The following is a 57,671-nucleotide window of genomic DNA, read 5'->3' as shown; positions in this document are numbered from 1 at the left end:
GACCACGGTGTATCATAGACTGTCGCACTCAATACGAGTAGCACTCATGGGAGATTAATCCTATTATCAAAAGTACTTTTAAATGTAAAAGGAGCAACGTCTAAAAGACGTTGCTCTACTACGTGTGTAATTATGTTTGTTTTTTAAAAAAGAAAATCATTGCCATTCTTGTCTTGGATAATTAGCTCATATTTCTGATTCTCAGTCTTTGTTTTTATTTCTTCGCTATCTAGGAATTCTATTATTCCTTTTCGGATTTTAGTCACCGTCTCTTTATCTTTTACATCCGATGATTTCATGTTCGTCATGATGGTAATAGACACTTTTACAGGCTTGAAGGAATATCTAATGTCAGCTACCCGGTACTCTTTTTTTAGGTATAACTCATCTTCAATGCTCCTCATGATTGGCATCCACTGAAGCCTAATTTCTTCTTCCGTAACGTCTCGAGTTATTATCTGTACCTGTTTCGGTGTATCGTTTGCTTTTAAAAGTTCAATCGCGGCCTTGTAAATTACTACTTTCTTAGCTTCATCTGCTATCGGGATGTACACTTCGACTACAGGGCTATATGCGTTAACATTCATTATCGGGAATCCTGCTTCCTGCAAGTCCGACATCAACTTCTCGCCTAGTTCCTCTCTATTTTTATCTATCTCTTTTTGCGCGGGAGGTACCTCATTCGTGTCAGAAACCTTTAACTCGTAGTTATCATACCCTCTTTTTTCCAAAATTTCAGTCAAAATATTTAAGACTTTGTCCTCTTCTTGATTGACGTATTCTTCCGTTCCCTTCAGCCCTATGTCAAAGTGTGGCTTCTGTTCCCAGATGCCCATACCGATACCTGCTGTTTTATACCCTTCCTTCTCCAACGTTTCCGTAATTACTTCAAGTATCGGTTTATGGAATACTTGTCCTAGATACGGGATTTTTGATACTACCTCCGCCATAGTTGGATTCAGGAATGCAGAACCAGTTAGGACGACAAGACTGATAACCGCTGCAACGACAAACTGGGATTTCTTCCAAACTGTTTTTCTTTCTGGCGATTTTTCAAAATCCGCTCTTTTTTCCGACTCTTCCTTAATGTTTTTGGCAAATTCGTACATGGAAGATGGTACCTGGATTTTTTCCATCTCTTCTTTGATTTCTTTTTTCAACGATTCATCGATTCTCATTGTGAATTCACCCCTATAAACTGATTTTCAATCAATCTTTTTTTCAGAGCGTTCCTTGCTCTGCGAAGATGGGATTTGACCGTCGAATTTTTCAGTCCAAGCAAATCTGAGATTTCTTGAATTGCTTGCTCTTGGTAATAGTAGAGGATAAGGACGTTCTGGTAGTCGCTGTTATCAAGGGATGATATGCCCTTTTTAATCTCGTTTTCTTTTTCCTCTTTTAACACGCTTTCTATAACGCCATGTTTGTCTGTCACCACGTCAATTTCAAGCGGTGATTCCTTCAGACGCTCATTCTTTCTCCAAGCATCGATTGAGCGATGGGTGACCAATTTATAAAACCAGGTGTTGAAATAGGTGATATCCTTTCCACTCATGATGTTCCGATATGCCTCAATCAACGCATTTTGGACAACCTCTTCTGCCTGTTCCTTCGATTTTAAAATACTAAAACTGGTCCTGTATCCCTTTTCAATCAAGGGGTTGACTAGTTGAGCAAAAGCTTCGTCCTCGCCGTTCCGAATCCGTGTCATCAATGTTCTCTGTTCCATGAGGAAAACCCCCTTTTTTGTTTCTACCTTTTAGGCGACGGTGAGGCTGTTTAGGATGCACAATTCGAAAAAAAAAATAGTAAAGAAATTGAATGGAATTCCAAATCTAGTAAGATTTAATTAAAGACAGTTTTTTTGTACCTATTTTCCAGAAAACTCAGATTAATTATTACTGAAGGCTTCGGTTAATAAAAATAAATAACCCAGTTCAATGAACTCGGCTATTCCTTGTATTTATTTCAATGCTTATTGAACAAAATGCTTAGTAAATTAAGATATACATTGTATCCTGGAAACTTCGAAATTTACTCGATGTTTTGGACGTAAAAATAGACCATCGAAAATGATGGTCATGTTTAATTAAAGCACCCGTTAGCTGAAGATGCTTATTTATTATTCTTTAGTAATGAATAGACATAGGTATCATATGCTATACCATTTTGATACATATATTTCTTCAATACTCCCTCTTTTTGAAAGCCGATTTTAGTTAATAACTTATTAGATGCATCATTGTCAATAAATACAACGGCACCTATTCGAGTTAAATCCATAACATCAAAGCCATATGAAAGCACTTTAGATACTGCTTCAAAAGTGTATCCTTTTCTCCAATGCTCTGGATGAATTTCGTAGCCTATTTCTGCTCTTTTATGTTTAGGAGACCAAGCATTAAAGCCAATTGTTCCAATAATACCTTTGGTTCCTATTCTTTCAATTCCCCACCGTATGCCTCTTTTTTCATTGTAGTTTTTTGAAAAAAAATCAACGAATTTCTCTGCTTGTTCTATATTATCTAATGTTTCTTGTCCATAATAACGTGTTACATTCTCGTTAGAAAAACAAGCAAAAATACCTTCCGCATCCTCTTTTGTTAGTTCTCTTAATATTAGTCTTTCTGTATCTAATATTGGAAACATTTAATCTCTCCCTCTCATTAATTCAATAATTAACTATTCCTTTTAAACGGTAAAAATAACTTTATAATGGAGTTCCCTTTTCAGCTAACCTGCTGCGTTAGTTTAAGTGTAACATTTCACAATGGATCACCGAAATCCACTTGATGTTTTAGTAAAATTGACCATTGAAATGATGGTCTTGGTTCACTTAAGCACCCATTAGTGCAACAACCTATTCGTGGAAAATTATAATTAAAGTGATATTAATTTATAAAAGGTTTTATATTTAATAAACCCATATCAACTGATGTCTCTATATAACCAACTATCTGATCAAACGTAAAAACATTAAGTTTTTCATTTATAACTTCCTTATCATATTCCATTTCGCCTAATACGTATGGAACTAAATTTTCAACATCTTCAGACTTAACCTCTTCCAAATCTATTATTGTAGGAAAATTACTAAGCGAGTTTCTCAATTCATCGGTAAAACTATAGTATTCTAATAATTTTCCATTTAATAATCGGAAATCATTATGGTATTGATTAAGTATTTCTTTATTATCTTCCATTCTGTTTTTCAACCAAGGAAGATAAAAACCTTTTAGCCATATATCATCAGCGATTAAATGTATAAAATATCCCAATATATAATTACTTTTTATTCGCGAACTATATTTATACAAAAAACCTTTATAATCAACACTTCTTGAATAATCTTGTACATCACCTTTAAAGAAATGTGAAAAGTCTTTAGTTGAAACAGCATCTGGTGCAATGCCTCCGAGTAAAAATGACGTTCTATCTTCTATCAATAGACTCTCTGCTATTCTATTAGCAATAACCAAGTGCATTATTCTTGAACCCAAAGTTTAGTCACCCTTTAAGTATTATGTATTATTTAACAAGTCTTTCATAACTATAATATATCTCTATTCTATAAAATTATGAGAATTCCTTCTTCAACTAAACTGCTGCGTTTGTTGAAGTTTAACATTTTACATTGTATCGTCGAAATGATCTTGATGTTTTGAACGTAAAAAAGACCATCGAAATGATGGTCTTGTCTACCTAAAGCACCCGTTATCACTAACACCAAATTCCCGACCATCAATTGTATAAAATTAATATCATAATCTTCAACTAAACTCCTGTGTTACTTGAATAAGAATAAAAGTTCTACTTTTACTAAAGTAAAGCACCTCCTAGTCCAACAAACTGTATACTTGCACAATATTTTGTATAGAAGTGGCTAATTCTCCTATTTTTTATACAGAAGTTTCAATACAATTTTTGTAAACTCCTCATATGAAGAAAAATTACTACGCTGGTTATACCACTTTCGAATTGTTTCTACTAACCAAAACGGAACAGAATTCCCATCTATTAAATGATAGTATTGCTCATATCCTTTTTTTAGATGTTCCCACCGAAAATCATTACCTGGAAGTGTGTATTCAGAGACATCAATTATTTTTGCTCTTCCGTTTTGTAGTAAAATATTTTTCAAATGAATATCACGTGCGTTAAGACCCTTATTGCGAACAAATTCTCTTGCATCCTCCACATCATTTACCACCTGTTCTGGAATATGAATACCTTGTAGAATGCAGTCAAAGAGAGTTTTTCCTTCCTCGTAACTTAAAACGAGGTATTCGTCGTATGAAGCAAAACATGTTGGAAAGAAAGGTGAATTTCCTAATATTCGATAAACATTTGCTTCAACTTTTACTTTGTTTACTTTGTCCTTGGCATATAATTTAAATGCATAAGTTGGGGCGAAAAGAGACTGAAAAACGGCCGCATCTGTCCCGACTCCTATACACTTCAAATCATCAGCGTCACCACTTATGGTTACAGGCTCGTTATTTGGATTTGAAAAAACTTTAATTTTAGAAAGAGAACCAATAGCTTTGTCCCAATCGTGTTCCATATAATCTATCCCTTCATTAGCGCTGAAGAAAACTACATTATCCAATTACTTTAATAGAGTTTCTATATCGCTCTTAACAAAATTCAGATGATGTTCTATATGACTTCACTACCATTTTTTAATTTACCCACCAAATTGCTTGTTCAACCAACCTGTTGAGTTCAATAAAAAAAAAGCTTTACAACTACTTCGACTCAAGGACCAGTTAGTAAAAATTAGCTAAATAGAACAATCCACTCCCATATATTCTTTTAGAACTTTGTTTTCATTATCTTCAAATTGGGATCTGGATAAATCAGAATCCTCAAGTCTCTTCTGTAGGGTAGAATTAATATTGCCGCACCTCTACAACACCATTAATTGCTACGAAAGCATTTATGTCAATTGTCTTAATGAGTGTTCTAAGTTCAGGTTCTTCCAACCTGTTAATAACACAGAAAACTATTTCAACACGTTCATTGGTTTGTCCGCCTTCACCTACTACATATGTAACACCTCGACCTAAACTTGTTTGAATAGCGACACCAATTTCTCGCGAATTTTTACTAATAATCATAATATTCTTAGATTCGTCAAAACCAGCTTGTACCATGTCTATTACCTTCGTAGCTATAAAATAAGCTATAGCCGAACATAAAGCACCCCTTAGACCATAAGTTAACATTGCAAATGAGAATATTAACACATTAATACTCATAATAACTTCCCCAACCGATAATGGGAATTTCTTTGCAATTAGAATAGCTAAAATTTCGGTACCATCTAAAGCACCACCTTTTCGTAAAACAATACCAACCCCTAAACCAATCATGATACCTCCTAATACTGCAACTAACATGGTATCTCCTGAAATAATAGTTGGAATGTGGTGCAATAAGGTAGTAGCAATTGACAATACTGTGATACCAATTACAGAACTAAATGCGAATGACTTTCCAAGTTCCTTATATCCAATAAATATGAATGGAATATTTAGAACGAATAGGAATAGACTTAACGAGAATCCTGTTAAATGAGACAACAGGATAGATATACCAGTAATACCACCATCAATTATATTGTTTGGAATCAGGACCGCTTCTAAACCAATAGCTGTAATTAGTGCTCCCAACATTATAAACAAAACACGATTAATTCTTTCAAACATACTGATAGTCTGACCCTTTTCGACTTCCAATGTTGGTCATCTCCTTTTATTGCTCGCTATTGATCACCATAGACTGACATTTATATTTCAATTGAGTTTAGTAATATTGTTTTACATTTTCTTATATTCTTTCAAATCTACTTTAATATAACGGTATGAAAATTAAATAAACATAGAACTCATAGAATATTTCAAGAAAATAAGGAAGAAATAATTTTCACTATTCACACTTACTAATCATATATTTACTTAAAGCATTCCATTCCATTTTGTTTTATACAAATATATATATATGTTGTGTGAATGACCTGTTATGCTTTTTTCTCCTACTTATGAAATGTAAATCAAATAACTAACAAATATCTATACAACGAGAAAACCTGAGGGAATGGAACAAGTAAACAACTTCAGTAATAGTTAAACAAAGCTAATATGTCTTTAGAGAGAAGGATGAAACTTTTGATTTGCTATCAAATGTTTTATTTAATCCGTTATTCAATACTTACTGTCCAGAATTTAACGTAAAAAGAATATGACCAGTTAAGAAAATTATGTATGTACAAATTGAAAACATAGGAGTATTATTACTCTCAGTTTCATATTTCTAAATCGCTTAATCCATTTGGAACGGGGGACCCATTTAATCGTGGCATCTCAGCCGCTTGGGGTGAATCCTACAATTGTAGGTAAGGATACTCTTTTATCCTTAACCCGACAGCTAACTCCGTAAGCGTTATGAGGGAGGAATTTGAACTAGTGAGAATGATAAAAGTCCACTAGGCTATTTTTCGATGCCTTGTGGACTTTTTTGTTGTTACTTCACATAAATTTCATAGTAAAAAAACAGATTTAATAAAAATAAATAATGTTTTTATTTGTAAGAAGATTTTTTAGAATCCCTTTAGCTTTATGAAAATAGTGTAATATAACGAAGGCTTCAACTTACTTAAAGGTACATTATTTCTAATAAATTGGTGCCATAATATTCTTCCTAATCAGTCGATTTGACTAATCAAGGCCAAAACAATTTACCCTAGTGATGTAGCGGTATTAAGAGTTCCTTACCAATTTTAAGAAGTCGTTTTATTTATAAAGTGAATAAAACGATTTTAAATTTTTTAGGAGGAAGTGTAATTATGTTTGTAACTAAAAAGAAAAAAAAATCAATTTCACCACCTGTAATTATTGCAGGGAGTTTCTTGATATTAATAATTGTAGGGACATTTTGTTTAAAACTTCCATTTGCAACTACGGTACCTATATCATGGACAGATGCATTATTTGTCGCTACATCGGCAACTACAGTGACAGGACTCAGCGTTTTTGATCCAGGTACAACGTTGACAGTATTTGGGGAAGTTATATTAATGATTCTTATTCAATGCGGCGGGATTGGTTTAATGACATTCGCCGTAGCAACACTTATACTCCTAAGGAAGAAAATAGGTTTACAAAACCGTATCTATTTGCAAGAGTCACTCAATCAAAACTCAATAGGTGGCATCATAAAGTTAGTAAAGCTAATTTTATCTTTTGTTCTATCGGTCCAACTCTTTGCAGTGCTAATTATGACTTTACATTGGATACCCTCATTTGGATTTAAGGATGGGCTATATTTAAGTATATTTCATGTTATTTCAGCATTTAATAACGCGGGTTTTGCATTATTCCCAGATAACTTAATCAGCTTCGCAAATGATCCAATCGTAATTATAGTATTATCTGCGCTATTTATCCTTGGCGGAATCGGTTTTACCGTTATAGTTGATGTTCAGCAGAAAAAGTCATTCAAACAATGGTCACTTCATACGAAAATGATGATCATCGGGACAATTGTTATTAATGGTATAGCCATAGTTGTAGTTTTCTTACTTGAATATGGGAATATAGCAACAATTGGTAATATGCCTTTGTCTGATAAAATCCTTGTTTCCTACTTTCAGGGAGTAACCCCTCGTACCGCAGGATTTAATACAATAAATTATGGTGATATGGAGGATTCTACTATATTTTTCACAATGATATTAATGTTTATTGGGGCTGGGAGTGCATCTACTGCATCGGGAATTAAGCTAACCACTTTTATGGTTATAATTCTAGCCACATTCTCCTTCTTACGACAACGTAAGGAACCAGAGTTGTTGGGCCGGTCTATTCGTATAGATACAGTAATACGATCTTTAGCGATTGCAACAATTGCATTATTTATTGTTCTTTCATTTATCTTTATATTAACAATCACTGAAAATATTCCGTTCCTCCCACTAGCATTTGAAGTGGTATCAGCTTTTGGAACCGTTGGATTGTCCATGGGAATCACAGCCCAAATAAGCGATATAGGTGAAGTATTACTTTGCATAGTAATGTTTGTTGGACGAATTGGTCCTTTAACTTTGTTTTTCATACTTATGAAGCCAAAAAATGTTCATTATCGTTACCCATACGACCAGGTGTTTACTGGATAAGCAGCAAAGTTTCCCACTAATTGTTACTTGTATTAACAATAAAAGAACGTATTATAATTATACATTTCAGAATTTCTAGAGAAGAAATGAAAAGGCTGTCTTTTGACAGCCTCGTACTGCTAAAGAACCTATTAGTTGAATAACTGTTTTACCTTAAAGTTCTTTTCCAGTAATTATTTTATATAAAATTTCTGAGTCCTTTATTGGCAGTTTAATATATTTTGACTGACCCATAGCAATTATCTCTAGTCTATCTCTATATGGAGTAACCCAGATTTGGTAGTTAATCGAATTCATGCTAAAACGATATTCAGCAGGATGCGCCATATCCAATCTAATATTTTCATCCCATTCAGCGTTTTCAATTATTTCGGTAGCAGCCTTTATTTCATCAGATTTAACAACTTCTTTTAAACTTTTATACGTTCTCTAACTGTAAAAGTTTTTTCTTCAATTTGTTCTGTTTGTGGTGACTCTGCTAGTATTTCTTTTGGTGGTTCTATTGTTTCTTCTTGATTACAGCCAACCAAGCTCATTCCTATCCAAAATAGTATAAACAAGTGTTTCTTCATAGTTTAAACTCCTTTGTTGTTAAACTAAACTGCACCGTTAGTTTAATAAGCGCTATGAAAGCGCCAGCTAGTTGGAATGGAGTAGTTTTAATTTCATTTATCGAACAGGAGTTCCTGTTATGAAAATCTTTTTAAACTCTGAATTATAATATCAGACCTATCTAAGTGAACGTCATGGTCACTTCCTTCTGCAATTACTAACTCTCCTCTGTTAGACAACAGAGATAATTCTATCTGTAACTCCCGCCAAGCCTCTTCATATAAAACTGCTTCTTCCACAGGTATGTCATGTTCAACAAAAGACTTTACTGATACTTCTTTATCTCTGGCGATTACTATTAGTGGAATGTTAGGGAAATCGCCCAATTCTATTATGCTTTCGCTACTTATTCCCCAGTTTTCAAATTCTTTAGCAATTGTCTTAAAAAAGAGGGGATTTGTAATCAATTCCTCATAATCTCTTGCTTCGTTGTAAGGTAAAATATTCTCGTATTCAACAATCATATTGTTGAATTTACGATTCAGCTCCTCTTTTGATTTTTTAGAGTTCTCCATATTATTGTCTACCATCTTATCTATTGAAATTAGGGAACTCATTACAGGTATATCCAGATTGTATAACTTGTTAAAGTTATATGAAGTAGAATCTATAAGGATTAGTCCCTTTATTTTGTTAGGGTACATTTTTGAGAACTGCTGTACACACAAGCCTCCAAAAGAATGACCAATTAGAACAAATTTTTCAGTGATACCTATTCTTTTAACAAGTTCATAAAGTTCCTCAGCAATATTTTTAGTTGTTCGAAGTTCTTTTGAAACTGGACTATTCCCGTATCCAGCCCTATGGTACATAACAATCGTAAAGTCTTCTTTAATCTCTTGTATAAAAGGATACCAGTTATAAAACGAACCACCTATTCCTGTTTCTAGGATAAGTATAGTCTTCCCACTGCCAACTACCTTATATTCTAACTCTATATTTTTCAAAAAATCCCTCCTTTTTAATGAATCCTGATTTATTCCTTCTTCAACTAACCTGGTGCAATAGTTCAATAAGAAAAAGGCTTTACTACTTCTTGAAGTAAAGCACCTGTTAGTTAAACATCAAATTATATCTATCTACTTATATTTTTTGACATGCCAATGGTAAATTTCTTGAACCCAAAGGTTTCATAATATGGTTCCAAACTTTCGACACACATTAGTTGAGGAATTACCCGATTTTGCTCGCAATGTTGAATAATTCGATTCACCATTTCTTTGCCTATTCCTTCGGACTGATAGCTTGGTAGAACACATAATCCACAAACTACTCCAGTAATTACACCATCTGAAATAACACGTCCCATACCCACTAATTGTTTTTCATCAAATGCGTAAATGGCGAACCAACTTTGATTGCACATTCGTTCCAAATCATTACTCGTTAATTCAAGTGAATTCCATCCTAAAGATTCATATAAGGTTAGTAATTGTTCAAAGTTATTAGGGGGTTTTGTTGTATAATTGATAAATTTCGCCATATAATTACCTCCTGATTTTTGTATATTTTAGTTCTACATCGACACATTATATATATTTTTTCTTATTCAGATAAACTGCTGCGTTAAAGAAAAAGCGACTGTTCTTATTGAACAATCACTTAAGTAAGACTTTTATTTCTTCTTTTTTGTAAGTGCCCTAGCGAATAAAACCCATAGTATGATGGCACACACAGTAAAATTAGCTAAGAAAAATAGCAATATACAAACAACAATTCTTGTAGCAACCAATAGATTAGCTATACTCTGCAACTCAGTCTATTCTTTCTTATCAACATTTACTTTACCTACAGTCCACACTTATTTTAACATAAATATCCAGTTTTAGTGAAACTGATTTAATCAGATGTATGCTAGGTGCCACAATACATTTTACGATAAATTAACTTTTCCCTTTAAAAGAGCCAATAATTTTTGACAAAGCATGTTCACTTCTTTATATTAGTTTAATAGACCGGTTGGTATAATTTATGAGGTGATTTAAAAGTGTCCACAAAAAATAATTCTAAAGATGTTCTAATCGAAACTGCATCCCGACTTTTTCGGTTAAGAGGCTACTATGGTGTTGGACTTAAAGACATTATAGAGGAAAGTGGAATTCCAAAAGGCTCTCTTTATCATTACTTTCCAAAAGGTAAGGAGCAGTTAGCAATTGCAGCAATTAATCATACAAAAGATATTGTAATAAACGAAATCCAACAGTTGTTTGATAAAATTCAAGATCCTATCCAAGCATTTCAAACACATCTGGAACATTTATCCGAAATCATTATAAAAAGTGATAACATAGGCTTCCCTATTGGTACAATCGCGGGAGAAACACATTCCACAAGTGAGCCTATCCGAATGGCTTGCCAACTAGCTTTTGAAGAATGGCAGGCTATTTATAGGATGAAATTACTTCAATCCGGATATGACAAAAAACAAGCAACGGACCTGGGTATTACTGTAAATTTAATGATAGAAGGTGCTATTCTATTATCTTTAACAAATAAAAGTATTAGACCGCTTGAAGTTGCTAAAATGCAAATAACATTATTATTGAGGAAAGAAATTTAAATTTATCAGAAAATGTATTATCTGTAAGGTCTATATAGTTATTTATTGGAGGAATTTGTTCATGATCGAAAAAGCAACACAGCAAGAAAAACAAGTATTTAAAACAACCCCTATCTTAATCTCCTTTTTAATTGCTGGGTTTGTCGGATTATTTAGTGAGACCGCATTGAATATGGCACTTGGAGATTTAATAGGAATATTTGGTATTAGTCCACCATCAGTTCAATGGCTAACAACTGGATACCTATTAACACTAGGGATACTAGTACCAGTCTCAGGGTTCATCATGCAGTGGTTCACTACACGACAATTATTTATCGCTTCTTTACTATTTTCTATTGTAGGAACACTCATTGCAGCACTTGCACCGAGTTTTACAATATTACTACTTTCACGAGTTATACAAGCAATAGGAACAGGATTATTATTACCTCTAATGTTCAATACTATTTTACTCATTTTCCCGGTTCATAAAAGAGGAGCAACAATGGGAATTATGGGATTGGTAATCATGTTTGCACCAGCGATTGGTCCAACCATTTCAGGTTTGGTTCTTGAGCAGCTTACTTGGCATTGGATTTTTTGGATTTGTTTACCGTTCCTTCTAATCGCTTTGTTGTTTGGGATAAAATTCGTGCAAAATGTAACGACTGTAACGAAACCAAAAATAGATATACTATCAATTATTTTATCAACTATCGGTTTTGGCGGAATTGTTTATGGCTTTAGTAGTGCAGGAGAAAAGGGCTGGGGTAGTTTTATAGTTATTGCTACAATCATTGTCGGTCTTTTAGCCCTAGCTTTATTCTCAGTAAGACAATTTAAAATGGAGACACCAATGATTGACTTAAGTGTCCTAAAATTCCCAATGTTTACGTTAGGATTATTAAGTGTATTTATCACCTTTATGATAATCATGTCGTCAATGATTCTATTGCCATTATACTTGCAAACAGGACTTGCTTTAGCAGCATTTACAGCAGGACTTGTGCTCTTACCAGGTGGAGTACTCAATGGCTTTATGTCTCCTTTAACTGGTCGTATATTTGACAAATATGGACCAAGAGGACTTGTTTCTCCTGGATTTATCATCATGATTATCATGCTATGGATGCTTTCCAATATCACTGTGGACACTTCTATAACTATGGTTATTATTATGCACTCCGTTCTATTTATTGGAGTATCAATGGTTATGATGCCAGCTCAGACGAATGGACTTAACCAGCTTCCAAGAAATCTATATCCGGATGGAACTGCCTTGATGAATACATTACAACAAGTTTCCGGTGCAATTGGAACGGCCGTTGCAATTACAATTATGTCAACGTCTCAAAACGATTATTTAAAGAATGCGACAGACTCAATGAATCCAGATACAGTAAGTGCGTCATTAACTGCTGGTGTTCAAGATGCCTTTATATTTGGCTTAGTTCTAGCAATCATAGGATTGATCATGTCCGTATTTATTAAAAAGGCATAAATAGCTAAATGACAAACCCCATTCTTTGAGTTATATACTCTCGGATGGGGTTTAGTTTTAGGCTTTGTTATATTTTATTAGGTATGGCAAATCCAACCCGCAAATAGTCCACTAGAATGGAATCTATGTTAGCTGTTCTTCATTCACTTAACCACCATTGTTTGATGAATTAGCTATAAAGGCTACTCTATCTTCAATAAAAAGAGCAACTCGTCTATAGTTCAAGACATGTGCTGCTCCTTAGAATTTAATTTACCACTTTCATTTTTGCAGCTTGTATTAACGCAGTAATTTTCTCCAACTCATTTTGGTGGAAAGCATCTACTATAGCACTTCCTACGATCACGCCATCAGCTAATGCCCCCATGCTTTTAACTTGTTCCGGTGTAGATATTCCAAAACCTGCTAGTACTGGTATATTGCTTTGCTCTAACAAGTTAGTAAAATGCTGCTCCAATTGTTTGCCAAATCCATCCCTAACTCCTGTGATTCCATTAACTGTAACTGCATAGATAAAACCTTCACCAGAAGACGTAATCTTAGCAATACGTTCTGGCGGGCTTGTTAAAGAAACAAGTGGAACCAATGCAACATCTGTATCTGCAAGTACTTTGTGGAGTTCTACCGTTTCTTCCACCGGTAAGTCTGGGACGATTAATCCCGCTATTCCTAATTTATCACATGCTTGTGCAAACTGTTCCAGTCCATAACTTAACAATGGATTATAATACGTCATTAGAACAAGTGGTACACTTACCTCTTTATAAAAAGTCTCGATTTCCTGCATGATTAAACGCAGGGTTGTGCCATTTGCAAGCGCTCTTTCACCTGCTTGCTGAATGGTTGGCCCATCTGCAACAGGATCAGAAAATGGTATACCTAGTTCAATCGCGGTAACTCCTGCTGCTTGAAGAAATAATATTTTAGACTTTAATGTCTCTAGGCCATCATCACCAGCCATTATATATGCAACAAATGCTTTATCACCTTGAGAATTTACTGATTGTATAGCATTTAATAGTTTTGCTTTAGCCATTGTCATTCACCCCTAACGCATCTCGAACGGTTTGGACATCTTTATCCCCTCGGCCAGATAAACAAATAACTAAAATCTCATCCTGGGACATTTCTTTTGCCAGCTCTGAAGCAAAATGAATAGCGTGGGCACTTTCAAGAGCCGGTATTATGCCTTCTTTTTTCGATAATAGCTGTAAACCCTCTAAGGCTTCAGAGTCTGTTACAGAAGTATATTTCACACGACCAATATCATGTAAGTAGGAATGCTCTGGACCTACTCCAGGGTAATCAAGACCAGCTGAAATTGAATGTGCTTCCTTTATAAAACCATTATCATCCTGCAAAATGTACATATAAGCTCCGTGTAATACGCCTTCATTAGCCTCGGCAGCTGCTGCTGCGTGAAGTCCAGTAGAAATTCCACTTCCACCTGCCTCTACGCCGTACAAAGCAACATCATTGTCCTCCACAAATGGATGGAACATACCGATTGCATTGCTACCACCACCAACACAAGCGACTACAGCATCTGGTAATTTCCCAACCTTTTCTACGATTTGCCGCCTTGTTTCAACTCCAATTACCCGTTGGAAATCACGAACAATTTTAGGGAAAGGATGTGGACCAAGCGCAGAGCCTAATATATAGTGGGTATCTTCTACATTTGAAACCCAATATCTAAGTGCCTCATTTACTGCATCTTTAAGTGTGCCTGATCCCTGATCCACGGAAACAACTTTTGCACCAAGTAATTCCATACGAAATACGTTTAGTTCCTGTCTACGCACATCCTCTTTTCCCATGAAAACAACACACTCTAAGTCAAAGAGTGCACAAACAGTTGCGGTTGCTACACCATGCTGTCCAGCCCCTGTTTCCGCTACGATTTTCTTTTTCCCCATACGTTTTGCGAGCAATGCCTGACCAATTGTATTATTAATCTTGTGTGCACCTGTGTGGTTTAAGTCCTCTCTTTTTAAGTAAATTTGTGCTCCTCCAAGTTCTTTTGTTAGTCTTTCCGCAAAATATAATGGTGTTTCACGACCAACATAATCTTTTAAATAGTAATCTACTTCATCTAAAAAAGTTGTATCACAAATAGCATCCTCATAGGCATTTTCAAGCTCTAATAAAGCAGTCATTAACGTTTCTGGAACATACTGGCCACCAAATCTACCATACCTACCAACTCTTTGTTGCTCTGTTGTTTTAACCATTATTCCACACCCCCATCTTTTACAGCTCGTATAAATGATTGAATCAGATCTTTATCTTTACTTCCATTACGCTCTACTCCACTAGACACATCAACCATAAAAGGATTTACTCTCTTAATAGCATCTTTTACATTGTTTGGGTTCAACCCACCTGCTAGAATAATTTTTTCAGTTGGAATATTGTTAACCTCCATCAATTTCCAGTCAAATACTTCACCACTACCGCCTTGATAATCCGTTCCTGGTGCATCAAACAAATAAAAATCCGTCTCGTATTTTTTCGCCTGAAGAACGTTCTCTTCATTGTGAACCGATAATGCTTTAATAGATGGAAGATCGTTTGTTTGTACAAACTCTGGAGTTTCCTGACCATGATATTGTATATAATCTAACGGAACCTCTTGGATTGCGGTTAATAATTCCTCTTTTGATGGATTAACAAAAACTCCTATTTTCAAAACCCCAGAAGGCACGACTTTAGCTAGCTCGTGCGCTTTCGCAATTGATACTTTTCTCTTACTCGGAGCAAAGACAAAACCAATTGCATCTGCACCAGCGCGAACGGCTATTTCCACATGTTCTTTCTCCATTAGCCCACAAATTTTCACCTTCGTCATGAGATAATTACCTCCCGTTTTACCTGTAAGCTTCGAAGAGCATTTTCAACATCTCCACTACGCATCAGCGATTCTCCTACAAGTACTGCACCGGCACCATAGCTAGCTACTTTTTTAGCATCAGCGGAATCCCAAATACCACTTTCACTTATGAGCATACGTTCTTCTCCAAATGGAAAGATAGCTGCGATTTCTGCAGTTCTAGACAAATCTACTTGAAATGTTCGAAGATCGCGGTTATTAACTCCGATTAGTTTAGCATCCAGTTGTAAAGCACGCTCTAACTCCACCGAATCATGAACTTCCACTAAGACTTCCAGACCTTTACTTACCGCATATTTATATAAAGATGAAAGTTTTTCTTGTTCTAGTGCCGCAACGATCAGTAACACAACTGATGCGCCTGCATGCCTAGCATAATCTATTTGAATTGGATGAATGATAAAGTCTTTACAAAGTATTGGGATAGACACAGTGCGAGCAACGATAGCTAAATCATCAAATGTTCCTTGGAAAAAAGGTGTATCTGTTAATACAGAAATACATGCAGCACCAGCTTCTGCGTATTGAGACGCTTGCTTTGCAGGATTAACTCCTTCAGCAATCACTCCTTTTGAAGGCGACGCTCGTTTAATCTCAGAAATTATTTGCAAGCATTCAGATTGATAAAGTGAATCAAATAAAGAAGGTCTAACAGATGAAACAGTTTGTTCTGGAATGGAATGCTTTAATAACTCTTGAATTTGACCTTTTTTAGCATCCAATATCTTATTTAGGATGGTTGTCATAATGCCACCTCATGCCGTACAGATTGTTTACTGAAAGCAATTACGGCCTCTAGTTTTTCTAATGCTTTTCTTGAATGGATAGATTCTGCTGCCATCTTAACTCCTTCTTGAATGGAGCTAACGATACCAGACGCAAATAATCCGATTCCACTATTAAAGAGGACCGTATCTAAATAAGGACTTGCTTCTCCTTCTAAAACGTTGCGTAGTATTTTGGCATTCGTGTGACCATCTCCTCCACTTATTGCAGAAATAGGAGCAGAAGCTAAACCAACGTCATTTGGCGTTAGCTTAAAGGGTATTAAATCTCCGTTATCTACTAATACCAATTGATTTACACCTGCAAGAGATGCCTCATCCATCCCACCAGCACCACAAACAACAATGGCCCTTTTTCTCCCTATAATCCTTAATACCTCTGCGTATTCCATCGTGAAGTCTAATCGATTAATCCCCGTATATTGTGTTTGTAATTTAATAGGATTAGTTAACGGTCCAACCAAGTTGAAAATTGTCGGCTTTCCTATCATTTTTCGGGCAATTCCAATTCTCTTTAATTTTGGATGCACATTTGGTGCGTAGAGGAAGGTTAGTCCCTCTTGCTTCAGTAATTCGATTGATGCTTCAGGGGTAATTGTTGTATGGATTCCTAATGCCTCCAATACATCGGAGCTGCCAGCGCTACTTGAAATTTTTCTATTGCCGTGTTTTGCTATTGTGGCTCCTGCACCAGCTAACACAAATGCCGACGTTGTGCTTATATTAAAGCTATTTAAGCCATCACCACCAGTACCACAATTGTCCATATAATCTCCATCTGGCTCGTTTAAGTTAATCGCAAAGGACTTCATAACTGTTGCAAGTGCTGCAACCTCTATGGATGTTTCTCCTTTTTTTGAAAGGGCTCTTAAAAAATCGACAATATATTGTACTTCTGTATCTTCCGCAAACATTAATTTAGAAGCTATAATCATTTCCTCATACACTAAATTCTCGCTCTTCTCAACTTTCTCTGTAAATCCTCTCATCTCAATCTCTCCTCTGCTCGTCTCTAGCTAAATAAAAAAAGTCCTCTTCCAAGGGATTTCAGAAAAATCCCTTGGAAGAGGACGGTATTGACCGCGTTGCCACCTCTAGTTGGAGTGTAACACTCCCACTTAAGCTCCTGTAACGTAGGAAACACGTCTACCTCTAAAACACTTAATGTTCTCGAGGAAGCTCTCATAAGCCCATTCGCATCAGCAACAAATCAGTTCACACCTACCACTGACTCTCTTAATTGTCCGCCCAAGCTACTATTCTTATTCAAACAATTTCTCAGCTATACTAAACTAATCTCAGCTCATCTGTTCTTAGGCGACACTACTCTTAGCATCTTCTACCTGTATTCCGAACATAAAAGTTAACTATTATGATAGTAGGAATACTTTCAATTGTCAAATATTTTTATCATTTTACACCCTATTTGCATAACTTAGGTTATAACAAGAGAAGGAGGGTTTTCAATAGTGGTAAATCCAGTGTATGGGCAGCGGATCACTTTAGAACAAGCAATGAATATAGCCTTACAAAGAGTCCCTGGACAAATTGTGCATGTGGACTTAGATATGGAAAATGGCATGCTTGTTTACGAAGTATACATCATGACATCAGGCAACCAGATTTTTGAAGTGGAAGTCCATGCGAAAACAGGAGTAATTATTAAAATAGAACAAGAAGAGGACTTTGATTTTGATTAAACAATGAGATGTGTCATAAAAAAAGAAGAAGAGATATGGTTGCGATCAACTACTCCATTGATTCCCTTCAGGATAGTTGGTATAATAAAGGAAATACAGGTATACAATAAAATACCGACCGGATGTTAGTAGCATCCAATCGGTAAAATAGACTGATTCCCTTCAAGGGTGTCGGCAAAGTAGATTAAGTAATCCATCCGAGCGCTAACTCATAGGTGGATTACTTTTTTCGTGTCATTGAAAAGGTCAGCGTAATCAAAGCGATGATTAGCGTAGAAAAACTAATCATAATTACGAGCGATTCAAATATCGTCAAAAGCAGCACCCCCTTCTGTATCAGTCGTCAAACAGAAAGTAAAAATTGTGCCGTCCACCCATGAGATTATCAATCTATATATCTAATTATACCACACATACGTTCTGTTTTAGGCTTTTATCATATAAAAAATATGTTATTTTGATAGTTTTTCATAATATTTTTGAGGTTCCGTGATTTGATTTTCTACAAAAAATCTAGTCATTTCCTTTAACATTTCTATATATTCCATATCTAAACCTCTTTCACTCATTATCTGTTCCAATTGTTTCGCTTCACCATTTACCTTCATAAAATCATTTAATAAATCTACTTCAATAGTCAATATCACCTTATCATGCAATGTTATAGTTCCAATCATTCTTTTAAGTTCGAGATCCACCTTTTGAAAATTGGTTTGTATTTCAGATCGTTTAAAAATAGTAAAGCCAGTACTATTTTTACTCGATTCCTTATCCACTCTTTTCACCGTTATCAATTGCTGTTCATAAAAAGTGAGCTGATAGATGTCAGGCATTTCTAGCTGCTTCCAAAAACCAAAATCATAGATAGGATCAAAGTAATTCATGATTAAAACCATTATATTTCCATGGGTCCCTATTACGACATTTTGTCCTTCATATTTCCCTAAAATCTTTTTTGTTGCACGGACACCTCTAGTTTGAGCATTATGATTAGATTCTCCACCCGGTAGTGAAATGTCGAAATCAGACCATACTTGTAGCATTGCTTCCTTGAAATCTGCAACTGGTTGTTCGGACAAAATTCGTTCTTTGAACGCATCAATAATTTCTATTTCAGATTTTAAATGATTAGCAATTCCTTCAACGGTTTGAAACGCTCGCTTATAAGGACTTGATACAACTACATCGATATTTTCTCGTTTTAATAGATCAGTTATTTTCTTTGCATCGACCAATCCTTGCTCTGACAATGGCCTACCTAATTCATCCGTTGAATAATTGGAGTGCGCATGTCGAACGAAATATAAATTAGTTATCATTTCAATTCATCCCCTAGTTTATCCGCTTAGTGAATATACTTTTTACAAATGGTTCCTTCAAATCTGTATACGTGTTTATATTAATATCCTTTTGTTTGGCACTTGTTATTTTGATTATCTGGTATTCATCTCGAGCTTCATCGTTTGAATTTAAATAATCACGAAAGAATAGTTGATTTTTCCATAATTCTTTATCAAAATCAACCATGTGAATGAAATGAGTTTTTACTTCGTATGTATCATCTGTAAACTTAGCAAAAACTATTTCACCTGGTCTTTCGACTCGGAGTCTTAGAAATCCAATACTTTTTAATTCATTGAATAGAGCTTTGTCTACTTTAGCTTTATCATCTACGCCTACTAATATATCTATGATTGGCTTTGCAGGCATGTTAATTATCGCGGTGCTTCCTATATGCTGTATTCGTTCTCCTTCAAATCCTGTAACATCCATTATTTCCAGCTTCACTCTGTTGAACTCTTCTTTCCATTCATTTGTGTAGGGTAATAACTTTACTTCGTTACTTCCTAATCCTAGCTCCAAAATACTATGCCTCCACTTCTAACTTTGTTTTTTGGGAATAGATAATGTTGTCCATTTCTCTTCAGCAGTCACTTGTTTGGCAATGTAAATCACCTGACCTACATGGGAGGACGTATGTGAAAGACTTCTAATAACAGCTTCCATGACAGTATGTGGTTCATTTCTAATATATATGGTTTGAAGCAAATTTTCTGATTTAATAATATCTAATGCATCTAAAAATACTTGGCAACCTTCAGACCAAATTTCCAACAATTCTTTACGAGTTTGTATTGTACTTTCAAATTCGCCATCTCGATTTCTAGTTGGTTTTTCACCATCTGTAGTCAAAAAGTCCGTCCAACGTGAAATCAGATTTCCACTCATATGCTTGATAATAACATCTACACTATTTGAATGATTATTTGGAGTCCAAAATAGTGTAGTTTCCTCCATTTGTTCAACAGCCTTTTCTGTATCTTGCATGAGATCTGAAAATTTTTTCCGAACAACTCGTATAAAATCAGTGTGTATATTAGATATCTCGTTCATAATAATCCTCTCCTTTTTCTATTTTTTCTCTCTTTATTATAATAGAACTATTCCGAAAAAACACATTTCGTTAGAATTTCTCAGTAAATAGATTAGATGACCTATTTATAATCTTTCTTTATCTTCAAGCACTCAATGCAGCCAATAGCAATGCAACCATATCTGATCAACGTGTTTACAGTAAAAAGCCCACTTCGTTGGAAGTGGGCTTTTTGTGTGATGCTCCACAATAACCGATATGGTTTTCATTGTTCTTATTCATCACCTCTACTAACAGCACAAGTCTGTCTATGTCTTTAGGTGAATCTATCAGAGGATGCTCACGTTACTTTTCCTCCACTTTTATCATGATTTGGGTGACATAATGATCATTGCCACTTACAGAGATTTCATCTAATACATATTCCTCATACGAATAGCTTCCAAGCTTTATATGATGTGTATCGATAAATTTCATAATTTTTTTATAAGTTTTGGAAATATTTTTATCATTCCCTACATGATAAGCGACGACATATAATCCTTTTGGTTTCGTGTAGAAAGAAACACTTTCCACATTGTCCTCTGTTTTCGTATACAAGTAAGAGTAATTGTCATAATCTTCTTCTAGTAGTTTTTCCTTACTAACAATCGCACCGATTGGATAGCCAATATCGAGTTCATTTTTGTATAAAAAATCTATGAATTGGGAAACAGACTTTAAAAAAGAACGATCAGAACAATCTAAAATAGAGTCACTTAAAAATAATAACTCCTCTTCTTGTTCCTCTAATCTAATTTGATTGAAATCCAACCTTAATGCATTTTCCGTTAGAGCTATCTTTGTGTCGATTATCTTTTGTATTTTGTTCAAATTATTTATCTTTTTTTGAATTTCCAATGTCTTCCCTTTTAAAAGCTCAATCAATTCTGCAGGGGTCTTGTTTTTCAAAAACAGTTTAATTTCTTTTAAAGGCATGTCCACCTCTTTTAGAAGTTCAATAACGTTAAAAACGTCAAATTGATGATAGGAGTAATAACGATATCCTTTTTCATTTTTGATTTCTGGTGAAAGAAGCCCAATTTCATCGTAATGAAATAAGGTTTGTTTTTTCACATTACATAACTTTGCGAATTCACCTGTCGTAAAATATTTGCGTAAATTCTCGCTCATTTTTCATCTTCCCCTTGACTATATGGTTACCGGATACTTTAGGATGTAACTATACCACTTACTCGTGTCTATTTGCACTAAAAAGAAAGGATTTGATAGGCATGAATATAACCATTCATGACGTAACGCAAGAAAATGTTCAAAATATATTAGAGTTAAGTGTTGGGGAGTTACAAGTTTCTTTTATCGAATCTACTGAACAATGTATGAAGGAAGCAGAGGAGTGTACTAACTTTAAACCAGTTGGTCTCTATACTGACGGCTGTTTAGTTGGATTTGCCATGTATGGGTTGTTCCCTGAAGAAACTGAAAATGGTCGAGTATGGCTGGATCGTTTTTTAATCGATTCCAGATATCAAGGTTTTGGTTATGGAACTATCATGCTGAATGCATTAATACAGAAACTAGTCATTGAATTTTCATGTACTCAAATATATTTGAGTGTATTTGAAGAAAATAAAGCGGCGATTCACTTATACCAAAAATTCGGCTTTCATTTTAATGGTGAAATCGATCTAAAAAACGAAAAAATTATGGTGAAAAATATAACAAACTTAAACGGAAAGCATGAATAGCTCTACTCAATAAACAATAGGTGAATAATATGAATGAAACATTAAGAAACACGCCAACCAAAAAATTATTTCTAACTTATTTAATCCCTTCCTTACTTGGAATGCTGCTAATGGCTGTCAATATATTAGTCGACGGCATTTTCGTTAGTAATGGAATCGGACCAGAAGCACTTGCAGGTATAAACATAGCGGTACCTATTTTCTCTATTTTACTATCCATTTCCCTCTGGATTGGGATGGGGGGAGCAACGCTATATTCCATTTCACTTGGAGAAAATAATAGTAAAAAAGCAAGCTCCATCTTTACACAATCATTTTTCCTAGCAGTAATCGTTGTTGGGGTACTAGTAATTATAAGTTTATGGAAGCAAAAAGAAATCGCTTATTTGTTTGGTGCAAGTGATGAAATCTTCCCTTATGTAAAAGACTATCTTCATATTATCCTTCTGTTTGGTGTCATTTATGTGATGGAAAATATATTAAGTATTTTTATACGAAATGATGGAAATCCAAAGCTTGCGATGCTTGGACTTGGAACTACTTCACTTCTAAATATTGTATTTAACTATCTATTTATTTTTGTAATGGATCTTGGTGTTGAAGGCGCTGCCTATGCTACTGTTCTATCAACCGCTATTGGACTACTCGTTTTACTACTCCATTTCACTCGAAAAACGAGTATGTTGAAATTTACTAATTTAAGATTTGAGCTAAAGACAGTTACTGAAATATTGAAAATCGGTTTGCCAAGCTTTATTGTAGAAGGTTCTGCGGCAATGACAATTATTGCGTATAATGTGACGTTTATGCACTTTGTTGGAGCAGTTGGTGTTACTTCATATGCTGTTGTGAATTATTTACATGCGGTTTTCATCATGCTATTTATCGGCATCGGTGCGGCTCTCCAACCTATTGTTAGCTTTCACTATGGAGCAAAGTTATATAATCGACTTCAGCAATTTTTGAAATTAGGTGTGATTACAGGGATTTTATTCGGAGCTTGTATATTACTAGTTGGTTGGTTGTTCGGAGATGTGATTGTTTCGTTATTCGGAGTTACCTCCGAAGAAGTTTTTACTTATACGAAGACAGGCATTTCCATGTTTTTCATCGGCTATTTATTTTTAGGTTTTAATCTAGTTTATGCCGAATACTACCAGGCGATTAAAAAGATTAAACTTTCTTCTATTATAATAATTTCCAGAAGTATTGTGCTTTTCTTACCACTATTATGGTTATTACCAACCTATCTAGGCAGTGATTACATTTGGCTTGCCTTCCCAATAGCAGAAGGAATTACAGCAATTGGTTTAGTAATCGCAAGATATACATTAAAAGCATTAGCCCCATCCAAAGATCCATCAGCAAAAGGCATACAAGTAGTCAAGTCTTAACAAAAAGAGCTGCTCAGATAAAAGGAGCAGCTCTTTTTAGTTTATAATTGAACAACAAATGTATACAAGACGCCAAATATAACTTAATTAAGTACTTTCTTAGACGCTACAATTAGCTCGTGTATTTTATCTAATTCATTTCGACGAACCTGCCTCGACTATCAGACAAAAAAGAATAAGATATAGATAGTTGTATATGTACTTTGGAGATTACTTTATGTATCTATTCATTCAAAACTTTTAACATGGTTATCTTGGTCTATTATACTGAAATAGATATGTGAACATCAGACATCCCGAGGAAATCTGGGGGATGTTATATATTGCACTCAGTTAAAAAACATATACAGTAGACGGAGATACTAGTTTGCAGTTACTCTGTTATTAGTTAATAATAGAAAATATCCAATTAGAGAGAAGCGAAAAAAATGAAAAGAACCCTGGTAATAAGTGATATTCACGGTGAATTAGAGAAGTTTGAACAATTGCTTGGCGAAGTAGAATACGATCCTGAAAATGATCAATTAATCTTATTAGGTGATTACGTGGACCGAGGTCCAAATGCAAAAGGTGTTATCGAAAAAGTGATGAGTTTACAAGAAAGTGGAGCTCAATTACTGAAGGGGAATCATGAAGATATGATGATAAAAGCGTTAACGACAGATGTAGAAAGGTCATGGAACCATTGGGTTAAGTTGTGCGGTGGAGATAAAACTTTATTTAGCTATGGTTTCTCAGAGAATGACCTTGCTGTAAGTGAAGAAAAATTTCAAAAACCAATTTTACAATCAGTTGTCCTACAGCAACACTTAGAATTTGTGCAAGGATTAGAAAATTACATAGAAACCTCCGACTATATTTTTGTCCACGCGGGTGTACACCCTACGACACCTATTTCTGAGACAAATCCACATGTCTTAATGTGGATTAGGGACGAATTTCATAAAAATTATGACGGGGAAAAGATTATCGTATTCGGGCATACAGAAACAAACTCACTTCATGGAGAACCAGAAAATTACAATGTCTACTTTGGAAGTAATAGAATCATCGGGATTGATGGTGGAGCTGTATACGGTGGACAATTGAATTGTCTAGAGTTACCTAGTCAGAAAGTGTATAAAGTAAAATAAACCAGAATAACTTTTATTTCATCTTTTTCACTAAAAGAGAATCAAGAAAAATGTTCAAGTACGAATCGTTATATTAACCCAGTCCCAAAAAAGAACGGGGTTCCTACTGCTACAGTAGCAATTACAGTATTGTTAGAGCCGTCAATTACTGAAACATTATTACTTCTAGAATTGACTACACAAACTTGGTTGATTGATGCTGGACCGGTTGCTCCAGTACCCCTTTCCATTTTCACTTATCCATAAACAATGGATTACTAGATAATTGTTAGCAGAACTACTCTAGAAGAATACTCACCTTCCGTATATTCTATCAACCCCACTCCCCATTTTGCATTGGTGAACTTACCACAAAGTACCTGTATCTATTAATTTAAATCCATAGTAATCTATGAAAGTTATAATACTACTTTCAAACTAGAGGAGAATGGGTTTAAGTGAAAAAAGTACTTCCTATTTTTATTATATTTGTCTTATTTTTAAGTTTTGGACCTATACAGAGTACAGCTGCTGGTAATTCACTTTCAGTAGGGACTGTTCAAATAGATAACGTTAACGTATTAAGTTTACCTAAACAAGGTTCGACTATTATCACCACTTTAAAAAAAGGGGAAGAATTCCCTGTCCTATCCACTGCTTCTGGAGACTCATCTACCGTTATAATGCATACTGTAATTTCTGGAAATACATTATGGAAAATTTCAAAGCAATACGGAATTCCAATAAGTGAACTTCAGAAGACAAACAAGCTTACTTCGACAGAAATCCGAATTGGACAGAAATTAATAATTCCACAAACACACAAACTATATACTGTTATAAAAGGTGATACTTTATGGAAAATTTCCAAAAAGTTCGAAGTAACTATTAATGATTTAACCAAATTGAACAATCTACAGTCTTCAAACCTAGTTGTCGGGCAAAAATTAAACATTCCTGATTATTACGTACAAGTTCAGTTGTTAGGTGGGAAAAAAGGCTGGATTAATAAATCACTTTTAAAACAAAAGAATCAGCAACGAATCGTCATGGGTTGGAAGTATAATGGAAGTTCACGAAATTATGCCCAACAATTGAACCATTCTAATTTAAATGTGGTTTCACCCCGTTGGTATACTTTAAGCAATACAGGAAATTTTGTTTCCATTACAGCGGATACAAAATATCTGAAGGATGCACATAGCAAAGGCAAGAAAGTTTGGCCACTAATTGGGAATAAATTCGACCCTGTTTTAACTGATTCAGTATTAAGTAATCCTGCAAAACGTCAAAAATTAGTATCGACGCTTAAAGATTCTTTAGTCCAAACAAAAAGCGATGGAATAAATGTGGACTTTGAAAATATCAATCCGAAAAACAAGCAAGATTTTGTCCGCTTCGTAACCGAACTTAAAAAAGCACTTCAGCCACATGGAATTAAAGTATCTGTTGACGTTACTCGTGAAAACAAGGATCCTTTTTGGTCTGGAAGTCTAGACCGTAAAGCATTAGGTCAAGTTGCTGACTACATCATTATGATGGGTTATGACGAGCATTGGGGAGGTAGTCCAGTAGCGGGGTCTGTAGCTTCTATGCCATGGGTTAAAGAAGGCGTTGAACTATTAACTAAAGACGTACCATCTCACAAAATCATCTTGGCAGTACCCTTCTACACAAGAGAATGGGTTACTAATCTAACGACAAAAAAAGTGAAAAGTATCGACCGCACAATGAGTGAGGTGGAGCAAATTATCTCCTCAAAACGTCTTATAAAAGTTTGGGATCAAAATACCCAGCAAAATTATGTAGAATATACCGCAAACCGGGAGAAGCACCAAATATGGGTGGAGGATAAACAATCTATTAAACTTCGTATCAACCTTGCTAACCAATTTAACCTAGGCGGTGCAGCTGCTTGGTACATTGGCTCTGAAACTCCTGACATTTGGAATGTATACCATTTCAATAAGTAATTTGAAGTAGGAAACCGCCTATAGTATTGAAAATCTTTCTTCAACCTGGGCCCGTTATTTAGCTGGACTCAGGTTGTTTTTGTTATTTCCTTTAATTTCCCAAGACCAATATAAGGTACCAGGTTCTCAATGAATTTTGAATTGTTCGAGAACCAGGTACTCAACATCTTCTCTTCTGAACCAAATTACTCATTTAATGAAGTCACCAGTACTTTATATATATTTAATCCATTGTTATTCCCACTCATAAGGAGTTTCTTGGTACACATAATAATTCAACCAATTTGAAAAAAGCAAATGCGTATGTGACCGCCAAGAATTCAATGGTTTTTGTGTTGGATCATCATTCGGAAAATAATTTTCTGGTATATCGATTTCCACCCCTTTTTCAATATCTCTTTGATACTCGTCAGAAAGTGTAGTTGCATCATATTCTAAGTGACCGGTAATCATAATATGCTTTTTATCCTTGGATATTACTAGGAAAACACCTGCATCTTCTGAATTGGAAAGCAATGCCAGTCGAGGATCTTGTTTAATCTCGTCGTAGGACACCGCTGTGTAACGAGACACTGGTGCGTAAAATTCATCATTAAATCCTCGAACTAACTGTACAGTTGGATCGGTTAACCGATGACTAAATACCCCAAAACATTTTTTCGGCAAGCCATATTTACCAATACCATAATGATGATAAAGAGCTGCCTGCGCCCCCCAACAAATATGCAGAACAGAAGTCACATGTGTTTTGGACCAGTCCATTATTTCAGTCATTTCACTCCAATAATTAACGTGTTCAAATTGTAGATGCTCAATTGGAGCACCTGTGATGATCATCCCATCATATTTTCGATGTTCTATCTCCTTGAACGTCGTATAGAAAGTATCCAAATGCGTTTTACTAACATTTTTTGAATCATGTGTTGCCATATGTAGAAATGTTACATTTACTTGTAGCGAAGTATTCCCTAATAACCGCAGTAATTGAAGTTCGGTTTTCTCTTTTTCGGGCATTAGATTCAAGATAATAATGTTTAATGGACGTATATCTTGGGCTATTGCTCGATCAGTATCCATGATAAATATTTTTTCTCTTTTAAGATGTTCAGCTGCTGGCAATTGTTTTGGTATATTTATTGGCAAGTAGTTCTCCTCCTTTAAATTCAAAAACCCTCTTTCCTATAAATAAGAAAAGAGGGTGAACGTTTTGCTCTCAATTCTTATCTTTCAAGAAATTATCTTGTAGGAGTTAGCACCTTTCTGACAAGTCAGAGGTTGCTGAAGCTTCAACGGGCCATGTCCCTCAGCTTCTCTTGATAAGAGTTATTAAATTATATTGTTCTTCATTAGAGAATATTAACACTTGTTTTCGAATAATTCAACTTCTTTTAAACTTTGAAACGGTTCACTGCATCTGCTAGTTTATCACTAAGCTCTGTTAAGGTCTCGGAGGCTTCCGCTACCGATTGAATTGCTCGTAGCTGCTCATCAGATGATGCACTCACTTCTTCACATGCCGCAGCAGTTTGCTCCGAAGTTGCAGCCATCACTTGAATTGTATCTACGACTTGATCTTTATAGTTGGAAACCTGTTCAATTTCTGCTGATACTGTATCAATGGAAGTTTGCAAACTATTCATCAGTAAAGAAATTTCTCTGAATGTCACTTCTGTATCAGTTACAACAGATCCTTGTTCTTGGAATGTTTTGATTGTGTCTGCCATTTGTTCCCCTACAATATAGGATTCACTTTGGAGCTCTGTAATAGTATGTTTTACTTGCTCTGTTGCTTTTGCAGATTGCTCCGCAAGTTTTCGTACTTCATCCGCAACGACTGCAAATCCTTTTCCATGCTCACCTGCACGAGCTGCTTCAATACTTGCATTCAATGCGAGTAGATTCGTTTGTGCAGAGATTTCCATAATAGTTTCCATAACACTACCAATCGCTTTTACTTTAACCTCTAAAGTAGTAAACAACGTAGACATCGAAGTAAGATTAGATTCCCAGTTATGAAAGGATGCTTTCAATTCACTCATTTGGTTTTGTCCATTTGAATTCATGGAGTTTGCTTTTGTAGCTATATCAGTCATCATTACTGATTTTTCATTGATAAGATTGATTTGCTCACTTAAGTGAACTGAACTCTCAGTTACTTCTCCAGCATCTTCTGCTGATTTGGAGGCACCAGTTGCAATCTCACTTACAGCTAATGATACTTGTTCTGCAGAAGCATTTGTTTCTTCCGCTACTGCACTTAAACTTTCAGAATTCGACTGCACGTTATTTGCAGACTCTTTTACTACTTGAATAATTTCATTCATATTTGTAGCCATTTTGTTAAAGTTTATTGCTAACTGACCAATTTCGTCCTTGGATTTTATTTTTGCTTGAACTGTTAAATCTCCATCAGCAATAGAATCCATCAACTTTTTTAGCTGTTCGATTGGTTTTAAAATACGACTGATGATGAAATATAAGACAATAAACATCACTGCCTCAATAGATAATACAATAGTGATAAGCAATGTACGAATGCTGTCGGCTGTTTGATTTATCTTATTTTCCTCATAAACAGCTCCTAGTTTCCAATCTAATCCTGGTAATGAGGTAAATACAGTAATAGTACCATCATTTACGTCAGTTACATCTCCACTTTCAGAGGAGCTAGAAAGCATCGTTTCAACGGATGAATACTCGGATAAATTTTCACCAAATAAAGTTGGATGAACAATAGCATTCCCATCCGCATCCACAATAATCGGATAACCTTCATAACCTAACTCATTGTTTGCTACCGTTTCTGTTAACTTCGATAGTAGAAGGTCAATAGCAAGCACACCGACCACTTGACCATCCTTTATAACAGCTTTAGCACCAGAAATAGCGTATTCCCCAGTAGCAGCATCTACAAAAGGTCTTGACCAGCTGAAATTATCTTTGTTTGAGACAGCGTTTATATACCATTCCCTTGAGGAAGGATCAAAATCCGCTCCTAGGTCTGCTTCTGGGATTATATTAATCGATTTATCTGGTAGAGCTATATATACAGAAGCTACAGCGTCATATAAAGAAACAAATTCATTAAACCTAGTATCCAATTGCTTCTCTAGTTGATTGGCTAAAACTTCATCAGTCTCTTTTGCACTGTTTTGAAAATCTACAATATCTTTTGAAGTGGATAATTGTAGGAGCCCTTTTTCATATGCAGCTAAATAATTCTGAATCGTTGTGGACATTCCATCAACTATAACATGGCTTTGATCAATTAAATCTTTTTCCGTCTTTTCGCTTATAGTGTTCGTACTAATAGTTATTAAAGGTGCCATACTAACAATTATTAGTAACATAACAGAAACAATTATTTTCCACTTAATTGATTTTCTCATTCTACATCTTCTCTCTATATCATAATTATATACCCTTCAATATACCTAATTAATCTTATAGGGTATTTATCTCATTATATAGGACAAACGTATGAATGTTAATGATTCTTTATAAATATTTGAGCAGTTTCTATTAGAAACCATCAATTACAATTAGAATCATCTTCGAGTTCTATCCATTCGATTGTTAAATTTTCTAATTTCAATTCTTTTTTCTGGATAGATTCCAAAAGCCTTTCATATACTTCCCATTCACTTTCCATTTCTACTTGCTCTTTTAATAAGGAAATTTCTTGTTCTAACGATAAAATTTCCTCCGCAATCTTTCGTTCATCTCCTCGTGTATTAATTGGTTTTACTGCCTTTTCTTTTTTTATTGGAATTTCAATTGCTACTTGCTTCAACAGCATTTCCTCCCACTTTATCCGAGCCCATTCATAAGGTCCTTCAAAAGTAGTTAGCTCGCCCTGTTCCAACCAGACAGTTTTCGGAAATAATTTATTTAAAAAATATCTGTCATGAGATACTGCTAAAATAGTTCCATCAAAATCCGCTAAAGCATCTTCAAGAACCTCTCTGGAATCGATATCTAGATGGTTCGTCGGTTCATCAAGAATCAGTAGGTTAATATCCTGATGCATGAGCTGCGCTAAGCGAAGTCTCATACGTTCCCCACCACTTAAATCACCTATTCGTTTGAATACATCTGGTCCATAGAACATAAACTTCGCAAGAATATGGCGAGCATCCCCCTCAACCATGTTTAACTCACTTCGAAATACATCAATTAGCCTAGCCTTCGGATCCTGAATCTCAAAATGCTGGGATAAATAGCCCACACGTACATTACTACCTAAACTTGCTTCTCCATTATCGGGTAGTATTTCCCCACGCAATAGGTTTAATATAGTGGATTTACCAGAACCATTTCGACCTACTATCGAAACCCGGTCTTTCCAGTAAAGATTAAGCTGTGCATTTTTTAACAAGACCTTCTCACCAAATGATTTATAAACATTTTTCATCATAACTACTTCTTTACCACTTCTAGATGCAAATTCAAATGACAGCTCCATCTTTTTCGGATCAACTAGTGGTTTTCGCACTTTCACCATTCGTTCTAGTGCTCTTTCCATATTACGTGCCTGGCGAAATAATTTTGGATTTGGTGGCATTGCTTCATTTGCCCACTGTCTTAGACGTCTTATCGCTTCTTTCATTTTTTTGATCTTTTTCTGCTGTTCCTCATACTCCTGGAATTCGCGCATTAATCTAGCTTCCTTTTCCAAAATAAAAGAAGAATAATTTCCATGATAAAGAGTAAGCTCCCCTTCCTCTAAATCTGCAATCTTGGTCACAACCTTATCTAAGAAATAACGGTCATGTGCAATGATAACAACAGTTCCTGAATAGCTAATCAGATATTGCTCCAGCCATTCCACTGCAAATAAATCTAGATGATTGGTTGGTTCATCCAACAATAAAATATCCGGATTCGATAGCAGTATCCTTCCTAGCATTATTTTCGTCTGTTCTCCACCACTTAAATTAGCAAATGATTGATTTATGAATCCCGCAAGCTGAAGTCCTTGCACTACTTTTTCAATTTCAGAATCCATTGTATAACCGCCTAAAAGGGTGAACTGTTCTTGAATTTCTCCGTATTGTTGGAGCAGACGTTCCATCTCTCGGGGCTCTAGTGTTGCCATTTGTTGTTCCATTTGGATCAATTGCTTTTGCAACTCCGTAATATTTTGAAAAGCGAAATGGAGAACACCAAGACCAGTTACCTCTTCTGAATAGGTTGGTATTTGAGCCAGATAACCGATTGATGTACCTTTCTTAAAGTAAATAGATCCCTCGTCAGGTTTTTCAATACCGGCCAACAATTTGAATAAAGTAGTTTTACCGGTTCCATTTCGACCAACAATGGCTAACCTATCTCCGGTTTTAATCTCCAGCGACAAGCTCTCAAAAATTGTATTTCCTCCGAGCATTTTAGTTATATTTTGTATTGTACATATCATTATGAACGCTTCCTTTCAATTCTTTATGAGCTGGAAGCAAGTCTTTTTTTCGCAACAAAAAAAGACTGTCTAAAAAGAACAGTCTTTTCAATACCAAATTGGATTAGAAAGAATGACTTCTCAGCTATGATTATTACTATGAAAATGACTAAAAATGGACAGACCTGTCCCGTTGAGAGCATTTTCATGAGTAATTGCACAAGAAGTTGATAAAAATTCCAACATAAATAATTGTGCATTCATAGCGTTTTTCATTCTTTCTTCACCTCCGTTCAAATTAGTTAAATAAATAATAGCATAACTATTCATACAATTCAATCGTTATTTTCAGCTGGTTTTTCGACTGGTTTTTCAATAGTCGGATCATTGAAACCTTCTATTTTCGGAATTCCTACATCATTTTCTTCGTTTACTTCTTCATTACCAGTGTTTGGAATATCTTTATCTTGCCCATTTAATTGTGTCTCAGGGTTTGCAGGTTCATTGGATTCCCTTTGAGATCCACACGCTGTAAGTATGAAACATGAAATAATTAGTATTGAAAACAATTGTTTAATCATCGTTAGTTGCCTCCCAATTTATTATTAGAGTGCACAACCTTTAACTGTTTATACTAAATATTTTTATGTAGTTGGTTTCCTAAAGAAAAAACTCCAGCTCAATGCTGGAGTTTCAAATATCATTCTTCAATATCAAAATATATCTCGTCTTCATCGTTATACTCAGATCCATTTTCGAATAATACTGTCGTTCTTAAAATGAGTTTCGTTACTTTCTCGTTACTATCTGGAATCCATCTTTCGTCTGGCATAATCTCAAATGGAATCATTTGCATATCCTTTGATGCAGCTGCACCTACTAACTCAATTGAGTGCTTCGAGACGATTTTGGGAGATTCACCATCAGTAAGTTTAAATACCTCTAATTTTATATTTTCAACCGATTCATCGTGTACTCCTTCTATATAAATAGTACCCGACAGATTAATACCATGTTCAATATAAGGATGATCAACAACCGTGTCTATCTTTATAGATTTTACTTCTATGGAAGATTCAAATTTCTTCGCCATTTCTCTCAATCCACCTTGTGATTTGTATACTCATAATGATTTTCAATAACTGGTTCAAACTTATTATATCGTTTTTTAAACAATGTATAAAAGTGAGAAACGATAACTTTCAAAATGGCATATCCCGGAATACCTAATATAACACCTGGTACTCCAAATAATGCACCAGCAGTTATAAGGACAAAAATAATGGTAATTGGGTGAACATGTAATGATTTACCCATAATTTGTGGGGAAATAAACTTCCCTTCTATTAATTGTACAATTGTCCAAACGATTGCTAATCCTATAAGCAATAATGGTGAGGTTACTAACGCAATAATTGCTGCTGGTGTAATAGCAATAACTGGGCCCAAATAAGGTACAACACTTGTAACCATCGCTATTACTCCAAGTAAAAGTGCATATGGCATTTGAATAATAGTAAATCCAATATATATCATTAGTCCGATACACATAGATACTAGTATCTGTCCCTGAATATAAGAACTAATTTGTCTATCTATTCCAGTAAATACCTCCTGTAAATCATCCCGCATTCTTGGAGGAAATAGCTTCATTACATAGTTAGGTAATTTTTCTCCATCTTTTAATAGATAAAAAACTATAAATGGAACAGTTACAATAGCTAACACAAAGCTTGTTAAAACTCCCACAATGGAGGAAATTCCAGTTGCAATTCCAGTAACAGTATTTTGAACAAAGTCTCCAATTTCAGCTGGAAGGCCATTTAACACCGAAGTAACATCATTCTCTATTTGTAAATAATATTCCTGGAAAATTGATGTTCGCAAAAAGTTATCTAAGTCGTTAAATAGCTGGATAAAATAAGTTGGTAACTCTTCAGCTAACTTAAAGACTTGCCCCTTTAGAAAAGGAAATACTAGAAACACTAGTAAAGTTATTAACCCGATCAATACTAAGAAAATAATAAGAATTCCCCAGACACGTTTAATTTTTATTTTTTCCAATAAACGCAATATCGGTCTTAATAAGTAATACACAATAACAGCTAAAATAATTGGCAATATTACATTACCCAGAAAGACCGTCAATGGTACGAAAATAAAGGAAATTTCATCATAAATCATAATAACAAGACCTATCATGATTAAAAGAACTAATGAAAAGACTGTATTACGTCCACCTAAAAATTTTATGTATCTCGTAGAAAAAAAAGAAGGTTTTTCTGGCTCCACTTCTATCAAACTTCCTTTCTATATATATTTATTTTACGGAGGAAAAATAAATATGGCAATCTTAAAGCAATTTATTTTTCTAAAAACTCTGTAATTGCCTCTTTATTCATTTCTTTATCGAGTACAATGACTGATCCAGCATGACTATAGTTCTTAAATGAATAAGTTCCTTCCACTGGGATTGTCATTTTTTCCATTTCTAACTTACCACTTACAACTGCATCTAACACTCGTTTTGTTTTGTCTGAACGAGAATAATCTGTTTGGATATATCCCTCAGTCGCCCCTATGAATTTTGGTAAATTTGGAATATTTTCTATTGATAACAACTCATCCTTTAGGACTTCCATCACAAGCTGTTGCCTACCTACACGTCCAAAGTCTCCTTCAGCATCCGAACGAAAACGCGCATAACCAAGTAATTCTTGTCCGTTTAGATTCTGTTGTCCTTTTTTGAGCGTAACACCAATTTTTTCAGACATATCCTTTTCTACATTTACTGGCACGCCATTTGGTGAAATTATATCAACTAGAGATTCAAAGCTCTTAAAATCAATTAATGCATAGTGGTGAATTGGTAAGTCGAACATTTCTTGAATAGTATCTTTCAATAACTGTACTCCATCTAAGTAAAAGGCTGTATTTAATTTATAGGATTGATAACCTGGGATATCGGCATATATATCCCGCATGAAAGATATAGCTTTTACGTCATTATTTTGCTTATCCCAAGAAAAAATCATCATGGTATCTGTACGTGACTTATCTTCCCCTCTTGAATCCACACCTAGAACCAAGATATTTTCACGGTCGCCTTGTTTAAGTACGTCCCCTTCGAAATCCATTGGATCCTTTTGTGCTGTATCCGCTAATTTATAGCCAATAGAATATTGAGTAAATGTATAAATACCAATTCCTATAGCTAAAAACAGTAAAAAAACAAATATAATACGCCCTATTCTTGGACGTCTTTTTCTTCGACGTCTTCTAGTTTGTTGTAATTCTTCTTCCATCTTTAAATCTCTCCTTTATACCTTAATAATAACGTATTTCTTCTCAAAAAAGTTTCGGATTTTTGTACTACTACAAAACAAGTGGTAAAATCTATTTTACATAAAGTAAATTTCAATACGTGAGATTAATAGGAGGAATGAACATGATAGAAAAAGCAACTTTTGCAGGCGGATGTTTTTGGTGCATGGTAAAACCATTCGATACATGGGACGGCATACATAAGGTAACTTCTGGATACATGGGTGGACAACTAGATAACCCTACATATGAAGATGTAAAAAAAGGTGATTCTGGTCATCTAGAGGTTGTAGAAATACAATTTGATCCGAGCATTTTCTCATACAACCAATTATTAGAAATATTTTGGCAACAAATTGATCCTACCGATGATGGCGGTCAATTTCAAGATCGTGGAGAAAGTTATCGCACTGCCATATTTATTCATTCGGATGAACAAAGAGAGCTTGCGGAGCAATCGAAAAAACAGCTTGCAGCAAGTGGAAAATTCTCTAAGCCTATTGTTACCGAAATTCGAGAAGCTAAAACATTTTATGAAGCGGAAGAATATCATCAAGACTACTATAAAAAAAGCCCTTCACACTATAAAGAGGATCGTGCACAATCAGGCCGAGATGAATTTATAGAGAAAAACTGGAAATAGATTACTACACAAATAGTCCTCAGTTACATTGTTAAAATTGTTTCTGGGGACTTTGCATTTACTAAAACAATTATATTCAACGAGTCCCATTTTACCATTTCAGATTCTTGTGTGAAGAATACAAAAACGACCATGTTTTCACATGATCGCTTTAGTTATTTTATGACTTCTAATGTTCGATGTAAAAATACCGAGAAATGTTGTCTTGTGATAGGCTCGTTTGGCATAAATTTGCCGTTTGACCCTATTGTAATTCCATTACTTGCTAAAATTTGAATATAGTTATGAAAACCATTCGATGAATTAACATCACGAAAAGCAAATCCTTCACCTTTCATTTTTAAGTCAAATGTATTTACTAAAATTTTGGCCATTTGACCGCGTGTTAAGTTAGACTCTGGATTCATGTTGGACCCACTTCCATCGATGATTCCTGCCTCATAAAATGCTTTCATAGGTGCATAAGCTGGATGAGATAATTTCAAATCTTTAAATGTTTTCATCGTGCGGATTTTCGTTAATTCAAGTCCCTCAATACGACTTAAAAAGACAAAAACATGCTTACGCTTTATAGCTTCATTCGGAAGGAACTTCCCGTCGGGATAGCCCTTATTAATACCTTGCTGTGCGAGTGCTTCTATTTGTTTATAATACATATGTGTAGCAGGCACATCTGAAAAGCGTTCAATTCGCATTGTAAGATCGTATTCTTCATAACCTTCTACTCCGAAAGCTGGGAGGTATTCCACATAATATGTACCTGCTTCTAACACTCTCGTCGCAACGATATTTCTAGTATCACTGGTTGCATAACCTCCAGTTGAAAGTTGACTTCCTTTTTCATCTAAAAAAATGAGAGCACCTAAGCTTTTTTGTGCATTCGCGATAAACATCACTTTGGCATCTTTTACTAGTGTAAACTTGTAATAATCGTTCGATTGCGAATAATTGACTCCTCTACTATATAAAAAGCCCCTATAGGTTATGTTATTGGCGAGCACATCTGCACTTGCTATTTGAAGATTGCGTCCGCTTTCCCAAACATGTTCATCTAAAGGTTCAAAACTCGTTGAGAACGTGTAATGTGCTATTGCTTGATCGGAGACATTTAACTTAATCTTGAAATAATAGGTCCCTGGTTGAAGTAACACTTCGAGCTCATTTGAATCACGAATATTTTTTAGTTTGAACATATTGGCATTTTCTTCATTGACCGCTTCCATATCAAAGCCAAAGCTATTGACTGTCGTTCCTTCTGTCGCTTGTGCATGAAGCTTTACTTTTCCAAACCTCGGGATTTCTACTTTGTAAATGTCGTAATCAGATGAGATACCCATACCGTACAAAGCCCCTTCGTATGTGTCTCCAAGCTTATATGGATTTGCTTCTGATTTCTCGTTGTTAGGCTCTACATCTGTACCTTCAATTTGGCTCGTTTCATAAGTTAACGTATAATCCCCTCTATTATAGAAATAAGCAGAAACGAGCACATTATATGTGCCTGCCTTTAAATTAACCGACTGCACAGTGCTTTCTTTATTGCCAGCTTCTGGCTTCCTCGCAATTGACGCAATACGCTGCTTCGTGCTATTGGAAAGAATAACAGTGTATCCAGATTTGCCATCCCGTAGCGTAAATGTCACGCGTGCATCTTCTTCAAGTGTTAAAACATGTGTACTTTTAACTTTTTCATCAAACAATCCTGTGAATACTTCACCTTGTTGCCATTCGGCAGCTTGCACATTTTGTCCATACATTGCAAAAGCAAAGAATCCGAATGCCATAATTACCCATCTTCTCACAAAAACACTCCTAATAATAAAGTAGTTACTTTTGCTATTATAAAGGTAATATATTACTTAAATAGTAGTATTTTTTGGGAATAAGAGATGTTTATTATTATAATAGCGGAGTTAGAAGTAGGATCTGAATCCCTGTTCAGTCAAGCTTACAAGCTAATGGATCCAATTTTGGGGCAAGTCATTTATTGAAGTACCTTCAAACCCTATAAAATCAACGATTTATAGAATTTGTTCATATTTCATGCTATAATAAATACATTGTGAATTTTAGGAGGTACTAGCATGATTGCAGTAAGTAACATAAGTCTTCGTTTTGGTGACCGTAAATTGTTCGAAGACGTAAATATAAAGTTTACACCAGGAAACTGTTATGGATTGATTGGTGCAAATGGAGCAGGTAAGTCAACATTTATCAAAATTTTGTCTGGTGAAATTGAGGCACAAGAAGGCAATGTCATTATGAACCCAGATGAACGTTTAGCAATTTTAAAACAAAATCACTTCGAATACGAAGAGTACACTGTTTTAGAAACAGTTATGATGGGGCACAAACGTTTATATGAAGTAATGAATGAAAAAAATGCTATCTACATGAAAGAGGATTTTTCAGATGAAGATGGTATGCGTGCAGCCGAATTAGAAGGCGAATTTGCTGACTTGAATGGTTGGGAAGCGGAATCAGAAGCAGCAATACTTTTACAAGGTCTTGGTATTCCTGATGACATGCACCAAAAGAAAATGGCTGATTTAACTGGTTCGGAAAAGGTAAAAGTTCTTTTATCTCAAGCCCTTTTTGGTAAACCAGATGTACTATTACTAGATGAGCCTACTAACCATTTAGACATTAAAGCTATTCAATGGCTGGAAGATTTCCTTATTAACTTTGATAATACTGTAATCGTAGTATCCCATGACCGTCATTTCTTGAACAAAGTATGTACACATATTGCGGATTTAGATTTCAGTAAAATTCAAGTTTACGTTGGAAACTATGATTTCTGGTATGAATCAAGTCAACTGGCTTCCAAATTAGCTTCAGATCAAAATAGTAAAAAAGAAGAGAAAATTAAAGAGCTACAGGCATTCATTGCTCGATTTAGTGCCAATGCCTCTAAATCCAAACAAGCAACATCTCGTAAGAAAATGCTAGACAAAATAGAACTCGATGATATCAGACCGTCGTCTCGTAAATATCCATATGTAAACTTTGCGATGAAACGTGAAATCGGAAATGATGTTTTACAAGTTCAAGATTTAGGTCATTCTACAGAAGACAAAAAACTCTTCACCAATTTGAGCTTTACGATGAATAAAGAAGACAAAATTATTCTCCTAGGTGATGAATTAGCGAAGTCAGCATTATTACGTATTCTAGCTGAGGAAGAAGAACCAAACGAAGGTTCAATACGTTGGGGTATTACTACAACCCGTGCCTACTTCCCGCTTGACAATGCAAAGTACTTTGAAGGCAGTGAACCATCGCTAGTAGACTGGTTACGTCAGTATTCGCCTGATGATGAAAGCGAAACATTTCTACGAGGATTCCTAGGTCGTATGCTTTTCTCAGGGGAAGAAGTTAAGAAAAAACCTTCAGTTCTTTCAGGTGGAGAAAAAGTTCGTTGCATGCTTTCTAAAATGATGCTTTCGGAATCGAATGTATTATTACTAGACGAACCAACGAATCACTTGGATCTTGAGTCTATTCAAGCATTAAATAATGGCCTTACATTATTCAAAGGTGCTATGATTTTCACATCTCATGACCATCAGTTCATCCAAACAATTGCAAATCGCGTAATTGAAATCCGCGAAGACGGTTCAATTTTAGATAAACAATTGACTTACGATGAGTTCCTAGAGTGGAAAGAATCACAAAATCTTTAAGATATACACTAGCTGCAAAACATAAAATGCTTTAACTTATATAAGAGAAAAAGGGAGAGGTAAACTTTAGTTTCCTCACCCTTTTTTTGATGTTTTGATAAATCTACCGAGTAATGATCTTGTCGGTAATTTCCCTAGTAATGTATCACTTGTTTCGGAAACCTTCTTCAGTACGTCTAATAATTTCTCATTTCCAGCCCAATGCTCTTCAATCACTTCTGGCGAAAATTTATTTAATAACATATTCACTACAAAGGTAGCTACAATAATGTCGTCGATAAAACCACCTGGTCCTACCAATCCTTCAGGTAATACATCTATCGGAGTAATGAAATACAATATCCCACTACCAACAAGTGTTTTACTCTTAGCATCTAATCGATCATCAAACAACGACTTCACCAATAAATGAAATAAATCCGGCGCAAACAAAAGATATGGAGTAAACTTTCCTACTTTACCTGATTTACTATCTACATAGTCTGTGATTTTAGAACGTAATTTTATATAGAAGTCTTGCTGTTCCTCATAGGTTGGTAATTCTTTTTTGAGTTCTACATTCATGGTCCTATCCCCTTTCTCTTTTCACTATACCAAAAAAAAGACAATTTGAAACATTATTGGCTTTCTTGCGTCTAATCCTCCTACAAGGATGTAATCTAAGAAGGAAGACTTATACTATGAGGGAGGAGGATTATAATGAAAAACCTTTTAGTAATGTTAATTCCAATTATTTTTCTTTTTTCTTGTACGAATGAACAGTCATCAGAACCTCATGAATCATCAAAAGCACAGACTCAAATAGGCATAGAAGAAGGAACAAATTTAAAGCATTATTTTTTAAAGGATAATTCCACTGCAAAATTTAAAGGAGTAGGCAACGAATATGCCACTTTTACATTAAAGACCCACTATCTATACGATAATTACGTAGCTACGTATGAAGATAATGGCGGTACGGTTACGAGAAGATATTATAAAATATCACCTACCCAAATTACTCTTATCAATGAACAAAGCGAAGCATATGAAGAAGCTAATCCATCTCTTGAGGAACTAAAAACAATGGAGGACATCTCCGTCTATTTGGAATTGCCTTTAGAAGTTGGAAATGAATTTAATGGTTGGCGAATAACTTCGGCAACAACAACAGTGGAAACTGATTTACAGACTTTCGAAAACGTAATTGTATTGGAAAAAATAGATGAACAAGGAAATCTTATGAGGAAATATTTTGCCGAGGATTATGGGGAAATTCAACGAGATTATGTCTCAAATACGTCTGAAGATCCATTTACAGTATCCTCAGTTATTGAATATATAAAATGAAAAAGAAGCACATCATTAAGGTGTGCTTCTTTGTACTCTTATAGTTTTGTAACGTTTGCAGCTTGAGGTCCGCGGTTACCTTCAACTACTTCAAATTCAACTTTTTGGCCTTCTTCAAGTGATTTGAAGCCTTCTCCTTGGATTGCTGAGAAGTGTACGAATACGTCATTTTCTCCTTCAACTTCGATAAACCCAAATCCTTTTTCTGCGTTAAACCATTTTACTGTACCTTGTTTCATTCTATTACCTCCAAAAAATTAATCAATACGTGAAAAAAATTCACATATTCCATGAAGTACCGATCTCACATCGATCACTTCATAGGATATGTGAATAATAATTACGGTATTTTTCACTTTGAATTGTTAATTAAATTATATCAGCTGCTACAATTTAGTCAATGAGTATTTTTACAATTCTAAATTGTTTCTCTGAGATCATTCCAGATCAAGCCATGATATATTTGCAAATCATCATCACATGATTCACAAAAGCATTGTTCCTTTTCTGACCAAAAAGCCCAATACATATTATGCTTACTTTTTTCTTTAGGAAATATACCACGTAATTCTATGAGTTTCCTATCTAAAAAGGACCGCGCCTCTGTTTCATGTTCAAAAGCGTGTTTTTCTATAATATGCTGTTCCCAACCTTCAAAAAGCCACCATGGCTCATAGTCCGCTTTCATGTAAATTACTTCAAACATTTTCATCGCCTCTAACATTTTTTATTAACTCATATTTTACTGTTCTTATATAAAATGTCTACTTATACGTCTTAAGAATTTATAAATTGAAAATTCCTACTTTTTAAGTTAAGTTATAGTTAATACTATTAACTTTAAATTAGGAGACTATGTTATGAAAAAACGTGCTTATATTCAAATGCATGGCGATGTAGATGGAGTAGGTTTTCGATTTTTAGTGAAACAAAAAGCTCAATCCCTTGGATTAAAAGGCAGTTGCAAACAAACGGACGACAAACTTATCGTTATTGATATAGAAGGCGATACAAATCGACTGGAGGAGTTTTTAGAATATATTCAAAAAGGAGTCTCCCCTCTATCTCATACTAATGCTTTTAGAATCGAATTCTTTGATGAGCTAAAGGGCTATACCACTATGGAGTCAGATATCGTTTAATATTTGTTGAAAATGAAACCTTCTTCAAATTGAATCGTATATAGTAGTATAGAAAAAGTAAAGCTTCAATCAGTGCGGATTTTCTTCATCCTCCACTAATTGAAAAACTGAACTCAGGCAAAAATAGCCACATCGTGCGGCAATGCCTGAGTGACCAACATCCTGTTGGTCCGAACCATTCGGGCTTTTACGGGGAGTTATTCTCCACTTATGCTTTGTTACTCGATACCAAGCTTTGAAGTGGGAGTATTACTGCCCGTTATGCGGGAAAAAGGAGGGAACATCATGAATGAAGTAGCTCAAACCTTCATACGACATTGCTTAAATATACCGATTATGATCACTTCTTGGTTTGTTTTCTTTTTTTCCGTTGAAAGTGGATTTTTCTGGAGCTCCGCTTTAGCTATCGGAGTATATGTTGTCTCTAATTTTACGATAAAGAAAATACAACAAAGACGGATTATGAAAAAACATCAAATGACTCTATCTGAGTATTTCCATATTCAACAACAGTTAAAAGAAGCTAATAAAAAGATAAAAGCTTTAAATAGTCAATATTTGAAAGTACGTTCTATCAGTTCGTTTAAACAATTATTCGAGATGAATCGATTAGCAAAACGGATTATTTCACTTGTTAAATCTGATCCAAAAAAATTTTACCAGGCTGAAAATTTCTTTTATGCACATTTAGATTCTGCTGTAGAACTAACATCAAAATATACATTGTTGGTTTCACAACCAGTGAAGAACAAGGATATGAAATTAGCATTACAAGACACACGTGATACACTAGAATCTATTAGTACAGTAATGGAAGAGGATTTAAACAATGTACTAGCCTCTGATGTGGAGCTCCTTAAAATGGAATTAGATTTTGCCAAATTATCCGTTAAACAAACAGAAAAACCTTTATATTTAGAAGGAGAATCAGAAAATGAACGAAAAGTTATCAAATACAAATGACGATATATTAATGGATGAATTATTATCTAGTCCATTTAATTTGGATACTGCCAAACCACAAGCCGTTTCCGCAGAAACAGAAGCAACTCCAACCAAATTGATAGATAGATTATCTGAAGCAGAGCAACAAAAGGCTCGCCAACTAGCAGAACAGATTCCAGCTGGTAACTATGAGGCAATTTTAACCTACGGTGCTAATGCACAATCAGAACTCACCCGTTTTTCGCACCAAATGTTAGACCATGTCCAAAAGAAGGATATTGGACCAGTTGGAGATATTTTAAGTGATTTAATGAGTAAACTATCCCAGATTAATCCAGAGGAACTATCAACTGAGAAAAAATCAGGTATCAAAAAATTATTTAGTCGTGTTAATCGATCCGTACAAGAACTAATGACTAAGTATCAAAAACTTAGTACACAAATAGACCGTATTGGAATCCAATTGGAACATTCCAAACGAGGACTTGTTGAAGATGTTCAAATGCTCAATAAACTCTATGATCAAAATAAAACCTATTTCCAAGCATTAAACGTATACATTGCTGCAGCAGAATTAAAACGAGATGACATAGTGAATGTAACTATTCCAGAGTTAAGACGTAAAGCAGAACTATCCAATGATCAAATGGCATTCCAAGAAGTAAATGATATGGCTCAATTTGTGGATCGTCTAGAAAAAAGGGTTTATGATTTACAGCTATCTCGACAAATAACGATTCAAAGCGCACCACAAATTCGTCTGATCCAGCAAACCAATCAAACACTTGCAGAAAAAATTCAGTCATCCATTATGACTTCTATCCCACTTTGGAAAAACCAAATCGCGATCGCATTAACATTAAATCGTCAGCAAAAAGCGGTTGCAGCACAAAAACAAGTTACTAAAACAACGAATGACCTATTACTAAAAAACTCGGAGATGCTAAAGGTTAATAGCATTGAAACCGCAAAAGAAAATGAACGAGGAATTGTTGAAATCGATACATTGAAGAAAACACAAGAAAACTTATTGCAAACAATTGAAGAAACTATGCGTATTCAAGCAGATGGCCGTGTAAAACGAAAAGCTGCAGAAATAGAAATCGGTCGCATGGAAGAAGAATTGAAACAACGTCTTCTCCTCATAGCTGACCAATCTAAACACCGCTCTTCCTAATAGATATTGAGCACAAGAGGTTAGAAATCACATTTAATACTAACAAAAAGAATTCATTTAAAAATCAGCATTGATTTAAAATGAATTCTTTTCTTGCTATTTAGATTTACAATTTTATAAGAAAGCCCTGTTCTGGTTAAGTACCTGGTAGACTAAATTGTTATATTCTATCAGTATGACTTCAACATGTTTTTCTTACTTTCATCATTAAACACTAATACCTCATGAGACGAGTCATAGGAATCACCATAAAAATGCTCGTCTTTATACGTGTGGATATTTTCATAGGTCCATTTCATGGCTTCGTAAATTGCATATTCATCTTCATCTGATGGGGACCAATATAAAATTTCCAAAATGGTACTTTCACCGGTTGCAAGAGAACGTCGTGAGTATCCAATGCGGGTTGCGTGTTTGAATTCTTCACGTGCATAAAATTTTAGACGTTTTTCTGAATCTGTATCTTCATAGTTAATAGGTTCTACTTCCAATAAAATAACCTTATTCTTCTCTTTTAATTTATTCAATAATTTCCGACCAAGACCTTCACCGCGAGCTTCCTTTGAAACAAATAAATAATCCACAAAGATAAAGTTTTCAAATTCCACGTACATCAATACGTGCTTTGGACCTTCATCTTTTATATACACATTTTCTTTATCAGCTAAAAGTGTTTCCATATGAACTCGAGATTTCATTTCATCGACTGGAAAATATTGATTGAGCTTTTCATACCAATTCAATAGGAACGATTCTCCTTCCATAAATTGTAGTTTGTGCTCGGTGATTTGTTTAAGAGACTTTATAAGAGGAACAAGTTACCGAGAAAAATCCTCGATTATATTTATTCCCTATTTTTTGGTTCATAAACATATTAAGCTTCCTCACTTAGGAACTTTGTACAACAAGATGAAGCATTTTTCGAAGTAATCGAAGTGTTTCCTCAGAAAACTTTTCTAATGAAGATGCAGTAGCTGATTTCTTATCATAAATTAAGCGGAATAAATTCAGCTGCTCCTCTGTTGCCTCTTGATCATTTAAAAATAAATGTAAAACAGTTATACCAAGTTGCTCCTGCTCTAACACTGCCTCTGCTGTATCCATGATACCATTTTGGGCATAACCAAATGCAGAAGGCTCACCATCCGAAAATACAAGAAGGAACTTATGAGCCTCGGGTCTATTTTCTAATCGTTTTCCCATCCATCTTATTGCAAACCCGTCCCTATTATCTTCATGAGCAACCATAGAAAGAATATCTAAGCCGTTATCTTTTTGCCCATCCTCTAACTTATGAACCCATTCAAATGCATTCGGTTGGGATGTTTCCGTAGCCTCATAAGCATCTTCATAATGCAGTACAACTTCATGCGTAATTTTCAGCTCTCTTAATACATCATGAAAAAGTAAAACAGCTTTTCTTGTTTCCTCCATCTTATCCTGCATGGAAGCAGAACCGTCAACTAACAAACCAAAAACGGCATTTAATCGAATGCTTGGAGCGTTCTTTTTATAAAAGGGTTTAGGTCTTTCATCTGTCCAAAGAGCTGTTAATTTTGTAGATAGCCTTCCCTTTGTTAAGTTAGTACGTTTATCTAGACGTTTTTGCTCTAACCGTTTTTTCATCTCTTGCACAAATGCCTTTAGATATGGCGCATGCTCCTGACGGTACTTGTAGAGTAGATGCTTATTGTCAGAAGGACTAGTGATTACAATACGTTGTTCCTTGTAAACAACGTTTGTATGTTCTTTACCAAATGATTTACCAGCTTTTTTCAAATCACTGGATTGATCATTATTGGATAGTTCCACCTGTCCTTCCTTACTGTTACCGCTAGACTGACCCATTCCAGTCAACGTAATTTCATGCCCCTCTTGCCCTTCCTCGGCATCGACTGCTTGTTCCGCTTTTCCATCTCTTCCATGCTCTAGTTCATATTGAAGATGCACACCATTTTCCTGCTCATTTTCCCGGTGCCAAGATCTAAATATCTCTTCAATCGTATCTTTCTCACCCTCTTCACCAGTTTGAGAATTTTTTACCCCTTTATGGTAGTGAAAATCCTTCGTTGCTATACTTGAGTAAGAAATAATTGCGTAATATTGCAGTAAGCTATCCTCTTTCACATATTCGCTCAAAAGAAAATAAAGCTGATAAACCAAATTTATAGATTGTTGAGTATTTTTAGATTCGTATATCTTTTGAATGATGCTATTTGCTAGATAAAAAATATCTGGGCCCTTAACATACATCGTACCTTCATATAGGGAAATATATAAATAACTTATAAATGCGTCAGCTAAGAATCCTTTTTGTACATTCACTCGGAGCTGCTGTCTATGAAAATCCATATAAGTTTTTATACGAGTTTGAAATGTTTTTTGCGTACCAACTCTTTTTTTCTGAATCATTTCGATCATTCGAAATTCTTCTAAACAAAACAACAACTGATCCATGAATTTTGGTAGATTATTTGGTTTCTCTTCCTGAAAATCCTGCCAATTTGATACATCAAAATACTTCCAGAATCCTTCTGCCATAAGGAAAATGTCAGACATTCTACCGGCACGCATCACATGTTCCTCGCGATGTCTCCAAAACACACTTAAAGAAATAGTCTGTTCCCCTGGTTGAAATTCCATTAGTTTACGTTCATTTATTGCTAAAAACGTATTTTTTGTTAAAGCTTTTGCTACATTTTCATAGTGCATTAGTTCTCTAGCATCTATAGTTTCATTATTGAACTGTATAAAACGGTCAACTGAACCCATTTATCTCCCTCACTTTATCCCGAATTAACGGAGAGTATGACTCCAACTTCAAGGCTTAGCTAAAGTAACCAAGCGGAAGTGGGAGATAACTGCACATCAAAGCCCGCCTTAGAACATAGACGAAAAACGGCACGTCGCGTGGCTTCGACTATGTGACTAGCTTCCTGCAAGCATAGGGTAAGTTTTGATTAATTTCAATTAGGCAAGAAACACCCCCCTGATTGAAGTTTCACTTTATCCAAGAAGCGGCCAATGCTAATACAAGCTGTTTTTCTTGGTCATCCTCTAGCTTTTCTGCAATAGCATATGTAATCGCTCTAATCGGCTCCATGTATAGCGCCAATTCAGTAGCATATAGCAGGCTTCTAATAGATGCCGCTTCCTCTGATAGTAACCCTTGTTTGACTTGTTCCATTAAATCATTGGCTAGATTCAGCATAAGGATATGTAATGCTCTCGGCGCTGCTGGAAACATCTCTTGCCATAGTTTTTCAAGATGTTCACCTGAAATATATGGAATGGAAAAAGAAACGAAACGATTTTTCAACGCTTCATTCATAGGTGTAGTCCCTATATAACCTTCGTTGATCGCAGAAATAACCGAAAAATCGGGATGCGCTTTTATTACTTCTCCTGTAAAAGGGTTTGTTAGCATTCTTCTATAATCCAGTACACTATGTAAAATAGGAAGCGTCTCTGATTTCGCCATATTTATCTCATCAATATATAAAATATGCCCTTTTTTCATAGCTTCTACTACAGGGCCATCTACAAAATCAATTACACTTACTCCTTCACTTGTCACTATTGTTTTAAATCCAAGTAAAGCCTCTGCATCTAGGTCAACTGAACAGTTTATACTTTGAATAGGCTGCGCGAAAAATTCTGAAACCGTTTCAGCAAGCTTCGTTTTTCCTGCTCCTGTCGGTCCTTTTAACAAAACAGGCTTCTTTAATGAAACAGCAATAAGTACATCCTCGAGTAAATGTTCTTCTGGCGAAAGATACCCACCCGCACCAATAAGAGCTGCGTCTTGTTCGGAATGCACTCGAATCAATCTCTTCTGTTGTTCTTCCTTTACTATATCTTTCATATTCTGCTCTTGTCTCCTTATGAAAAAAAACCGATGAGATTACATCGGTTTTTTTATTGAAAATATTCTTTGTAGTAGCCGCCAACTTTTCCTGTGTTGTCAATCACAAATATAAATTCCTCTGTTTCATTTTTAACTTCATATGTTTTTCCAACAGTAAGCACATTACTCACAAGAAATTTTTTAGCATCTGTTTGCGAACATGTCACTGTTTTAATAGTTGGTTTTGTTGCCCAATTTGTATGTATCATATAACCACTTCCTTTATTACTAGTATACGATTCAAGGCAACTTTTTTCAATTAATCATTGCATGAATATGTGGAGAGAATTATATAGCTCCTCTTTCCTGAGGTAATATGGGAACAAGAGCTAGTACATGATCGATTAGAAATGTTCTTTTCGCTTTCTGCTTTAAACAATATGCATAGAATATATCTCCTTGTATTTTGAGTATCCTTACTTTACGCTTACTGATTTCACCAGCTTTTGATACATATATTAACTCGACAATCCAACCACGATTAAAATATTTCACTAAATCATTACGCACGTTCGTTCCCTCCTTTTTACCATTGTATTCGAACGTACGTTTTTTATTTACAACAATAAATTATTTTTCATTAGGGCTTTTAATTGGTTTAATATAAGCGAAAATTTCTCTGTTTCCAAATTTACTCTAAAGTCATGAAAGGGATTCCCCTCGTTTTTTATGCGATCTAACACATATGGAATCGAAAAGGTATCTGGTTTTAAGAACTCATTAACCTCCTTCCATTGAAGTGGAGTTGCGATAAGCCCCAACTCATTCCCCCTTGGTGAAAATGGAGCGATTATCGTTTTGCCTTCCTTATGTTGAACATAATCCAAATACAATTTATTCCCACGATTCTTTTTCAACCTTTCAGTAGTGAACCACTTGGGATCTTGCTCTACTAAAAATTCAGATATAAATTTAGTGAAAATACCAGTCTCCTCATATGTAAAGCTATCCTCCACTAGTGGAATATAAAGCTGAATACCCTTCCCACCAGAGGTTTTAACATAAGATTTAAGCTGAAATTGATCAAATATTGCTTTCATACGCAGAGCAGCTTCAACTGCCAATGAGAACTCATGAACCGAGGGTGGATCCAAGTCAAATACAACCTCAGTCGGATTATTCGTATTTACTGTTTGAAAAGGGACATGAAATTCTAAAGCCAGCTGATTTCCTAACCAGAGTAATGATTCTAAATCATTACACATCATATAGTTAATATCGTCCATTTGCTTTGTCGCAATAAATTCTGGAACATATTCTGGGCTATTTTTCTGATAGAAACTTTCTCCTGTTACTCCATGTGGAAAACGAATAACTGTAAGATGCCTATCCTTTAGAAAAGGTAAAATGTATGGCGATATTCGGTGCAGGTACAATAGATAATCATCTTTTTGTATTCCCAAGTCAGGCCATATAGGCTTATCTGGATGGGTCATCATTGTAGTTGGTGGTAAGGGATATAATTGTTTATACATTTGTTGCCAATTACAATCCAGTATGTCTTTATTCAAATTAAAGGAATGAAATCTTGGTTCCCTTAATTTTTTTCCATCAAAATCAATACAAGCAATTTCTACGCAAATGGACGGTTCTATTTCCCAAATATTATTGGATAATTTTGTCCCATTCGATTGAAATAATGCTATTAATGTATCTAGCTCTATCTCGGATAGTCCGTGACGAAATGTAACTACTTCTAATAAAGAGGTATCTTTATAAAGTGCACCATGAAAAAAGCCATTACTTTTATCATATTTAGTTAAAATGACACTTATAAATCTCCAGTTTTTTATTTTTAACCACTTGGTAGTCCGCTTGGCGCTATTCCATGTACTATTTTTTTGTTTAGCGATTAACCCTTCTCCATTATTTGTGACTATTCTATCCCACAATAGTGTATTGTCTTTAAATACATCAATGGCCTGCAATCTATTTGTATCTTGATAATTTATAGATACAGGAAGCAGGGCTTTTTTAAACAGTCGATCCAGTTGCTGCTTTCGCTTACTTAAAGAAAGATTTGTCAAGTCGCATCCTTTAGATTCGAGCAAATCAAATACAATATAATGACAAGCAAATATTTGTGAATTATTTTTTATAGTCTCGACATTTTTCAAACGACCTCTTAACTGAACTTTGGAAAAATCACTTTGAAAATTATTTATTAAATACACTAATTCTCCATCCATCGTTAGTGGTAAAAAGCTTTTAATTTGGTTAAAAATCTCATGACAAAAGTTAATAATCTCTGGAAACATATCATTTAGTAATTTTCCATTTCTACTTTTCAGTAAAGGCTCATGTTCCCATTCTAAAATGCATCGGAATCCATCATATTTCGTTTCATACACCCACTCATTTCCTACTGGAACTTCCATTGAGGCAGTTAAAAGCATCGGCATCTATTGTTTACCTACTTCCAATGTTTTTCATTAGTTTTCTAATTTATTCTACTTTTGATACATAAAAGGTGGGAAAACACTCACTTTTATAATAATTTTTAACATTACAACATTATTCATTTATATTGTTTCGTCCCAAACACTAGTATATAATGATCACTATTCCTAAAAAATAATCCACAAATTATTATCCTTGTATAATATCAGTTTAACTCGGCCTGATAGTTTCTACCTGGCAGCCGCTATAAATGCCGGACTACAAGGAAGCATGAAAAAGAGAGATATTAAGTAAGGTGATTCGAATTGATCTTTTACCACTAAATAGATTAATGTTTAAACCACCCTGTGTAATTAATATAAAACTCTTATTTTTTCATACTTTCTGTCTGGCGACTGAAGGGATGAATGAATAAGAGTTTTTATTTTGGGGAAAATAAAGTTGGAGTTGATTACATGTTCTTTTTATTAAATATATTAGGCATATTTGTTGTGCTAGGTCTCGTCTACCTTTGTTCGCCTGATAAACAGAAAATTAAATGGCGTTCTATCCTCAGCTTGCTCATCGCTGAATTGCTTATTACCTGGTTTATGTTATCGACCACGATAGGGGCATGGACGATTAATAAAATTGCTTCCTTCTTTACATGGTTGGTATCATCCGCCAATGCAGGAATCTCATTTGCATTTCCTTCTGTGATGGCGAATGAATCAGTTGATTTCTTCTTTAGCGCCTTACTGCCTATTGTTTTCATTGTGACTTTCTTCGATATTTTATCTTATTTTGGAATTATGACCTGGATCATAGATAAAGTAGGATGGGTTATTTCGAAAATTTCCGGCTTGCCAAAGCTGGAGAGCTTCTTCTCGATTCAAATGATGTTTCTTGGAAATACGGAAGCTCTTGCTGTTATCCGTCAACAGCTGACCGTTCTTAAAGATCATCGTCTATTGACGTTCGGAATCATGAGCATGAGCAGTGTAAGTGGTTCGATTATTGGGGCATATTTATCGATGGTTCCTGCCGAGTACGTGTTTGCAGCAATTCCGTTAAACTGTTTAAATGCCCTGTTACTGGCAAGTATTTTAAATCCTATAGAGGTTAGCAAAGAAGACGATATTGTTTATGTGCCTCCTAAAGAAGAACGTCAAGATTTCTTTTCTACCATCTCAAACAGTATGCTTATCGGAATGAAAATGGTCATTGTAATTTTAGCGATGGTAATCGGATATGTAGCATTAACCACCGCTCTTAATGGTATTCTGGGTTTCTTTATAGATGGATTGACAATCGAAAAGATTTTCGGTGTCATATTCTTCCCATTTGCAATCTTGCTTGGATTGGGCATCCAAGATGCGACGTATGTTGCTTCGTTAATGGGGATTAAACTCTCGACTAACGAATTTGTGGCCATGATGAACTTAAAAAACCATCTCCAAGACTTGAATCCACATACGATTGCTGTTGCTGTTACTTTCTTGACTTCATTCGCCAATTTTAGTACAGTCGGCATGATTTATGGCACATATAGCTCTACTTTAGGTGAAGAACGTTCAAAGATCATCGGTAAAAATGTATGGAAGCTATTGGTCAGCGGAATGGCTGTTTCTCTGTTAAGCGCAATGCTTGTGGGATTATTCGTTTGGTAAACATTGAAGTGATGGATGCTGTTGCTATTTAGGGATAAAAACAAGTGTTCAGTTAGCTACTCAAAGGAAGCCTTTAAAAGCACGGAAAATTTTTATCAAATGTTCAGAGATAACTAAAGAAGCTAACGGCCTAGATGTAGTAGGTTGTTAGCTTCTTTAACTCTTTTATGGAATTATTTTAAAAGCCATCCTCTAAAATTATAAACCACAAAGTGAATCTCCTGTACTATTCAACATTATATAGGGACTTCTGTCCTCAAACATCGGCGGCATCAATTGTTTACCTACTTCCAATGTTTTTCTTTAGTTTTCTAATTAATTCTACTTTTGATACATAAAAAGAACGGAAAGATTGCATAGTAAGAAGAAAAAGAAAAAGTGGTGAACATAATGCATACAGTTTGGAAAGGAAGTATCAGCTTTGGTTTAGTTAATATTCCTATAAAGCTTCATGCAGCAACTGAAAATAAGGATATAAAATTACGTCAGCTCCATAAAGAATGCCATACCCCAATAAGCTATGCAAAGGTTTGTGAAGGGTGCAAACAAGAGGTAAAGAATGAAGATATCGTCAAAGCATATGAATACTCTAAAAACAAGTTTGTCATTTTAGATGAAGAAGAATTAGAAAAACTGAAAAAAGAAAATGAGGATAAGGCTGTAGAAATTATAGACTTTGTAAAATTAGAAGAAATAGATCCAATTTACTTTGAGCGCAGTTATTTTATGGCACCTGATAGTGGTGGTGGAAAAGCATACTCTCTATTAAGAGAAGCATTGCATGAATCAGGTAAGATCGGAGTTGCTAAAATCATGATTCGTTCTAAAGAGCAATTAGCAATTGTGCGAGTATATAAAGAAACTTTAATCATGGAAACAATTCACTTCCCTGATGAAGTTCGTAGTACTGCAGATGTCCCTAATATTCCAGCTGAGCAAACTGTAGTAAAAAAAGAACTGGATACTGCTCTAATGCTTGTTGATCAATTAACTACAGAGTTTGAACCAGAAAAATACACAGACGATTATCGAACTTCCTTAATGGAGCTTATAGAAGAGAAAAAGGCTGGAAATAATGTAGTAACGACAAGCGAAAAACAGACAGAATTGCCATCAAATGTGACCGATCTAATGTCTGCACTTCAAGCATCCCTTGATAAAACGAAAAAGAAAAAACCTACTCCAAGAAAAAGAACACCAAAAGTGAAAACCTCTTAATCCAGATGAACGGAAATTAAAAGTACTTTTGGATAACTCTTGTTCTTTAAGAAAATGCTGGTTGTGACTGATGTCACAACCAGCATTTCTTTTCTCGGTAACCTTATTATGATTACCATTCCCGGTCTTTCGCTCTCCTACAACTTTTTGAAACAGGTTACAAATACTTTTCGGGATAAGAGAAGAATTTCTTTCCTACACTTGAAAGAGACGCTCGAAGATACAATTTCGAGCACCCCCTCCTTCTTCTCTGATCTCTACCATCCTTAAAGCAAATCTATTTATATAATCAATAAATCACTATAAAAACGCTAGAAATACTAGAAATAAAGCTACATTTATATACTTTTTATAAAAAGCGCTAAATTTCAGTGCAAATAGTAAAAAACGCTACCATATTTCAACATCGGTGACAGGATTACATTACCAGGCACTTTTTTAACTAACTCTATTACTACAGTGTTAAGCAATGCAAAATCTTAATTGAGTACTAACCCCTTTATTGATTGTAGTGAAGTGTAGCTTCACCAGTGGGACGAGTGAGACAGATATGACATCACAACCGGCCTGGTGATTTTTTATAGCACACCTCGTGGAAAGCATCCACCTGAAATGGAAATCAGCGGTGTTATCGGATAGATCTTATTCTTTAAAATATCTAGCTTATTTAATTTTGGAATGAAAAAGACTCCCATTCTGGGAGTCCTTTTTGTTAACTATTTAGTAATAGGTCTTCTGGATTTTCAAGTAATTCTTTAACTGTTTTTAAGAATCCTACTGAATCTTTTCCGTCAATAACACGGTGATCATAGGATAATGCCACGTACATCATTGGACGGATTTCAATTTCATTTCCAACAGCGATTGGACGTTTTTGGATTGTGTGCATTCCTAAAATACCAACTTGTGTTCCATTTAGAATAGGTGTTGACAGTAAAGATCCGAATACTCCACCGTTAGTGATAGTGAAAGAACCACCTGACATATCAGATAGAGCTAACTTGTTATCACGAGCTTTTTTAGCAAGTTCTCCAATATTAGCTTCGATTTCTGCAAAGTTTTTACGGTCTGCTTCACGAACGATCGGAACTACAAGACCACCTTCTGTAGAAACGGCGATACCAATATCATAGAAGTTATTTTTTACGATATCTGTTCCATCGATTTGAGAATTTACATATGGATATTTTTTAAGTGCTGCTACTACAGCCTTTGTGAAGAAAGACATAAACCCAAGACGCACGTCATTCTGTTCAAAGAATTGATCTTTTTTACGTGAACGTAATGCCATAACATTTGTCATATCAATTTCATTGAAAGTTGTAAGCATAGCTGTATTTTGTCTTACTTCTAATAAACGTGAAGCAATTGTTTGACGACGACGAGACATCTTTTCACGAGTTGTACGGCCATCGTCTTCTTTTGGTGCACTAGCTGTAGGAGCTGATGCTGCTTTTACAGGTGTTGGTGCAGAACCATGAGCTGAAACGTCTTGTACACGAACACGCCCCATTGGATCTACAGGTGAAATTTCACTTAAGTTAATGCCTTTTTCTCGAGCTAATTTACGCGCTGCTGGGCTAGCAATAGTACGGTCTTGCTCATTTGAAGTTTCTTCAGCAACTGGTGCTGCTTTAGGTGCTTCAGGAGCTTTAACCTCTTCTTTTGCTTCAGGTTGTGCAGCTGGTGCTGATGTTGTTGAACCTGAACCAGCTCCTACTACTGCGATTACTTGACCTACTAGAACTGTATCTCCTTCAGCTGCTAAAAGTTCACTAACTACTCCAGCTTCTTCCGAGATAACTTCAACGTTCACTTTATCTGTTTCAAGTTCTACGATGAACTCACCTTTTTCAACTGTATCACCTGGTTGTTTTAACCACTGTGCAATGGTACCCTCTGTAATCGATTCTGCTAACTCAGGAACTATAATTTCTGCCACTTGTATTTCCTCCTCTTGTCTTTCCTATCTTATAAGCTTTTTAATGTCTCTTCAATAATTCGAGTTTGTTCTACTTTATAAGTATCTCCGTCACCTTCAGCGGGACTTGCTCTATGCACACGACCAACATAAGTTATTTCTTGGTCTTTCGCTATTTCTAGTAGATATGGTAAAGCAAAGTTCCAAGAACCCATGTTTTGTGTTTCTTCTTGCGCCCAAACAAGCTGCTTCACATTTGGGAAACGAGACACAATTTCTTGAATCTTTTCTTGTGGGAATGGATATAGTTGTTCAACACGTACAATATGAACATGATCGAAATCTGCTCCATCTTTTACTTTGTCTGCCAAGTCTATTGCAAGTTTACCACTAACAAAAACAATTTTCTCTACTTTTTCTACTTGTTGACCTAAACCTGGTTGCTCAATAATTGTTTCAAATTGACCTGAAGTCAATTCAGCCACATCCGCTCCAACTAAAGGATGACGCAATAATGATTTTGGTGAAACAATTATTAATGGACGAATTGCATCTTCTTTAAGCATTTTTGCTTGTCTGCGTAAAATATGGAAATAGTTAGCCGCACTTGATAGGTTTGCTACAGTCCAGTTATTTTCAGCAGCTAATTGTAAATAACGTTCTAAACGAGCACTTGAATGCTCAGATCCTTGGCCTTCAGCTCCATGTGGTAATAGCATTACTAAGCCAGATTTAAGACCCCATTTAGCACGAGCAGAACTGATAAAGTTATCAAACATTACTTGAGCCATGTTAGCAAAGTCGCCGTATTGCGCTTCCCAAATAGTTAGTGAATTATTATCTTCTAAATTATATCCAAATTCATACCCTAGAATTGCCGCTTCCGTAAGTGGACTGTTATGCACTACGAATGATGCTTTTCCATCACTAATAGCGTGAATTGGTGTTAATTCGGCCCCAGTTTTTTCATCATGAAGGACTAAATGTCTATGGGAGAATGTCCCACGTTGGGCATCCTGACCAGATAAACGAATAGAATTACCTTCTTGTAAAATCGTTGCAAATGCAAGTGTTTCTGCATGGCCCCAATCTACCTTACCCTTACCTTTAAATGGCTCTTCACGTCGTTTCAATATTTTTGCTAACTTTTTAAATGCGCTAAACTCAGTTGGCCAAGTAAGTAGCTCCTCATTGATCTTAGCAAGCTTACTCTCTTCAATTCCTGTTTGAATTTCCGGCATACCATTTAATACTACTTGTGGTATAACGATGTCATGAACAGTGGATTGAGGAAGTTCCTTCACACGGTCATAAGCTTGTTGCATTTCAGTGAAAACCGATTCGTCTAATGTTTTTACTTCAGAAGATTCAATTAAACTTTCTTCAACTAACTGCTTACCATATATTTCTCGAACAGTAGGATGTTTATGAATCGAATGGTACATAGTTGGATTAGTTACTAAAGGTTCATCCATTTCGTTATGACCATATCTACGATAACCTAATAGGTCAATAACGATATCTTTTCCAAATTTTTGGCGATATTCATGTGCAAATTTAGCAACGCCAATCACCGCTTCAGGATCATCAGCATTCACATGAATTACTGGCACTTCATACCCTTTTGCTGGATCAGATGAGTAGTTGGTAGAGCGTGAATCATAATGTTCAGTAGTGAAACCAATCATATTATTCGCAATAATATGGATGGAACCACCTGTTTGATATCCACGAACTCGGCTATAATTCAGTACTTCAGTTACTACCCCTTGCCCTGGGAAAGCAGCGTCACCGTGTACTAAGATAGCAAAAGAAGCATTTTTATCTTGAACTGGGTAACCAGCTGCATCTGTTGTTTCTTGTGCAGCACGTGTTTGACCCGTAACAATTGGACTTACAACTTCCAAATGCGAAGGATTATAAGCAAGTTTTACTTTCAAACCTGTTTGTGAGCGGTAACTTGCCCCTTTATGGTATTTAACGTCCCCAAACCAGCCCTCAGAAAGTTCAAGCGACCCGTCCTTTGGTAGAAATGTTTCAGTAGGAACGTGTGCAAATTCTGCAAACATCATTTCATAAGGTTTGTTAAGAACATGAGTTAATACATTCAAACGGCCACGATGAG

56 protein-coding genes, 3 riboswitches and 1 other annotated feature (1 of these 60 only partly in view) are annotated in these 57,671 nt (G+C 35.3%); of the genes, 16 read left to right on the top strand and 40 right to left on the bottom strand.

The annotated features are described in order from the left end of the window. Positions 1–143 precede the first annotated feature (143 nt). The 6 genes from KD050_RS20655 to KD050_RS20630 form a co-directional block, all read right to left on the bottom strand. Entirely contained in the window at positions 144–1,178 is a 1,035-nt protein-coding gene (locus KD050_RS20655; protein WP_211894160.1) for a DUF4030 domain-containing protein, read from the bottom strand. Beyond that, a complete protein-coding gene (locus KD050_RS20650) occupies positions 1,175–1,729 on the bottom strand; it encodes an RNA polymerase sigma factor (RefSeq protein ID WP_211894159.1) in 555 nt (184 codons plus the stop codon). Before KD050_RS20650 ends, KD050_RS20655 begins: the two co-directional genes overlap by 4 nt. A 386-nt stretch (positions 1,730–2,115) precedes the next feature. Beyond that, entirely contained in the window at positions 2,116–2,649 is a 534-nt protein-coding gene (locus KD050_RS20645) for a GNAT family N-acetyltransferase (protein WP_211894158.1), read from the bottom strand. Positions 2,650–2,891: 242 nt separating this feature from the next. After that, positions 2,892–3,500 (bottom strand): zinc dependent phospholipase C family protein, encoded by a 609-nt coding sequence (locus KD050_RS20640; RefSeq protein WP_211894157.1) that lies wholly within the window; start codon positions 3,498–3,500, stop codon positions 2,892–2,894. 392 nt (positions 3,501–3,892) lie between these two features. Beyond that, complete coding sequence (locus KD050_RS20635) at positions 3,893–4,564, bottom strand: serine/threonine protein kinase (protein WP_211894156.1); 672 nt, start codon at positions 4,562–4,564, stop codon at positions 3,893–3,895. A 328-nt stretch (positions 4,565–4,892) separates the two neighbouring features. Then, entirely contained in the window at positions 4,893–5,741 is an 849-nt protein-coding gene (locus KD050_RS20630) for a YitT family protein (RefSeq protein ID WP_235753868.1), read from the bottom strand. A 570-nt stretch (positions 5,742–6,311) separates the two neighbouring features. Further along, positions 6,312–6,460, top strand: a riboswitch (cyclic di-AMP (ydaO/yuaA leader). Positions 6,461–6,847: 387 nt separating this feature from the next. Between KD050_RS20630 and KD050_RS20625 the strand changes: the two genes are divergently transcribed. After that, complete coding sequence (locus tag KD050_RS20625) at positions 6,848–8,176, top strand: TrkH family potassium uptake protein (RefSeq protein ID WP_211894155.1); 1,329 nt, start codon at positions 6,848–6,850, stop codon at positions 8,174–8,176. Positions 8,177–8,586: 410 nt separating this feature from the next. Here the strand turns inward: KD050_RS20625 and KD050_RS20620 are convergent, their stop codons facing one another. The 3 genes from KD050_RS20620 to KD050_RS20610 all read right to left on the bottom strand — a co-directional run bounded on the left by KD050_RS20620 (position 8,587) and on the right by KD050_RS20610 (position 10,271). Next, positions 8,587–8,748, bottom strand: a complete 162-nt coding sequence (locus tag KD050_RS20620; RefSeq protein WP_211894154.1) for a hypothetical protein — start codon at positions 8,746–8,748, stop codon at positions 8,587–8,589. Positions 8,749–8,865: 117 nt separating this feature from the next. Beyond that, positions 8,866–9,735 carry an alpha/beta hydrolase gene (locus KD050_RS20615; protein WP_211894153.1) on the bottom strand — a complete coding sequence of 290 codons (870 nt, stop codon included), beginning with the start codon at positions 9,733–9,735 and terminating at the stop codon, positions 8,866–8,868. A gap of 128 nt (positions 9,736–9,863) precedes the next feature. Next, a complete protein-coding gene (locus tag KD050_RS20610) occupies positions 9,864–10,271 on the bottom strand; it encodes a GNAT family N-acetyltransferase (RefSeq protein WP_211894152.1) in 408 nt (135 codons plus the stop codon). Positions 10,272–10,775: 504 nt separating this feature from the next. Here KD050_RS20610 and KD050_RS20605 point away from each other — a divergent pair. Then, positions 10,776–11,348 carry a TetR/AcrR family transcriptional regulator gene (locus tag KD050_RS20605; RefSeq protein WP_211894151.1) on the top strand — a complete coding sequence of 191 codons (573 nt, stop codon included), beginning with the start codon at positions 10,776–10,778 and terminating at the stop codon, positions 11,346–11,348. A gap of 61 nt (positions 11,349–11,409) precedes the next feature. Beyond that, a complete protein-coding gene (locus tag KD050_RS20600) occupies positions 11,410–12,831 on the top strand; it encodes a DHA2 family efflux MFS transporter permease subunit (RefSeq protein WP_211894150.1) in 1,422 nt (473 codons plus the stop codon). Between the two features lie 247 nt (positions 12,832–13,078). Here the strand turns inward: KD050_RS20600 and trpA are convergent, their stop codons facing one another. The 5 genes from trpA to trpD are packed head-to-tail and all read right to left on the bottom strand — an operon-like array spanning position 13,079 to position 17,498. Beyond that, positions 13,079–13,867: a tryptophan synthase subunit alpha gene (gene trpA / locus KD050_RS20595; protein ID WP_211894149.1), complete on the bottom strand. Its 789-nt coding sequence runs from the start codon at positions 13,865–13,867 to the stop codon at positions 13,079–13,081. Continuing rightward, positions 13,860–15,065, bottom strand: coding sequence for a tryptophan synthase subunit beta (gene trpB, locus KD050_RS20590; protein WP_211894148.1), 1,206 nt, complete (start codon positions 15,063–15,065; stop codon positions 13,860–13,862). The genes trpA and trpB overlap by 8 nt, the downstream gene beginning before the upstream one ends. Then, positions 15,065–15,682 (bottom strand): phosphoribosylanthranilate isomerase, encoded by a 618-nt coding sequence (locus KD050_RS20585; RefSeq protein ID WP_211894147.1) that lies wholly within the window; start codon positions 15,680–15,682, stop codon positions 15,065–15,067. The genes trpB and KD050_RS20585 overlap by 1 nt, the downstream gene beginning before the upstream one ends. Next, positions 15,679–16,470 carry an indole-3-glycerol phosphate synthase TrpC gene (trpC, locus tag KD050_RS20580; protein ID WP_211894146.1) on the bottom strand — a complete coding sequence of 264 codons (792 nt, stop codon included), beginning with the start codon at positions 16,468–16,470 and terminating at the stop codon, positions 15,679–15,681. Before trpC ends, KD050_RS20585 begins: the two co-directional genes overlap by 4 nt. Then, positions 16,467–17,498, bottom strand: a complete 1,032-nt coding sequence (trpD, locus tag KD050_RS20575) for an anthranilate phosphoribosyltransferase (protein WP_211894145.1) — start codon at positions 17,496–17,498, stop codon at positions 16,467–16,469. The genes trpC and trpD overlap by 4 nt, the downstream gene beginning before the upstream one ends. Before the next feature lie 74 nt (positions 17,499–17,572). Next, positions 17,573–17,788, bottom strand: a binding site (T-box leader). A 190-nt stretch (positions 17,789–17,978) separates the two neighbouring features. Between trpD and KD050_RS20570 the strand changes: the two genes are divergently transcribed. After that, complete coding sequence (locus tag KD050_RS20570; RefSeq protein WP_235753867.1) at positions 17,979–18,209, top strand: PepSY domain-containing protein; 231 nt, start codon at positions 17,979–17,981, stop codon at positions 18,207–18,209. Positions 18,210–18,429: 220 nt separating this feature from the next. Here KD050_RS20570 and KD050_RS21585 read toward each other — a convergent pair whose 3' ends face one another. The 5 genes from KD050_RS21585 to KD050_RS20550 form a co-directional block, all read right to left on the bottom strand. Then, positions 18,430–18,534 carry a putative holin-like toxin gene (locus KD050_RS21585; RefSeq protein WP_370627152.1) on the bottom strand — a complete coding sequence of 35 codons (105 nt, stop codon included), beginning with the start codon at positions 18,532–18,534 and terminating at the stop codon, positions 18,430–18,432. A gap of 127 nt (positions 18,535–18,661) precedes the next feature. Continuing rightward, on the bottom strand, positions 18,662–19,528 hold the full coding sequence (locus KD050_RS21580; protein ID WP_211894144.1) for a histidine phosphatase family protein: 867 nt from the start codon (positions 19,526–19,528) through the stop codon (positions 18,662–18,664). A 13-nt stretch (positions 19,529–19,541) separates the two neighbouring features. Beyond that, positions 19,542–20,072 carry a GrpB family protein gene (locus KD050_RS20560; RefSeq protein ID WP_211894143.1) on the bottom strand — a complete coding sequence of 177 codons (531 nt, stop codon included), beginning with the start codon at positions 20,070–20,072 and terminating at the stop codon, positions 19,542–19,544. Between the two features lie 18 nt (positions 20,073–20,090). Further along, positions 20,091–20,603, bottom strand: a complete 513-nt coding sequence (locus tag KD050_RS20555) for a DUF1572 family protein (protein WP_211894142.1) — start codon at positions 20,601–20,603, stop codon at positions 20,091–20,093. A 325-nt stretch (positions 20,604–20,928) separates the two neighbouring features. Further along, the gene (locus KD050_RS20550) at positions 20,929–21,756 is read right to left on the bottom strand and encodes a MerR family transcriptional regulator (protein WP_211894141.1); all 828 of its coding nucleotides are present in this window, start codon (positions 21,754–21,756) and stop codon (positions 20,929–20,931) included. Between the two features lie 14 nt (positions 21,757–21,770). On the opposite strand from KD050_RS20550, the gene KD050_RS20545 reads away from it, so the two are divergent. The 3 genes from KD050_RS20545 (at position 21,771) to KD050_RS20535 (ending at position 24,858) form a co-directional block, all read left to right on the top strand. Further along, complete coding sequence (locus KD050_RS20545; RefSeq protein WP_370627151.1) at positions 21,771–22,331, top strand: GNAT family N-acetyltransferase; 561 nt, start codon at positions 21,771–21,773, stop codon at positions 22,329–22,331. A 29-nt stretch (positions 22,332–22,360) separates the two neighbouring features. Next, complete coding sequence (locus tag KD050_RS20540; RefSeq protein WP_211894139.1) at positions 22,361–23,725, top strand: MATE family efflux transporter; 1,365 nt, start codon at positions 22,361–22,363, stop codon at positions 23,723–23,725. Between the two features lie 428 nt (positions 23,726–24,153). Further along, positions 24,154–24,858 (top strand): metallophosphoesterase family protein, encoded by a 705-nt coding sequence (locus tag KD050_RS20535; protein ID WP_211894138.1) that lies wholly within the window; start codon positions 24,154–24,156, stop codon positions 24,856–24,858. A 68-nt stretch (positions 24,859–24,926) separates the two neighbouring features. Here KD050_RS20535 and KD050_RS21335 read toward each other — a convergent pair whose 3' ends face one another. Next, positions 24,927–25,088 carry a hypothetical protein gene (locus KD050_RS21335; RefSeq protein WP_235753866.1) on the bottom strand — a complete coding sequence of 54 codons (162 nt, stop codon included), beginning with the start codon at positions 25,086–25,088 and terminating at the stop codon, positions 24,927–24,929. Between the two features lie 207 nt (positions 25,089–25,295). Here KD050_RS21335 and KD050_RS20525 point away from each other — a divergent pair, with 207 nt between their 5' ends. Continuing rightward, positions 25,296–26,810 (top strand): LysM peptidoglycan-binding domain-containing protein, encoded by a 1,515-nt coding sequence (locus tag KD050_RS20525; protein WP_235753865.1) that lies wholly within the window; start codon positions 25,296–25,298, stop codon positions 26,808–26,810. 234 nt (positions 26,811–27,044) lie between these two features. Here KD050_RS20525 and metA read toward each other — a convergent pair whose 3' ends face one another. The 8 genes from metA to KD050_RS20490 all read right to left on the bottom strand — a co-directional run bounded on the left by metA (position 27,045) and on the right by KD050_RS20490 (position 35,510). Next, complete coding sequence (metA, locus tag KD050_RS20520) at positions 27,045–27,953, bottom strand: homoserine O-acetyltransferase MetA (protein ID WP_211894137.1); 909 nt, start codon at positions 27,951–27,953, stop codon at positions 27,045–27,047. Between the two features lie 74 nt (positions 27,954–28,027). Continuing rightward, positions 28,028–28,133, bottom strand: a riboswitch (SAM riboswitch). Positions 28,134–28,198: 65 nt separating this feature from the next. Continuing rightward, a complete protein-coding gene (locus KD050_RS20515) occupies positions 28,199–30,199 on the bottom strand; it encodes a methyl-accepting chemotaxis protein (protein WP_211894136.1) in 2,001 nt (666 codons plus the stop codon). Positions 30,200–30,342: 143 nt separating this feature from the next. Continuing rightward, entirely contained in the window at positions 30,343–32,226 is a 1,884-nt protein-coding gene (gene abc-f / locus KD050_RS20510; protein WP_370627150.1) for a ribosomal protection-like ABC-F family protein, read from the bottom strand. 120 nt (positions 32,227–32,346) lie between these two features. Further along, entirely contained in the window at positions 32,347–32,469 is a 123-nt protein-coding gene (locus tag KD050_RS21450; protein ID WP_370627244.1) for an RAxF-45 family protein, read from the bottom strand. Positions 32,470–32,540: 71 nt separating this feature from the next. Beyond that, the gene (locus tag KD050_RS20505; RefSeq protein WP_211894135.1) at positions 32,541–32,786 is read right to left on the bottom strand and encodes a hypothetical protein; all 246 of its coding nucleotides are present in this window, start codon (positions 32,784–32,786) and stop codon (positions 32,541–32,543) included. Positions 32,787–32,905: 119 nt separating this feature from the next. Then, on the bottom strand, positions 32,906–33,298 hold the full coding sequence (locus tag KD050_RS20500) for a sporulation protein (protein ID WP_211894134.1): 393 nt from the start codon (positions 33,296–33,298) through the stop codon (positions 32,906–32,908). 5 nt (positions 33,299–33,303) lie between these two features. After that, positions 33,304–34,497, bottom strand: coding sequence for an AI-2E family transporter (locus tag KD050_RS20495; RefSeq protein ID WP_211894133.1), 1,194 nt, complete (start codon positions 34,495–34,497; stop codon positions 33,304–33,306). Positions 34,498–34,568: 71 nt separating this feature from the next. Next, positions 34,569–35,510 carry an LCP family protein gene (locus KD050_RS20490; protein WP_211894132.1) on the bottom strand — a complete coding sequence of 314 codons (942 nt, stop codon included), beginning with the start codon at positions 35,508–35,510 and terminating at the stop codon, positions 34,569–34,571. 143 nt (positions 35,511–35,653) lie between these two features. Between KD050_RS20490 and msrA the strand changes: the two genes are divergently transcribed. Then, entirely contained in the window at positions 35,654–36,172 is a 519-nt protein-coding gene (gene msrA / locus KD050_RS20485) for a peptide-methionine (S)-S-oxide reductase MsrA (RefSeq protein ID WP_211894131.1), read from the top strand. Between the two features lie 155 nt (positions 36,173–36,327). Here msrA and KD050_RS20480 read toward each other — a convergent pair whose 3' ends face one another. Then, positions 36,328–37,974, bottom strand: a complete 1,647-nt coding sequence (locus KD050_RS20480; protein WP_211894130.1) for an S-layer homology domain-containing protein — start codon at positions 37,972–37,974, stop codon at positions 36,328–36,330. Positions 37,975–38,256: 282 nt separating this feature from the next. On the opposite strand from KD050_RS20480, the gene KD050_RS20475 reads away from it, so the two are divergent. Continuing rightward, positions 38,257–39,858 carry an ABC-F family ATP-binding cassette domain-containing protein gene (locus tag KD050_RS20475; protein ID WP_211894129.1) on the top strand — a complete coding sequence of 534 codons (1,602 nt, stop codon included), beginning with the start codon at positions 38,257–38,259 and terminating at the stop codon, positions 39,856–39,858. A gap of 75 nt (positions 39,859–39,933) precedes the next feature. Here KD050_RS20475 and KD050_RS20470 read toward each other — a convergent pair whose 3' ends face one another. Then, positions 39,934–40,422 (bottom strand): YkvA family protein, encoded by a 489-nt coding sequence (locus KD050_RS20470; protein ID WP_211894128.1) that lies wholly within the window; start codon positions 40,420–40,422, stop codon positions 39,934–39,936. A 135-nt stretch (positions 40,423–40,557) separates the two neighbouring features. Between KD050_RS20470 and KD050_RS20465 the strand changes: the two genes are divergently transcribed. Further along, positions 40,558–41,187 carry a hypothetical protein gene (locus KD050_RS20465; RefSeq protein WP_211894127.1) on the top strand — a complete coding sequence of 210 codons (630 nt, stop codon included), beginning with the start codon at positions 40,558–40,560 and terminating at the stop codon, positions 41,185–41,187. A gap of 38 nt (positions 41,188–41,225) precedes the next feature. Here the strand turns inward: KD050_RS20465 and KD050_RS20460 are convergent, their stop codons facing one another. Together KD050_RS20460 and KD050_RS20455 are read right to left on the bottom strand one after the other, a co-directional pair. Next, complete coding sequence (locus tag KD050_RS20460) at positions 41,226–41,426, bottom strand: cold-shock protein (protein WP_090561394.1); 201 nt, start codon at positions 41,424–41,426, stop codon at positions 41,226–41,228. A gap of 179 nt (positions 41,427–41,605) precedes the next feature. Then, positions 41,606–41,893: a DUF1033 family protein gene (locus tag KD050_RS20455; protein WP_211894126.1), complete on the bottom strand. Its 288-nt coding sequence runs from the start codon at positions 41,891–41,893 to the stop codon at positions 41,606–41,608. 154 nt (positions 41,894–42,047) lie between these two features. Here KD050_RS20455 and KD050_RS20450 point away from each other — a divergent pair, with 154 nt between their 5' ends. From KD050_RS20450 to KD050_RS20440, 3 genes are all read left to right on the top strand, one after another. Beyond that, entirely contained in the window at positions 42,048–42,329 is a 282-nt protein-coding gene (locus tag KD050_RS20450) for an acylphosphatase (RefSeq protein WP_211894125.1), read from the top strand. 285 nt (positions 42,330–42,614) lie between these two features. Then, positions 42,615–43,292: a 5-bromo-4-chloroindolyl phosphate hydrolysis family protein gene (locus KD050_RS20445; RefSeq protein ID WP_211894124.1), complete on the top strand. Its 678-nt coding sequence runs from the start codon at positions 42,615–42,617 to the stop codon at positions 43,290–43,292. Further along, complete coding sequence (locus tag KD050_RS20440; protein WP_211894123.1) at positions 43,264–44,451, top strand: toxic anion resistance protein; 1,188 nt, start codon at positions 43,264–43,266, stop codon at positions 44,449–44,451. Before KD050_RS20445 ends, KD050_RS20440 begins: the two co-directional genes overlap by 29 nt. A gap of 170 nt (positions 44,452–44,621) precedes the next feature. Here the strand turns inward: KD050_RS20440 and KD050_RS20435 are convergent, their stop codons facing one another. From KD050_RS20435 to KD050_RS20410, 6 genes are all read right to left on the bottom strand, one after another. Further along, the gene (locus tag KD050_RS20435) at positions 44,622–45,194 is read right to left on the bottom strand and encodes a GNAT family N-acetyltransferase (RefSeq protein WP_211894122.1); all 573 of its coding nucleotides are present in this window, start codon (positions 45,192–45,194) and stop codon (positions 44,622–44,624) included. A gap of 145 nt (positions 45,195–45,339) precedes the next feature. After that, a complete protein-coding gene (locus KD050_RS20430) occupies positions 45,340–47,223 on the bottom strand; it encodes a vWA domain-containing protein (protein ID WP_211894121.1) in 1,884 nt (627 codons plus the stop codon). 229 nt (positions 47,224–47,452) lie between these two features. Continuing rightward, on the bottom strand, positions 47,453–48,316 hold the full coding sequence (locus KD050_RS20425; protein ID WP_211894120.1) for an AAA family ATPase: 864 nt from the start codon (positions 48,314–48,316) through the stop codon (positions 47,453–47,455). 53 nt (positions 48,317–48,369) lie between these two features. After that, positions 48,370–48,567, bottom strand: a complete 198-nt coding sequence (locus tag KD050_RS20420) for a DUF6501 family protein (RefSeq protein WP_211894119.1) — start codon at positions 48,565–48,567, stop codon at positions 48,370–48,372. 79 nt (positions 48,568–48,646) lie between these two features. Next, on the bottom strand, positions 48,647–48,868 hold the full coding sequence (locus KD050_RS20415; protein WP_211894118.1) for a transcriptional regulator: 222 nt from the start codon (positions 48,866–48,868) through the stop codon (positions 48,647–48,649). 47 nt (positions 48,869–48,915) lie between these two features. Then, positions 48,916–50,760 carry a DNA ligase D gene (locus tag KD050_RS20410; RefSeq protein WP_211894117.1) on the bottom strand — a complete coding sequence of 615 codons (1,845 nt, stop codon included), beginning with the start codon at positions 50,758–50,760 and terminating at the stop codon, positions 48,916–48,918. Between the two features lie 173 nt (positions 50,761–50,933). Next, positions 50,934–51,039: riboswitch (purine riboswitch) on the top strand. 174 nt (positions 51,040–51,213) lie between these two features. Between KD050_RS20410 and KD050_RS20405 the strand changes: the two genes are divergently transcribed. Together KD050_RS20405 and KD050_RS20400 are read left to right on the top strand one after the other, a co-directional pair. After that, complete coding sequence (locus KD050_RS20405; protein ID WP_211896380.1) at positions 51,214–52,407, top strand: NupC/NupG family nucleoside CNT transporter; 1,194 nt, start codon at positions 51,214–51,216, stop codon at positions 52,405–52,407. A 390-nt stretch (positions 52,408–52,797) separates the two neighbouring features. Beyond that, positions 52,798–53,625 carry a non-homologous end joining protein Ku gene (locus KD050_RS20400; protein WP_211894116.1) on the top strand — a complete coding sequence of 276 codons (828 nt, stop codon included), beginning with the start codon at positions 52,798–52,800 and terminating at the stop codon, positions 53,623–53,625. A gap of 712 nt (positions 53,626–54,337) precedes the next feature. Here the strand turns inward: KD050_RS20400 and odhB are convergent. Together odhB and KD050_RS20390 are read right to left on the bottom strand one after the other, a co-directional pair. Beyond that, on the bottom strand, positions 54,338–55,567 hold the full coding sequence (gene odhB / locus KD050_RS20395) for a 2-oxoglutarate dehydrogenase complex dihydrolipoyllysine-residue succinyltransferase (RefSeq protein ID WP_211894115.1): 1,230 nt from the start codon (positions 55,565–55,567) through the stop codon (positions 54,338–54,340). A 29-nt stretch (positions 55,568–55,596) separates the two neighbouring features. After that, positions 55,597–57,671, bottom strand: partial view of a 2-oxoglutarate dehydrogenase E1 component gene (locus KD050_RS20390; RefSeq protein WP_211894114.1) — the 3' portion only. 727 nt of this gene lie beyond the right edge of the window; the window shows 2,075 of its 2,802 coding nt (coding positions 728–2,802); its start codon lies beyond the right edge, outside the window — the gene reads right to left on this strand; the stop codon is at positions 55,597–55,599.

Origin of the sequence: Psychrobacillus sp. INOP01 (assembly GCF_018140925.1) — a bacterium.
Classification (GTDB): domain Bacteria; phylum Bacillota; class Bacilli; order Bacillales_A; family Planococcaceae; genus Psychrobacillus.
Note: the sequence above shows the minus strand (reverse complement) of the source record. Positions and strands in the feature narration are given on the sequence as shown.

Bases quoted from the DNA above. Each gene is read 5' to 3' on its own strand.
- KD050_RS20420 (WP_211894119.1), bottom strand. From the start codon at position 48,567: ATGATACATACAAATTGGGCAACAAAACCAACTATTAAAACAGTGACA.
- abc-f (WP_370627150.1), bottom strand. From the start codon at position 32,226: ATGATATGTACAATACAAAATATAACTAAAATGCTCGGAGGAAATACA.
- KD050_RS20555 (WP_211894142.1), bottom strand. From the start codon at position 20,603: ATGAACGAGATATCTAATATACACACTGATTTTATACGAGTTGTTCGG.
- KD050_RS20535 (WP_211894138.1), top strand. From the start codon at position 24,154: ATGAAAAGAACCCTGGTAATAAGTGATATTCACGGTGAATTAGAGAAG.
- KD050_RS20500 (WP_211894134.1), bottom strand. From the start codon at position 33,298: ATGGCGAAGAAATTTGAATCTTCCATAGAAGTAAAATCTATAAAGATA.
- KD050_RS20470 (WP_211894128.1), bottom strand. From the start codon at position 40,422: ATGAATGTAGAACTCAAAAAAGAATTACCAACCTATGAGGAACAGCAA.
- KD050_RS20465 (WP_211894127.1), top strand. From the start codon at position 40,558: ATGAAAAACCTTTTAGTAATGTTAATTCCAATTATTTTTCTTTTTTCT.
- KD050_RS20645 (WP_211894158.1), bottom strand. From the start codon at position 2,649: ATGTTTCCAATATTAGATACAGAAAGACTAATATTAAGAGAACTAACA.
- KD050_RS20550 (WP_211894141.1), bottom strand. From the start codon at position 21,756: ATGAGCGAGAATTTACGCAAATATTTTACGACAGGTGAATTCGCAAAG.
- KD050_RS20475 (WP_211894129.1), top strand. From the start codon at position 38,257: ATGATTGCAGTAAGTAACATAAGTCTTCGTTTTGGTGACCGTAAATTG.
- msrA (WP_211894131.1), top strand. From the start codon at position 35,654: ATGATAGAAAAAGCAACTTTTGCAGGCGGATGTTTTTGGTGCATGGTA.
- KD050_RS20400 (WP_211894116.1), top strand. From the start codon at position 52,798: ATGCATACAGTTTGGAAAGGAAGTATCAGCTTTGGTTTAGTTAATATT.
- KD050_RS20620 (WP_211894154.1), bottom strand. From the start codon at position 8,748: ATGAAGAAACACTTGTTTATACTATTTTGGATAGGAATGAGCTTGGTT.
- KD050_RS20490 (WP_211894132.1), bottom strand. From the start codon at position 35,510: ATGGAAGAAGAATTACAACAAACTAGAAGACGTCGAAGAAAAAGACGT.
- KD050_RS20515 (WP_211894136.1), bottom strand. From the start codon at position 30,199: ATGAGAAAATCAATTAAGTGGAAAATAATTGTTTCTGTTATGTTACTA.
- KD050_RS20585 (WP_211894147.1), bottom strand. From the start codon at position 15,682: ATGACGAAGGTGAAAATTTGTGGGCTAATGGAGAAAGAACATGTGGAA.
- KD050_RS20600 (WP_211894150.1), top strand. From the start codon at position 11,410: ATGATCGAAAAAGCAACACAGCAAGAAAAACAAGTATTTAAAACAACC.
- KD050_RS21580 (WP_211894144.1), bottom strand. From the start codon at position 19,528: ATGATAACTAATTTATATTTCGTTCGACATGCGCACTCCAATTATTCA.
- KD050_RS20425 (WP_211894120.1), bottom strand. From the start codon at position 48,316: ATGAAAGATATAGTAAAGGAAGAACAACAGAAGAGATTGATTCGAGTG.
- KD050_RS20635 (WP_211894156.1), bottom strand. From the start codon at position 4,564: ATGGAACACGATTGGGACAAAGCTATTGGTTCTCTTTCTAAAATTAAA.
- KD050_RS20405 (WP_211896380.1), top strand. From the start codon at position 51,214: ATGTTCTTTTTATTAAATATATTAGGCATATTTGTTGTGCTAGGTCTC.
- KD050_RS20430 (WP_211894121.1), bottom strand. From the start codon at position 47,223: ATGGGTTCAGTTGACCGTTTTATACAGTTCAATAATGAAACTATAGAT.
- KD050_RS20455 (WP_211894126.1), bottom strand. From the start codon at position 41,893: ATGTTTGAAGTAATTTACATGAAAGCGGACTATGAGCCATGGTGGCTT.
- KD050_RS20505 (WP_211894135.1), bottom strand. From the start codon at position 32,786: ATGATTAAACAATTGTTTTCAATACTAATTATTTCATGTTTCATACTT.
- KD050_RS20625 (WP_211894155.1), top strand. From the start codon at position 6,848: ATGTTTGTAACTAAAAAGAAAAAAAAATCAATTTCACCACCTGTAATT.
- KD050_RS20450 (WP_211894125.1), top strand. From the start codon at position 42,048: ATGAAAAAACGTGCTTATATTCAAATGCATGGCGATGTAGATGGAGTA.
- KD050_RS20440 (WP_211894123.1), top strand. From the start codon at position 43,264: ATGAACGAAAAGTTATCAAATACAAATGACGATATATTAATGGATGAA.
- KD050_RS20655 (WP_211894160.1), bottom strand. From the start codon at position 1,178: ATGAGAATCGATGAATCGTTGAAAAAAGAAATCAAAGAAGAGATGGAA.
- KD050_RS20445 (WP_211894124.1), top strand. From the start codon at position 42,615: ATGAATGAAGTAGCTCAAACCTTCATACGACATTGCTTAAATATACCG.
- KD050_RS20650 (WP_211894159.1), bottom strand. From the start codon at position 1,729: ATGGAACAGAGAACATTGATGACACGGATTCGGAACGGCGAGGACGAA.
- KD050_RS21335 (WP_235753866.1), bottom strand. From the start codon at position 25,088: ATGGAAAGGGGTACTGGAGCAACCGGTCCAGCATCAATCAACCAAGTT.
- trpD (WP_211894145.1), bottom strand. From the start codon at position 17,498: ATGAGAGGATTTACAGAGAAAGTTGAGAAGAGCGAGAATTTAGTGTAT.
- KD050_RS21450 (WP_370627244.1), bottom strand. From the start codon at position 32,469: ATGAATGCACAATTATTTATGTTGGAATTTTTATCAACTTCTTGTGCA.
- trpC (WP_211894146.1), bottom strand. From the start codon at position 16,470: ATGACAACCATCCTAAATAAGATATTGGATGCTAAAAAAGGTCAAATT.
- KD050_RS20610 (WP_211894152.1), bottom strand. From the start codon at position 10,271: ATGGCGAAATTTATCAATTATACAACAAAACCCCCTAATAACTTTGAA.
- trpB (WP_211894148.1), bottom strand. From the start codon at position 15,065: ATGGTTAAAACAACAGAGCAACAAAGAGTTGGTAGGTATGGTAGATTT.
- KD050_RS20410 (WP_211894117.1), bottom strand. From the start codon at position 50,760: ATGCCGATGCTTTTAACTGCCTCAATGGAAGTTCCAGTAGGAAATGAG.
- KD050_RS20460 (WP_090561394.1), bottom strand. From the start codon at position 41,426: ATGAAACAAGGTACAGTAAAATGGTTTAACGCAGAAAAAGGATTTGGG.
- KD050_RS20540 (WP_211894139.1), top strand. From the start codon at position 22,361: ATGAATGAAACATTAAGAAACACGCCAACCAAAAAATTATTTCTAACT.
- trpA (WP_211894149.1), bottom strand. From the start codon at position 13,867: ATGGCTAAAGCAAAACTATTAAATGCTATACAATCAGTAAATTCTCAA.